The sequence below is a fragment of the Lentibacillus kimchii genome (genome assembly GCF_042666895.1).
Classification (GTDB): Bacteria; Bacillota; Bacilli; order Bacillales; family Amphibacillaceae; genus Lentibacillus; species Lentibacillus kimchii.
Genome location: NZ_JBHTGR010000024.1, coordinates 1 through 41,269, shown reverse-complemented (window position 1 = coordinate 41,269; position 41,269 = coordinate 1). Strand labels below are relative to the sequence as shown.

Genomic DNA, 41,269 nt, shown 5'->3' with positions numbered 1-41,269 from the left:
CTGTGGGTGTGTTTTGGCTAACTCTATTCTACAGGAAAGGGTCTTCCTTTTTCTATGACCATTATTGAGTCATTGCGATTTACACAAACTATTTTACGCTCTCTAGATGATTATAATAATTCAATGACCGTAGCCTTATAAGTACATCCCCTAGAATGCATACTTACATAAAAAACAGCCATACGGTCGTTTCCTACGCCTTCCCATAATACGTAAACTTCTCCAATCCGTCCTCTATCGATGTCTCCGGCTTAAATCCAATCGCCTGATACAGCTTGTCCGTCAATGCATATGTATCCGGCACGTCACCTGCCTTAATAGGTTCATACTCTTTATTAAACTTAACCTCTCGCCCCAATGCTTTGCTCAGCGCTTTCTCCAGCGCACCAATAAATATCATGAGCCGTTCTGGACTATTATTGCCGATGTCGAAGACACGGCTCGGATCGCCATCTTCGGTTCTCTCTCGGCCGGATGACTCAGGAGGCGCTCCACGCCCATGATGATATCGTCGATGTAGGTGAAATCACGGTGAAGGTCGTTCTCAAAATCGCCATTGTTGAAGATCTTGATGGTCTTGCCGGCGTAATATTTATCCGTGAAGTTCAGCCGATAACAAGCTTCAGTAAATTAACCGTTCTTTTCATATGTGAAAAGGAAGGGCTAAATGGGCTGTCTATGACAGCTCATTTTTAATATTATTATTCTTTCAGTAAAAACGGCCATGTCGGCCGTTTTCTCATTTCTTCCCATAATACCCCACATACCACTCCGCAAATGTCTCCAGCCCGTCCTCTATCGACGTCTCCGGCTTAAATCTAATCGCCTGATCAAGCTTATCCGTCGCCGCATAAGTCGCAGGAACATCACCTGGCTTAATCGATTCATATTCCTTATTAAATTCAGCCTCACGCCCTAATGCTTTGCTCAGCGCTTTTTCCAGGGTACTGATAAATGTCATCAGTCGTTCTGGACTGTTGTTGCCGATGTTAAAGACACGGTGCGGATCACTGCCATCCTCATCTCTCTCGGGCGGATGGCTCAGCAAACGCTCCACGCCCATGATGATATCGTCAATGTAGGTGAAATCACGATACAGATCGTTCTCGAAGTCGCCGTTGTTGAAGATCTTGATCGGCTCGCCGGCGAAATACTTGTCCGTGAAGCCGAAATACGCCATGTCCGGACGCCCAAGCGGCCCGTATACCGTGAAGAAGCGCAGTCCTGTGGCCGGAATATCATATAAATGACTGTATGTATGGGCCATCAACTCATTCGACTTCTTTGTGGCAGCATACAGTGACGCCGGGTTGTCCACGAAATCCGTCTCCTCAAACGGCACCTTTTTGTTCGCCCCATAGACCGAACTGGACGAGGCATACACGAGATGCTCCACCGGATAATAGCGGCAAGCCTCCAGCAGATTGTAAAAGCCAATGAGATTGCTCTGGATATAAACATCCGGATGCTCAATCGAATAGCGCACCCCTGCCTGAGCCGCCATATTAGCGACAACATCCGGCTGGTGCTCCGCGAAAATGGCCATCAGCTTATCCTTGTTGGAGATATCTTCTTCGTAAAAAGTGAACCGTTCAAACGGCACAAGCTGATCCAGCCGGGCATGTTTTAAATTCACGTCGTAATAGTCATTGAGATTATCAATCCCAATGACGCGGCAGCCTTCATCCAGCAGTTTTTAGACAGATAGAAGCCAAGCCACCGTGATTAGTCATGTTCAGCGGCCAAACGCTTGATCAGCGCCGTGACATCATCGCCTATATCCGGATCCTTCATCGCAAACTCCAACGTTGTTTGAATAAAGCCAAATTTTTCACCAACGTCATAGCGTTTGCCTGCAAAGTCATAGGCGTAGACGTCCTGTTCCTGATTCAGCATCTGGATGGCATCAGTGAGCTGGATTTCGCCGCCGGCACCGATTTCATGTTTATCAAGATGCTCGAAAATCTTAGGCGTCAAGACGTAGCGGCCCATGATCGCCAAATTAGATGGGGCCTCATCCTGGGCGGGTTTTTCGACGAAGTAATTGACTTTGTAGCGCCGGTCTTCCTTTATATCCGGATCCACGATGCCATAGCGATTCGTTTCCTCATCGGGGACTTGCTGGACGCCGATGACAGAGCTTGCCGTTTGCTCATACTGTTCGATCAGCTGCCTCAGGCCAGGTGTTTCGGATTCGACGATATTATCACCCAGCAGGACAGCGAATGGGTCGTTGCCGATAAATTTCCGTGCGGACCAGACGGCATGTCCCAGTCCTTTTGGTTCTTTTTGCCTGATGTAATGGATATCCACGTCTGATATGTCATTAACTTTTTCGAGCAAATCATACTTTTCTTTTTGCTTTAGTGTGTATTCAAGTTCAAAGTTGCGGTCGAAATGGTCTTCAATCGCGCGTTTATGTTTGCCGGTGACGATAATAATATCCTCGATGCCTGATTCAATCGCTTCCTCGACGATGTATTGGATCGTCGGTTTATCCACGATCGGAAGCATTTCTTTCGGCATGGCTTTTGTTGCCGGCAAAAAACGTGTGCCCAGACCGGCTGCAGGGATAATAGCTTTCTTAACAGTAGCCAAACGATAACCTCCTCTAAGTCTACAATTCTTGTATAGTCTTCCTAGTATTTTTGTGTTGATCCGCTGCATGAGCGCGTTCGTTAACGCGTCCGGCATAAATTTTCTCATAAACGTCGTCGGAATGCATTTCATCGTCATTGGGCATTCCCCTATATAGTGGCTGCAGACTATTTATCGGCGAATGCGTTTTGCCCAATGCTGCTAGTCACAAATAGGGTAACAGCTTTCACAATCGCAAGCAATTCGCTGGCAGGTTTTTTGTTAAACGTGCAAGATTAATAGTACGAGAGCATCAGCAAGCATGACGTTGAGCAAACGATCTCCCCTGCATTGGAGTAATCGTACCAGGTTGGTCATGCTGTGGCATGCTCCCGCTCATTTTATTTAAACAAACCGAGAAATGACTTTTTCTTGATGGACTCAGGCGGCAGGCGGTTAACCGTTTGGCCGGCCACCAGCAGCTCGCAATTTCCGAGAAGGCCGCCGCGACGTCCGCGCCGTGCTCCTTGTCCAGCACCGCATACGCTTCCTGCAGGCAAAATCCGCGCGATGTCGTGTTATGCGCATCTGAGGCAATGAAATGCGACAGATTGGCGTTGATCAGCTGATTGGCGTATTTTTGCCGTTTTTTACCAAAATGTCCGGACAGGCAGGCAGCTGTCACCTGTGAGAGCGCGCCGTGTTTAACCAAATCCTGCAGTTCGTCTGGACGCTCCATAAGTTCGCGATTACGCTCGGGATGCACGATCACAGGGATGTAGCCCTGCACTTGTAAATCGAAAAACAATTGCTTGCTATAGCGCGGCACATGACCGGACGGTAATTCGACAAAGACATAGCTCGTCGTCTGATTCAGCGGCATAATGTCACCGGTCAGGAGCCTGTCCGCCATTTCACCGTGTATCCGCGACTCCTGCCCCGGCAAAACCGTGAGCGGTATCCCTTCCTGGGCCAGCATCTCATTAAAATCGCGGACATAGCCGGCGATCGTCTGTGGCCGTCGTCAATCCCCGGTAATATATGGCTGTGTATATCTATCATTCTATCACATCCTGCGGTGCGTGGTGCCAGGTACATAAACAATTCGCATTATTTATGTACCTGGCACCAAAAAATTTCAAAATTCTTTGTTGACTTTTTATTATAACAGATGTATTGTGGTAGTTAATAACAAAACGGAAGCAATATATTCTTATCCAGAGAGGTGGAGGGACTGGCCCTTGGAAGCCTCAGCATCGGTCTGTGACTGTGCTAATTCCAGAAGGCGTGCGGCGCTTAAGATAAGAAGAGCAAATGATCGTATTCAAGTCTCTTCTTAATTGAAGAGACTTTTTTAGTATCCTATTTGTTTTGCTTTCCGCTTTCATTTAAGGGGTGATGATCACGATGGTTAATTCGCTAATTGAGGCGTTCAATGTTTTAAAGCAGAAAAAATGGATTGATCTGACACATGCATTTGGGCCGGATTCACCGCATTTTTCCGCATTTAACGCGGCTGAATTTGAGACGCTGTTCGATCATGATGATGGCTTTTTTGCGCAAGCGTTCACCGTTCCGGGACAGTACGGAACACATATCGACGCGCCAATCCATTTTGTACCGGGGGATCAGCGTTATGTGCATGAGCTGGAGCTCCAGGAACTGGTGCTGCCGCTCATTGTGATTGATCAGTCAGCGGCGGCCGCGCGCAACCCTGACTTTACATTGAGCATCGACGATATCCGGGCATTTGAACAAGAACACGGTGAGATTGAGCCTGGTTCGTTTGTCGCGCTCCGAACTGACTGGAGCAAGCGCTGGCCAGAGCAGGATGCCTTTGAGAACAAAGATGACGCGGGCAATAGCCATATGCCGGGCTGGTCCGTTGAGGCGCTGCAGTTTTTATTCGAACAGCGCCATATTAAAGCCATCGGTCACGAGACATTTGATACCGATTCGGCTGCAGATTTCCGGAAGAATGGCGCACTTGTCGCCGAATACTACGTGCTGAATCAGGATACGTTTCAAGTGGAAGTGATGACCAATCTTGATCAGGTTCCGGCAAAAGGCGCCGTCATCTTTAATATCGTACCCAAAACCAAAGGAGCGTCCGGTTTTCCGGTACGGTCATTTGCCATTTTGCCTTAGAGAAGTATCTTTATGAGGAGGCTTAACTATGACGAACGTCACAACGAAAGCACCATTTTCAGCTGATCAGGTGGGAAGCCTGCTGCGGCCCGACCGCCTGCACGAGGCAAGAGATAATTTTGAGCAAGGCACCATTTCCGCTGAGAAGCTGCGCAGCGTTGAGAATGAGGAGATTGAACGGGCGGTTGATAAACAGCTGGAGACAGGTTTGCCAGCTGTTACGGACGGGGAATTTCGCCGCCGATTTTTCAATTTTGATTTCATGGAAAACTTGAACGGGTTTGAGGCCTATATTCCGGAGCAAGGCGCTGATTTTAATGGTGAAAAGGTGGAAAAACACGGTATCCGGAACACCGGTGAGATTTCGTTTAATCCGGATCATCCTTTTGTACAAGATTTAAAAGATCTGATAGCCATTGTCGACGGGCGTGCTGAAGTTAAATTCACCCTCCCGAGTCCGAATCTGTTCTTTAATGACGGTACGCGGAATCCTGCCATATATCCGGATCTGGAGAGCTATGCAGATGATCTGATCAAGACGTATCAGAAGGCGATTCAGACATTTTATGATGCCGGGCTCCGCTATCTGCAGCTTGACGATGTCTATATATCGGGACTGGCGGCAGACTATGTCCCATGGAATGCGGATCCAGGCGAGCAGCGTGGCGCGTTGATTGATCTGGCTGTTCGAGTGCTGAATGAGAGTCTCGCCTATAAGCCGGACGACTTAACCGTGACCGTTCATATGTGCCGCGGCAACTACCGCTCATCATGGGCCTATGAAGGCGGCAGCTACGACCGGATCGCACCCAACGTTTTTGCCGAAGCCAACGTCGATGGATTCTTCCTGGAATACGATGATGAGCGCTCCGGTGGTTTTGAACCGCTGGCCTACATTCCGGAAGGCGGCCCGCGCGTCATCCTTGGGCTGGTCACCTCTAAATCGGGCGAGCTGGAAAACCGCCAAGACGTGATCGCTCAAGTGCATGAGGCAGCCCGCTACGTGCCGCTCGAGCAACTGGGATTAAGCCCGCAGTGCGGATTCGCCTCTACCCATCACGGAAACAAACTGACCGAAGAACAACAATGGGCTAAACTGGCCTTTGTCGCCGATACCGCGAAAGAAATCTGGAGAGATGCTGCTAACAAGTAACAAGTGCCAGGTACATACACAATTGTAAATATTCGGAACAGTGTATGTACCTGGCACCTAAGAAGCTAGTTTCTTGCCGTTCTGTAATAGGTTATAAAAGATAAAAGCCAGTAAAAGTACGATTGGTGTGATTATCACTTTCCATAGAAGCCAATCTTCCACCATGGTCAATCCCATTCGGTGCATCAGAATGTGAATAGACGCCATAATAAACACATGTGACACATAAATACCCACTGCCTTCGCACCGATTTTAGCCATAACGGAACCCTTTCCCATCTGATTATGTTTGATAACCAGCAAAAATAGTACGATCACCAATGGAATAGTTGAGATAAAATAATTTTCTGCTTTGCCGTCGTACACTTGTAATGTGATAAATCCCTCCAGTATTTGCACGCATGAAAGAATGCCAAGCCAAATAACAGCAGAACGGGTCGGCATCTTTCGCGCAAAGCTGGCGAAGACTGGATACTTGGCCATCATGCCGCCAAGCGTTACATAAAATAACGCAAAAAAGATACCGTCTCGCGTGTTAAAGGGTATATCGAAAAGAAACGAATAGGACTGACCAAATAAACCGATTAGATGCAGTCCGATACTCACAACGAATAATACCCGTATTAATCGCATTTGAATGAACAGGAATAAAATAAGTATCGCCCATATAAGTGCTGGCAAAAACCATAAATGATAGACTGGCCAGCCGTCGCCAAGGTATATAAAGCTCCATAGGCTGAAATGGTCGATATAATTTGTAAACATATTCCATAATGCAGCACTGTTTTTTTCTGTCTCAATAAAATTGACAGCTAGCTCAAACAGAAAATAAAAGATAAACCATGCTAGATACAGCTTGATCAGTTTACGAATATATTTTTTAGCATACTGAACCTGTTCCGCATTTTTATTGTCTCGCTGAATTGTGTTCAGCTTCTGTACAAATAAATAGCCTGATGCTGCAAAGAAAAAAGGCACCGCAAATCGTGCCAATGTGTTAATGATAAAGTTAGCATCATCACCATCTATTATGCCAAGATGAGCACCCTGAACTGCTTTCGTGTGGATGGCCACCACAAAAAGAATGGCAAAGCCCTTCACATAGTCAATCATGTTGTTACGTTCCATTGTTTCTCCCTCTAATGTATATCGGATGAGTCATCTGTATTATCTTGAGTCCTTTGTTAGCTTTTGCTTCGCTATAGGGCTTTAATCGAATAATATTTAACGACCGGCATTCTATCATGAAAATACAGCATGTACCGTTACAAAAACATTAAAAATATATAACACCATTTAGGGATGATGCGTGCACGGCTTAATGAGCAGGCTATAAATTATGTACAGCAAGAAGGCTGTTTCACCTTCTTAGCTGTTTTTTTACTTTTACCTGGGATAGATCATTACGGCTTCTTATAGGGTGGTGTTTTCCATCTTTCATGGTTAAGTCATCTAATTCGCTTACAGCAGACTCAAATTCGCTGTTAGACATTTGGTTTGTAGCTAAAAGTGAGCATAGCATGGCATACGCAATCGGCGTTGTATCAACATTAACGTCGACATCGACATTTGAATTACCACTATAGTCAATTGAGGATTGCTGGTCATTTGTGACATCTATTGGTCTTACATTGTCTTGAGCATGTTCCAATATACTCCCCCCTTATGAGAAGCAGTAGTGAGGTAATAAATAACCCCACTACTACCGATTAATGGCAGTCGTTGCGTTTGTAGCGATGATTTTTACGTTTGCGGTGATGATGGTTTTTACATTTGTCTTGATGATGGTTTTGATGGTTTTTACGTTTATTATCATCTGTATTAACATCAACATAAGAATTACCACTTCTCGTGATCCTGGCACTATTAAACTTGCGATTTCTGCTCTTTAAGTCACTGTCGTTATCGACATGATGGTTATTATCACAGTCACAATCAGCGTTTGATTGCGAAAAAGCAAACTTCTGGTTCCCGTCCTGATCAAACTTTTTCTTCCACATATATTTTCCCTCCTTTATTTTCAATATACGTTACTATATTCATGAGCAGCTTTAATGAGCTGGCTCTTGTCTTAAACAATTCGCCGGTTTTTTTGTTTGCTATGATACGAGTCACATCCATTAACAGCATGCGCTGTCTCTAAATTAAAAAAGCCTGTCTACTCTAAGACAGGCGATTCACTCAATGCAATAGAGATCACTGTTTTTATCAACCACAGCCAGCAAGGGCCTAATTGAATACCGAAAAGTTTTAAGATATTGGCATATATCAGACCACCCGTTACAAAATAAGTGGCAAGTACAACCATAAACCTTGATCAAACGTTTGATCAAAGTACTAAAATTCCGTCATGCCCTGGTTCAGGCATTCAAGGGGATTATTTTGAGGTTGTATGCATCAGTCGTCGTTCTCGTTTATTATGTTTGATTTAGCAATAAGCACGGAATGATCTGTGTCGTTCTTCCTGCGTTCGTCATGCGTATGGGTGAAATCGCATGCCGTTCGAACGGCCGAGAGTCCCGGTGACAGAAAAAGCACGCGAGGACGCTGAAAAACGCGCGAACACCTAGAGGCCTGTCACGACCCGAATTTATAACTACTCTCCTGTTAGGTGACAGGTACATAAACAAAACAATTTTTCTATATAAAATGACTCAAATCCTGCCATCCATCACAACAAAAAAGGGATGCTAAACCATACGTGATTGGCATCCCTCATGAAACTATCCGGATTTCAGGAACGTTTACGGAACAAGCTAATGACTGCCAACAAAATGGCGACAGCGCTAAGGGTGATCGGCAGCCAGTTGCTGCCGCCTGACGTTGTACTCGCTTCATCGGTATTGTCGTCAGCTTGGGTCGCGTCACTCGAATCATTGTCATCACTATGCTGAGCGGTCGCGTCACCTGACACAACCTTGGTGACGGGAGCTGGCTCGTCTGAATCAGGGCCGCCGTCCCATTCCACGACGGAGCCGTCTTCATACGTTTGGTAGGCGTTCCAGCTCACGTCAGTCGGCTCGCTGGGGTTGGTCACGACCATATTGAATTCGGTAAATTCATTGGGGCCAACACCACCATCCGTTGCTTCCCAGGTAACGGATGTAATAACGTCATCGTCGTCTTTTTCCAGTTCATAATCCCAGCCTTCTTTCGGCATGACACTAACCAGATCAGCCTCTTCCGGAACGTCCAGTTCTAATTTGGTTGTATTCATATCCTTTTCGACTGGAACACGCACAGTGTATTTCGCCCAAGCGTCGGTTGAGCTCTTTTCCGGGTGGAGTGTCACGTGGGCACTTGCAGCGGGTGCTGTCAGAAACAGTGCCAGTAATACCACGAGTGGTGCGATCCATTTTTTATGTGTCATATCATTACCTCCATAAGTGTATTTGTTTTAATCTCCTTGACCAGCCATATAGACGTCATCTTCCCATTTGACTTTCTCATGATCCGAGTATGTCGCTGTCATTTCCAAATGCCATGTGCCGGACATCGAAAATGGCAGCTCGGCCGTGTAGTTTCCTTCATCATTTTCTTCAGCCTTTATGTCATCCGAACCCATGTCATGCTGCGGCATGGTGACTTTTGCCTCGACGCTTTCGGGCTGTTCGCCGTCCAATTCGGGAATCGACGCGGTCATGGTCCGGTCGCCTGTCTGCAGCTCATCAATATGGATCTCAGCTTCTTGATTATCGGTCACTAAGGTTTCATCATACGTTTCGACCGAAATCGGATAAGCAATCTGGCTCAGCCATACGCCTAGTATCATAACAGCCAGACCGACCAGCCATTCTGTCCGGACCAAACGTCTGGTTGTGAACGTTTGTCTTTTTCGCCATTTCAAAGTTTGGTATAAGGCCAAGCCTCCCATAACCATAGTTAATAAAACTTTCGCGATGACGACGCCGCTCCATGTTTTCCAGTCGGTGAACACAGCTGTGATACCGGTCTGGAGATAGACCATAACCACACCTGATATAACAACCAGTGCAGAAGCCGCGATCATCTTGTAAACAAAGAATGGTCTGAACGCTTGCCAGTCAACCGACGTTTTCTGCCGCTTTTCTGAAATAACCAGCAACATCACATAAGCTAAGGCACCCAGCCATAAAGCCATGGCCAATAGATGAAAGATACGCGGAATGAGAGCTATAATCGGATCCTTCATGCCCCATACATGGCCGCCAAACGCGAGTGTCACCGCCAGCAGGAGCCAGAGTGCCAAATACCAGCCGCGCTCCATGCCTGGAATAACCAGCAGAATCAGGAAAAGCAGCTGCGCGAAGAGCATCAGGATAAACGGAAATTGCCCTAACAGTTCCCATCTGCCGTTCAGGATCACTTGGATGATGCCCGGCGGAAGTGACAGACTATAGGTGACGAGTTCCGCCATCGTCCCGAGGAACAGGAGAGTGGCTCCGATATAGCGCCGTTTGCTCCAGAGCACATCAATTCCGGGAAAACCTTTTCGTTCCGCCAGCCACGCAAACCAGAACAGACCAGCACCGAGCAGAATGAGCACTTCGGGGATGATTCGTGAGGCGATGAGCGTCCCTTCCGTCCCATTGCTTTCATCAACCGTATTGACGCCGCTTTCGGTTGCCTCACCAACCGAAAAGGCATATGTACCACTAACGGGATGCCCGTCGGCCGAGACAGCGTCCCAGTTAACCGTGTATGTCCCGTTGTCCAGTTCCGGGAGCGAAAATGTCAGTTTAGGTGATTTTTCCTCCTCATTATCAGGATTGCCTGTGAAAACGGGCTGGGCGTTAACATCATAAACGTTGACCATAGCCAGATCGTGCTCGACCGGTTCGTTAAAGCGCAGCATCAGCTCCGATGGCGGTTTGTCTGCCACCACGTCCTCCGCAGGCTCCATTTCCACCAAAGTGGCATGCGCCTCGGCGGCGGGCGTGTAGGACAATAGTATGAAAAATGCCATGAACAGGACGATCAGGTTGGCTAAATGAGACTTTTTGGCGTACAGCCTCCTCAAGTCGACGCGATCTGTCATATCCACCGCTCCTTTGTTGTACTCTTGATGTTACTCATCGTTATCGCTTCCATCTTCGTTTTCATGCTTCTTGTCCTCTTTAGCTTTGTCGACATCTTCTTCAGTCGCATCCCCGACAGCGATATAGCGTTTCGGCATGGTGTGCAGATCGCGCGCTGATGTATGAGCATATACTTCGTAGACACCGTCATCGTCGAAAGATACGTCTGTTGTATAGGTCCCGTCTTCATTATTGTCGCCTTTTACGAATGTGCTGTTATCTTTGTCACCCTTCTTCCAGTATTCAAATCTCATCTCCTCGGCATCCGTTACTTTGCTATCGCCATAGGTAACGTTGGCTTTTAATTCAAAGGTTTTATCGACATCTACTGTCTTAGGCGGCTCAAAATCGACCTTCAGCATTTTGACGTCATCCATATCGACTGATTCATTATCATCGTCGTCGCCGCACGATGCCAACAGTGCCAAAGGTATTAGCAATAGAACGAGCGAAAGTTTATTGTTCATAGTTTAACCCTCCCATTAATAACTTCATTTTAGTCATCATCACAGCACTCGGAATGCTCAAACATTTGCTGATAGACCGTGTCCATGGCTTCGCGGAAACCATAAACGGTTCCACCAAATCCGTTAACAAATTTCCTGGCATCCGCTCCGTTAGCGAATGTGAGAACTTGTGGCTGACAACAGGCAACGTTCAACGTCGTATCCATGACAAACCAGGTTAGCGAAGCACTGATGGTTGTATTCAGGAAAAAATCATAGCAAATCGCATGGGATACCTCTTGACCCAACTGACGATGCCTCAGCAAGCCGCAATGCGCGCAGCAAGCCGATTCAATCTCGCCGCCGGGCAGAATTAAATGATAGACCATGTTCGAACGATTCGGTTTGTAACAATAGACACAATTGTTCGGATCACTTAATGTTTGATAATTCTTTTCGATAAGTGACATGCCGCCCGAAAATTTGCTGATCAGGCCTTCCTCAACCAAAGGATTAAGATCACGATGAATAGTCATTTCAGAAACGTTAAATCGCTCACTCAGCTCACTAATCCTTAGTGTCTTGTTCATCTGAATCAGTTGTTTAATCTGTTCCTGCCTCTCAATCGGAAACACCTCGTCGCCTCCTTCGTTTGCCTTGCTTTAGGATCACTATAGCCAATATAACACGTCAAAATACCAATATGTGTGACATAAATGTTAAAATTTATTATATATAACATGATTTAACATTGGAGGGGTGCCTGTCACGACCCGAAGTTTGTCGAACTTCGTTTACGCTCCTGTTGAAATGAATGCGTATCATGCAGAAAGTCATGATTTACTTGAAAAAATACCCTTACATCCTAACAAGCCAAAAAGTTAGCTAACCATTGTCACATCGTTTATATTAACGCGGAAGAAAAAAGTAACTGCTACCTATCTTTAAAGGAAAACAGTTACTTTTTATTTAAAAACTGCTCATCTGTTAAACGATCGCCCAAAGCGACGATGCGCTCGTTGATGCACGCCAGCATATTAATAGAATTTTTGCTCGGTATTCACCTTTTTCATTATCCGAGAATTCTGCTATTCCTTGCTTTTGTATGTCAGTCTTATGATCCCACCGCTTTTTTCCTTCCGGCTGGGTATCATCCAGTTTTGGATCCTTTGTAATGCCGGTTTGGTCAAAATCTTCATCTTGAGATAGCATATGTGTCAACGCTCCTGACCCAGATTCATCTGTATTAAATATACCTGCATTCAAACGTTTGCCATCTTTTAACAACCACACTTGATAAGTTTCTGTACCTTCCAGCTTAGGCAATCCATCGACTTGAACTATCAGCTTTTTAGTGTTGTTGTGCTGCACAACATACGCATAACCGTCCGTTTCGTGCATTTGGCTGTTAGCGGGTCTCAAATGGAGCGACGTCATAATTTCAGCTTGCTGGCTGCTTGCACTTTACTGTTGGATTCCTGACTGTATATTGACATATGTCAAAATGGTCGCAACTGCAAACAAAAGAATAACAAGACCCGATGTCAATGGCGTAAACGGTAAGCATGCAGAACTGACTTTCTGGGTCTTGAAACAGAATCCCTTTCCGTTCAGGAGGATCCCAAATTCCTCCTTTCATCATGGCTTGAATGAAGTCGGGAATAAGGCCTGCCAGTACATAGAGCAATGTGCTTTTGCTAGGAGGTTGTCTCTCTCTATATACTGCAAATGAAGGTCACTGCAACCGGCGTATGAAATAGTACTCATGATTCCCACCGCACTTTTTGAGTGGACAGCACAATTTCATAACTATTTAAACTGTCCGATGTCTTGCAAATGCTGCATCAGCGTAATTTCCTTTTTTGCTTGAATCGAATCTGGTTTCATTAACTTAGCCATCACGTCTGCATCCTGATGATCACCTTTAGCATGGGTCTTTTCAGCGTTCCCTACCTAAAACTCCTGTTTCGGCATGGCGTGACTGTCCCGGGCTGTTGTGTGTGCAATAACCTTATAAGTACCCTTGTCATTAAAAGTATGTTTCAGTGCATAAATGCCTTTCCCTTTATTTTCAGGTTCAAACTTTTCCGATGTATCCTGATTTTCGCCCTTCCAAATTTCAAATTGGACCTCATCTGCGTCAGCAACGTTTTCGTCACCTTTTGTTACTTTTGTTTTAATGGTTCCTTCTTTTCCAGTGTGGAAGGCATCTGCTTTTGTTAAAAATTCTACTTCTAATGGCTTTAAAGACTCTTCTGCTTCCTCATCATTTTTAGAATTGTTTGCGTTATCATCATTGGTACTACTGCAAGCTGCCAGAAACATAAGTGAACATGCAGTGATTAATACGAGTAATCTTTTCATTGGTTAGTCACCTTTCGAATTTAATATTTTCACATGGTCAACTATTTTGTCATAAGGCACATCCGAATAGCCGTCATACTGTTTAACAATGGTGCCCTGCTGATTAACCAGAAAAAACCTTGTTCCATGTGAGACTTGATCTGATCCTTTCGGTGGCTTTCCAACGGCAGATTTAAATGATGATTCGGAAAGATCCTTCACATAATCAAAACCGTAATCACCCAAAAAAGACCAATTTGATAAATCCCCTCCACGTGATGAAATATATTTTTTCCGTATGTCTTGTGTATCACGCTCCGGGTCAACACTAAATGAAACCACTTCAACCGAAGCATTAGCTTCATTCAATTTTTCCTGGAGTTTCGCCATGTTGGCTGTCATTGGCGGACACACTGTCGTACAGCCTGTGAAGATAAAGTCAGCAATCCAAACTTTCCCCTTAAGATCAGCTAATGAAACGGTATCTCCACCCTGATCCGTCGCTTCAAACTTTTGGACATCCCAGTCCAGCTTGTCGGAGATTGTCTTTTCACTGCTGCATGCCGAGCCTATTATGATTAGTAACAGATAAGTTGTAAATAATAGTATTCGTTTCAATCTTACCCGCCTCCTTAACTCGCCTTTTTTAATATGAATCTCTCTGACATATTTGTCACAATCGCACACAGTAAGCAGAATCACCTGTATATTCTCAACCGCATAACTTGTTTGTTATTGTATAACACATTACATCATAAACTAACATCGATAATATAGTTTATTGAATAATTATTCAATAACATTTATGTGAAAACTCTATGACATTTCCTGTTATAACAAGTAATAAGCAGGTTATTGCTTCCTGTTACCACTAGTGTTATACTATGATATGATTAAACATTTTATAATATTTTAAATTTTTATATAAATATTATAAAAAGGGATTCTTTAACATACTTTATAATTTCAGAAAAAGATTAAAGGAGGAGATTTGTATTTGATTGAATACTTTCAATTATTGCTGGGCGATCAATTGGAATGGGGATATCCTCTGTTGGGGTTCCTTTGTTGTATAGCCATTTCATATGTTTTTCTGGTAAAACGCTATACGCAACTGAAATTGAGGAACATGAAGCCCCTTCTTTTTCTTGTTGGTTTAGGATTATTATACATCACAGCCGGCAGCCCTTTGGCAGATATTAGTCAACTATCATTAAGTTTACACATGACACAAATGAGCGTCCTTTATTTTCTAATCCCACCTATTCTTTTCTTAGGTATCCCCGATCAACTGTTTAACCATGTGTCTCAAGTTCTTAAATCGAATAGAATCAGCAAGCTTTTCTTTGCCCCTAAGATAGCGCTTTATGTTTTTGCTGCATTATTCTTTATGTACCACCTTCCATTTGTAATAACGATTCTTTCAAAAAGTGCACCAATACACAGTGGCTATATATTCGTTTTATTCCTGTTATCTTTGGGGATGTGGTGGCCTATCGCAGCCCCAGATTCTAATCAGCGGCTTTGCAGAAGCGAAATGAAACGTTATGCCTTTTTAAGCGGGATTATTCTAATGCCGGCATGCTTATGGCTGATCCTATTGGCCGTTATTGATATGGGAAACAGTTCTTCTATTAGTCAAACCACTGCTCCATACTGCTCCCCTTCACAAGCCGATTCATTCAGCTTGCTACCTTTCCCCTTTAACACAAAATTTGATCAATTGATGGCAGGAATCGTTATGTTAGGGTTGCACAAAACAGGATTGATGGTGACATTTAAGTTAGGGGACAAATTCAGACCTTCCGCCCCAAGCTCATAACAGAAGCGATCCACATTTTTGCAGTCTGCTCAGCTAGACTGCTTTTTTATATGTTCTAAATGTATTTTATTTAAAATACAATACAGTACAGTGTTTAAAAAGGTGGTACTAAGATGGAAGAAACCAATTACCTGGTAATCTCAGGAATGCATTGTGCTGCTTGTTCTGCAAGAATTGAGAAAGTCGTTTCTAAGATAGATGGGGTAGCCGAAATAAACGTTAATTTAACAACTGAAAAGGGCCGTGTCACACTTAACACAAATCAGACAAGCATGGCAGCTATCATCAGTAAAATTAATAAAATTGGTTTTGAAGCTAAGGAAATCGATAAAAGGGACAACCAATCGAATCATCAAAAACAAAAGGAAATCAAAATTCTTCAATGGAAGTTTATAGTTTCGGCATTACTCACTTTTCCATTAGCCTGGGCCATGTTTGCACATTTTAACTGGGCTTCTTCTATGTATGTGCCAACGTTATTGACCAACCCGTTTTTTCAGCTTGCCATCACGATTCCCATCCAGTTTATAATAGGATTTCCATTTTATGAAAGGGCCTGGAAAGCCATAAAAGGCGGCAGCGCCAACATGGATGTTTTAGTTGTATTAAGTACATCAGCAGCTTTCTTCTATAGTCACTATATAACGTTTGTGTCTTTTTCTGTGCCGTCCCCAGGACATCCGACATTATATTTCGAAACAAGTGCTTTTATTATTACATTTATTCTATTGGGTAAGTTATTGGAAGCAAAAACGAAATTGCGGACGACTGAGGCTGTCAAAAAACTTTACCAATTACAAACCAAAACAGCAACATTATATAAAGATGGACAGGAATTTAAAGCGCCTGTTGATCAACTATCACCAGGTAATATCCTTATCGTTAGGCCCGGTGAAAAGGTTCCAATCGATGGACGAGTCATCAAAGGGAATTCCACGATTGATGAGTCTCTTTTAACCGGTGAAAGTATACCAGTAGAAAAAAACGCTGATAAATCAGTGTATGCAGGAACTGTCAATCAAAATGGTCTGCTAACCATAGAGATTACAAAGCGAAATTCAGAGACGGTTTTATCGCAAATCATTGATGTTGTAGAGGAGGCACAAGCTTCCAAAGCACCTATACAGCAAATAGCCGATAGAGTCACAGGCGTTTTCGTACCAATTGTTATCGTCATCGCATGTATGCCATTAGTAGCATGGTATACAGATTTTCTGGAGATGCCGTTTAACGAAGCTCTGGAAAAAGTCATTGCTGTTTTAATCGTAGCGTGTCCATGTGCCCTCGGTCTGGCCACACCAACATCCATTATGATTGGAAGCGGACGGGCTGCGCAGTTAGGAATCCTATTTAAGGAGGGGAAGCATTTAGAATTATTAGGTAACTGCAAAACCTTAATTCTAGATAAAACAGGGACTCTTACCAAGGGATTCCCTCACATAACAGACATTTACGTTGACCATTTCAGCGAAAATGCATTTTTGGAAACAATCGCTGCGGTCGAAAATGATATCGAGCATCCTGTAGCAAAAGCCATTGTCAATAAGGCAAAAGCGAAAATGCATGCGATTCCTAAAGCATCTCAAGTGGTCACTCTCCCGGGTTATGGTGTACAGGCTTATGTACACGGAAAAAAAGTAAAAATTGCTAACGCCAGGTACTTTATAAAAAACGATCATCCCCTCCCGCAAAAAGCATACCAGCTGATGACACAGATGGAGGCAGAAGGAAAAACAGTCATGATAGCATTTATCAATTCCCGTTTTGCCGGAATAGTAGCTGTTGCAGATGACATGAAGACTTCTTCCGCGACTGCCATTTCCCGTTTAAAACAACTGGGATTCGATATAAGCATGCTGACAGGTGATAATACAAGTGCAAGCAAGGTCATTGCGAAAAAAGCGGGTATAGATAACTATCAAGCAGAGGTATCTCCACAAGATAAAGCGGCTAGTATCACGCAATTACAGCAAAACGGCAGTACTGTTCTAATGGCAGGTGATGGCATTAATGATGCTCCTTCCCTTGCTGTTTCTGATGTCGGAGCAGTCATTGGGACGGGATCAGATATTGCAATTGAATCCGGAGATGTCACGATTATCAAAGGTGATTTGAATCGACTGGTTGATGCTATCCTGATCAGTAAAAAAACAATGCGGAATATAAAGCAAAACCTGTTTTGGGCGTTTCTATACAATATTATCATGATACCCTTTGCCATGATTGGTGTGCTAGCTCCTTGGCTCGCCGGAGCAGCCATGGCTTTAAGTTCGGTGTCCGTTGTTTTAAATGCGCTCAGACTAAAAACTGTCCCACTCTGAAAAACATAGGACAGTTCCTGTGTTTCTTTTTCTGTAAACACAGGAACTGCGTGCCTGGCACGACCCGAAGTTTGTCGAAACTCAATGGGATAGAGCAATCTTGATATGGGCTAGGTGGTGTTCTTCGTGCCAGGCCAGTTTCGCGACTTTGGTGGCAACGGTTGTCTCGCCCTTTCCCCGGAGTGTAAAAGCCCGGTCAAGCTGGTCTTCTGTTAAACGGGATCCTAACGCGACGATGCGTTCGTTGATACCTTCCAGCATGTTAAGCGAACTGTCGACAGGCAGCTCCGTATCCGGCTGAACAGCCCACTTTTCCTGGTCAAAATCAGGGACGGTTGGATTGTCATCGGTCAGCGCCATTTTCAAACGCTGATACATGTTCAGCTGCGAATCGGCAATGTGATGGACAAGCTGACGAACGTTCCAGCTACCCTCACGGTATGTTTTCGCTAATTCCTCGTCACTTAAGGAGCCAGCAGTCTCTCTTAGTCTGCTCGTGTACGTTTTGATTTCATTCAGCCATTCCTCAATATGTTCTAATGACACTGTTTCAGGAACTTGCAATTCCCCAATTGGAAATCTGACACTCATTTATATCACCTCGGAAGAATTTTGTTCACCTCATATTATTATAACATAGCATATAATTGTTCCAGAGAATGATCCGTGCCAGTATCCATGCCTTGCAAATAGCCAATACTGTGCCGGTACATTATATCCAGCAGGTGCCTGTCACGCCCGGATAATATGGACGTTTATCATTTCTGACAATAACCATAAAAATAACCCCTCATGCACTTTAGCAAATATGTGAGGGATTATTTCTCTGGTAACCACAGTCTAAATGGTAGTATTTAATGATACTTTTATATTACTGATGTTAAAATATGCGGTGACTAATTAAACCGTGCTATCGAAGCTTGATCCATTTTCATACGGCTTTAACAATGCATAGATGGATCGCATGAACGGAAGCGTCAAACCTTTTTCTTTCGCCATATTCAGTGCACCGCCATGAAGATTCTCGACCTCAATTGGCTTTCCTTTTTGCAAATCCTATAACGCCTCCCCTGACTGATCCCTAGTCAATCAGTCAATCGTTTCAATCCGTATAGGTATTTCTGTGATAGGCTTTGATTGTATCTATTATAGATGTTCGAACGCCTCATCAAATAATAGTCAAATTCCATCAATTATCTTAGCTTGATAGACGCTGTTCCTGACCTACTTGGTTTTCTTTTTCATTATAAATCGTTTTATCAAGGTTATTTGTTATTTTCCCTGTCAACACACCTGATAACATACCGCCGCTAACATTTAATGCTGTACGCGCCATATCAATAAGCGGTTCTATCGAAATAAGCAGCCCGACAATAGCGATAGGCAGATTCAGCGTTGATAAGACGATAATCGAAGCAAAGGTTGCTCCACCGCCAACTCCTGCAACACCAAATGATCCTATAGCCACAACAATCAGTAACATCGCAATAAATCCAGGCGTGAAAGGATCAATACCTGCTTCAGGTGCAACCATAACCGCTAACATGGCAGGATATATGCCAGCACATCCGTTTTGTCCAATCGTGACACTAAAAGCTCCGGCTATATCGGCAACACCATTTGAAACGCCGAAATTTTTCTTTTGTGTTTCGATATTAAGAGGTAAGGTCCCCGCACTGGAACGAGACGAGAATCCCATTATGAGTGCTGGCATTCCTTTTCGAATGTACGTCATTGGATTTAAGCCCGCAAAACGAATGATCAGCATATGAACGAGGAACATAAGAATGATGGCCAAATACGACGCGATAATAAATAACCCCAGATTCACAAATGTCGATATATCACTTGTCGCAGCCTTATTGGCTATTAATCCAAGAATGCCATATGGCGTCAGACGCAATACGATCGTTACAACTCTCATCACAATATGAAAAATGGATTCAATCCCTGCCCCGAATTTTTCTGCTTGATCGGGCTGCTTTCTTCTAATACCCATATACGCTATGCCAACTATAATTGAAAATATAACAACGGCAATGACTGACGTACTTCTTTCCCCAGCAAAATCGTAAAATATATTATTGGGAACCATATCCACAATCATTTCCGGCAGTGATCTATCCTCTATATCGCCTGCCCTATCTTCAATGCCTGCGATAGCTTCTGCTTCTTCATCACCTTTTGTAAATTCAAGACCTTTTAGTTCAAAAATACCAGCAGACGCAACACCTATTGCCCCTGCTATGATAACTGTTCCAACTAAGACACCTACGGATATGCCACTAATTTTTCCAAAGCCTTTTGTGAATTTAGAACTCGTAAAGGCTCGCAAAAGCGAAAAGAAAACAATAGGCATGACTAACATTTGCAATAAGGATACGAAGCCATTACCAGCGATATTAACCCAATCCATGGCACTGGTAACGATGTCTGAAGTCGGTCCATACAAAAGCTGGACAATAAGCCCGAAAACGATACCAACGACTAACGCGAGTAAAACGCGTTTTCCAAATGAAACATGCTTCCTTTGCATTTTGAACAAGCCGTAACAAATGAGCAAGAATACGGCAAGAATGATCAAAACGTGAAATACCGCCACTATTAAGTCCCCCTCATGAACAATCATTCACTCTCAGATTCCAAATCTTTTGTCTGTACCTGCTAAATGATTCAGCGAAAAATCAACAGTTAATACAAGCACAAAAACCTTCGATCCACCATCCCTTCTTTTCCGATCATTTTACTTGGAATTAAACGATGACTTGATTATAGCTTACGCCTTGCCCCTTGTAAAGACATTTCTGATAATAACCATAAAAATAATCCCTCATGCACCTTAGCAGGTGCATGAGGGATTATTTGATGTTTGCTAGTAGCCCGATCATCCACCATTTTTTCAATGGAGGCCTTATCAAAAATGAATGATCTATGTCCTCATTACATAAACGTATGCACCCCAGGGCCATAAGGCATGCCTGTGAAATAGAAGATGGCCAGTAATATAATCCAGCTGATGAGAAATGCGATCGAATAAGGCAGCATCAAGGAAATATATGTTCCAATGTTCGCCTTGTTATCATATCGCTGCATAAACGACAGCACAATAATCATATAAGGATACAGCGGTGTCACGATGTTCATGGACGAGTCGGCCACACGATAGGCGATTTGCGTAAATGCAGGGTGATAGCCCAGCTGCATAAACATCGGCACAAATATGGGTCCTTCAATCGACCATTTAGCTGATCCGGAGGTAATGAATAAGTTCATGATAGCGGTGAAAATAATATAGCCGACCACAAGTCCAAAACCGGTGAAGTTGATGGATTCCAGGAAATTGGCACCATGAACAGCCACCCAAACGCCCATGTTCGACCAGGAAAAGAATTCAACAAACTGCGCAATGGCAAATGCGAGCACGATAAAATTCGTCATATCCTTCATCGCCTCGCCCATGTAGTGACTCACGTCTTTGCTTTTCTGGATCTTCCCGACTGTCATGCCAAACGTGACCCCCATGATCACGAAAAGGAAAAAGATCAGCGGAACAATCCCGTCGAGAAACGGCGAGTTGGTAATACTTCCATTCTCCCCGCGGAGCGGACTGTCATGCGGAATAAGCGAAACAAAAATGATCGCCGCATAAACTAAAGCCGCTATCAGCGCGAGGACGATCCCTCTTTTGGCATGAGGCAATTCTTCCTCCTCTTCCTCTTCAGCTGCGTCACCGTCATACGTTCCCAGTCTCGGCTCAATAACGCGCGACGTCACTAATCCGCCGACAACCGTCAATACAAGAGTCGAAAAGATGTTAAAAAACCAATTGTCTGCCGGTGTCACGACAAAAGACTCGTTCACAATTGAAGCTGCTTCCGTTGTTAGACCAGACAATACCGCGTCGGTCCCTGCTATCGCCAAATTGGCCGTAAATCCCGCACCGGCACCGGCAAAACCAGCTGCCAGTCCCGCGAGCGGATGACGTCCGACCTTATAGAAGACAAGCGCACCCAGGGGCGGTATCAGCACATTGGCGGCATCTGCAGCAAGATTACCCATAATGCCAACAAAGACAAGCAAATACGTCAGCAAGGCGCCCGGTGCTTTCATGATGGTCTTGCGGATGGCGTAATCAAGCATGCCAACCTTTTCCGCGAGTCCAATCCCCAACATCATGACGATAACAATGCCAAGCGGCGCAAAACCGGTAAAGTTATCAATCATGGAGGTGAGAATAAATTGCAGACCTTCTCCGGAAAGAAGGCTTTTGACCGGTTCTTCCTCGCCCGTACCGGGATGAACGACGGACGCATCGAATAAATTGAAGACAAAGGAAACAAACAGCATTAATACAGCTAGTATGACAAATATGATAAACGGATCCGGAAGTTTGTTGCCAACCCGTTCGATCGCATCCAGAATTTTTTGGAAGAAACTTGTTCGTTTTTTCATCACCTTCTCCCCCTTTTTTTCACTATAACCCTTTTTCCCTATCATTTTACTATGATTTTGGCCTGATTTTAGCTTACTTCTCGCTTCCTGTAAAGACAAGATTCCTTCATAAGTTGTTCCTGTCAGAAACCCGAGTAATGGCTATTTTGGGTATAGGATCCTTGTTTCTATCCTTCCAGATCAGACATATTTTAAAAATACACCGTTAGTCAGAATTATATAAAAAACAGTTGGCAAAGGATGGGTAACGTGCTACAATACAGTTTAAATCTTACTAAATTTATAGGAATTATGAGGTTAAAGGAGTGAAGGTCATCGATGGATCTGCAGATTGATAGGCTTACGAAGCAGTTTGAACAGAAAAAGAAACCGCCGCTGACCGTGCTTGATGATATTAACCTGACGATTGAAGAAGGGTCTTTTGTTTCGATTCTTGGACCATCGGGATGTGGAAAATCAACGCTATTATCCCTGGTCGCCGGTCTCAAGCATCCATCATCCGGAACGATAGCCTTAGATAGCAATCCCATTACCGGACCACACCCAAATCGGGGTGTCGTTTTTCAGGAACCAGCCCTGTTTCCTTGGTTGAATGTCCGGGATAATGTCCGATTTCCGCTGAGAAAAACGATGCCGAAACAAGAACAGCTCGAACGTGTGCAGGAATATTTACAAATGGTGCAGCTGAGTGGTTTTCTGGATCATTTTCCGCATGAATTGTCCGGTGGTATGCAGCAGCGCGTAGCCATCGCCCGGGTGCTTGCTATGGACCCGCAAATAATGCTCATGGATGAACCATTTGGTGCGTTAGATGAACAAACAAGGATTGTTCTGCAGGACTGGGTTGAATGGATTTGGCAAAAAACAGGCAAGACGGTTTTATTTATAACGCACAGCATTCGTGAGGCGGTTAAATTATCTGACCGGATCATTATGTTGGGTGCACGGCCAGGCACCGTTATGGCAGATAAGCGGGTTGAACTGACCCGTCCAAGAAACCAAGAAGATATGGCAGCATTAGAAACAGAGATTTCGAGTTTATTAAAAAGTGAAATCAATACCGTTATGAAAGAGGCGTTGTCCGATGCGAGTCATCATTAAACGTCTCGTGTTCTTTCTGATGCTGCTCGTGTTATGGGAAGTGATTGTGCTGATCGGTATTTGGCCTGAATCCATGATTCCAAGCCCTTATGCAGTCTATCAGTCGCTTTATTCAGGTTTTGCGGATATGACGCTTGTTTATGATCTGTTGGCGAGCTTCCGTCATTTATTGATCGGCCTTGTGATATCGATTGCGATAGGAACGGGTTTAGGGTTGTTACTAGCAACCGTGAAAACAGTCGATGAAACATTGGGCACCATGATACTCGCTTTACAAAGTGTGCCGAGTATTGTGTGGGTACCGCTTGCGATTATTTGGTTCGGATTTGGTGAGACCTCCATTATTTTCGTCGTGGTCATCGGGGGAACGTTTGTGATGACGATGAATATGCGCACAGGGGTCAAAAATGTTGATCCGATGTATTTAGAGGCTGCCCGCACCATGGGATCTAACGGGGCAGATCTGTTCCGGCGCGTGATCTTTCCGGCAGCGATCCCGCATGCGGTTACCGGTGTGCGCCTTGCTTGGGCGTTCAGCTGGCGTGCCTTAATGGCAGCTGAACTGATGAGTTCCGGTCCGGGTCTTGGCTACACCCTTTCTTACGCGTCGGATTTTAATAATATGAGTCTCGTTATCGGGATTATTATCATCATAGGGGTGATTGGGTCAGTTGTTGATCAATTAGTCTTTCACCGGGTTGAAGAAAAGATCCTGACACGCTGGGGAATGATGAGCGAAGTATCTTAAAAAGAGGGGAGTTTTTAAACGTGAAAAAACAACTACTGGGAGTCGCTGTGATCGGTTTGACTCTGGTTTTGGCAGCCTGCGGCGATGATTCAACAGCCTCAGGTTCAGAAGAGGCTGAACAAACAGTGACAATTGGCTATTTTCCGAATCTCAATCATGCGCCTGCTATGATTGCCAAAGAAAAGAACATTTATGAAGACCACTTAGGTGATGATGTCAATGTGGACTATCAGACATTTCCGGATGGTTCCGAATTCATGACAGCTCTTGCAGCTGGTGAAATCGAAGGCGGCCTTGTCGGACCAGGTCCGGCTATGAACAATTATATTTCCGGTGTGGATGTTGAAATGATCGCGGCATCATCAACCGGAGGGACGGTCATTGTTTCCCGTGATGGCAGTAACATTCAGACGGCGCAGGATATTGACTCAGATACGTTCATCTCGCCGCGTGTCGGCTGCACGCACGATGTTCAGTTTGAGACGTATATGAAAGATTTAGGCGTGACATCAGAACGAACAGGTGGCACGATGAATCATGTCACGGGAAAGCCGGCTCAATATACGACGATGTTTGAAAATAATGATGTCGATGTTGCGACAGCACCGGAGCCATGGGGATCTGTTTTAGAATCCAAAAAAAATGCGAATGTCGTGATTGATTCTGATGACATCTCTTTCGGAGAGACGCTTCCGGCTGCAGTCTTTGTAACAAGTTCCGAGCTGTCAGACAATGATCCAGAACTGGTGCAAAGTCTGATTGATGCACATCAGGAATCAATTGATTATACAAATGACCATACCGATGAGGCAATTGATATGACGATTAATGCTATAGATGATATCACCGGCCAAAAACTCGAGCGCGATGTTATGGAAAGCGCATGGGAACGCATAGACTTTGAATCCGACATTAATGCTAATACCATCCAGGCATTCGGCGATTCATCCTATGACCTGCAATTCCTCAAAGAACAACCAGACTTCAGTGACCTCGTCAACAAACAATTTATTGACTAGATGCTAGGCACATGAACGTGATTTCAATTGACCATACGTTACAGCAGCTGGATTATTTTTGATATGAAGCTAACGTCCCTTGCCTATTTCATATATAATCCAGCTGATTTTATAATTAATGTTTGTTTTTCATGAGTTCATCATGGTCAATCATTCGCGGAGGCTCTTCCAGCCATCCATGGTCGATCATTAACTCGCCTCCATCATTAACATACTTCCCGATCTCTGCCATTAATCGGCTGTAAAGAGCGGGGAGATCACGTCTCAGCGAGGTGGATGCACTGGTTCCATAATAGGCAAACCCAATTGAATTTGTCACTAACGTTTGGAACATCATTAATTTTTCTGAGAAAGGGGCGACAGTCGAGTCCGTTACAGGATCGTTCCATGGTGCAGACGCAGGGAGATCATTTTCTTGTAACGTTTGGGTAAAGGTTTGTACATGCTTGGAGGCTATATCACGGCCACGCTTTAGATAATCCTGCACTTTTTTCGAATGGGCTGTTTGCGCATATCCCGTTAATAAATGAGACCCCAGTGAATTTCGCTGTATATTGGCATACAGGTTTCCGATTTCTAATGCGGTCAATGGCCTTTGTTCCCCAAACCACCCGGCCATAAAGCTTTCCTGGTTAACAAAACTAGCTTGATCCGGCGTATCGATATAAGGCGCACGAACATAAATACCCTTGGCTAATAAAACATCAAGCGATTGATCGTAGAGCCGAGAGGATTCATTCAGGGCTTCAGAGAGATAATTCCGAACATCCTGACGTGCACTATGGGCGATGGCTTGCGCATACATTTGCATTCCCATTTGCGCTGTTTGCTTCACATTATTTAGCATAAATTCATCGGAAAATAAACGAGGCGCATTTAAATCGACATCCTGGTCGGAAAACCCAATGGGAACTGGGCGGTTATCGGATTGGAATAAAGCGGCGACCTTGGGAATGTGCGCCTGAGAAAGATCTAAAGCTTGCTGGATGACGGGGCGGATATCTGGATCCTCAACGGTTTGCAAAAAGTAGCTCAAAGTACGGATAGACATACTATCCTGCATATAGCCTATCCAAAGCTGGGAATGTTCGGCAGATGTCAATTTCGTATTGTGGTTTGTTTCCATGATAAATTCCCTCCAGAATGATTCGTTAAAGCTATTTTTTACACTTATGAAGGAAATATTCGTTTAATTTAGAAGGGAAGCCTGGACAAATTCCCATTTCCAGCGCAGATAGCACAAGAAAATGGGAATTCTGATGTTTTCGATTCTAAACCTCATTGTATGTCACTATAGTTCAATTACTTTTCATTGTAATATTGCAAATCATTGTTTTTGGGTCTGTTTGTAAAGAAAATCCGAATGGCTTCGATAATCACCCAAATCGTAAAGATTAGAATAAGGGCTCCCAAACCAGCCAATAACGGATCGAGGCTTTCACTGCCGCCAATGCCCATCCAGTCAAAGAGGAGCTGCCGCGTCATGGCATAGATCGTCATAATCAGCATGAATCCCATCGGAATCAGGGCGGGCAAGGCATTTCGTCCTTTATTGATTAACCAGATGGAAACGAGCATGAGCGTAATTCCGGCCAAAAGCTGGTTCACCGTCCCGAACAGCGGCCAGAGCAGATAGCCACCTGAGCCAAATCCCTTGGGTCCCTGTGGAATCAAGGCCAGTGCCGCACCTAATACAACCGCGATAGAGGTCGCAACATGCGCATTCGTTAAGGACGGAATCTTATAGTCATAACCGAGTTCTGCAATGATATAGCGTGTTAGTCTGACGGCAGTATCAAGGCTTGTCGCGGCAAAGCTGACAACCATAATCGATACAATCGTCTCGGCCAATCCCGGCGGAATGCCAACACCCGTTGCCAATGCACCAGCACCGCTGACGAAGTTATCCAGCCCAATACCATTGGCTGTATTAAAATCCGTATAAGCAGAGAGGAATTCACCTTCGGAACCGAATCCTGTAATGACCGCAATAATGGTAACTAAGGCTAAGGCTCCTTCACCAATAGCGCCTAAATAACCCACAAAGCGGGCGTCTGGCTCTTTATTTAATTGTTTGGCTGTCGTGCCTGATCCGACCAGGCTGTGAAAGCCGGAAATCGCACCGCAGGCAATCGTGACAAAGAGCAGCGGAAACCAAGGGGTGCTCACATCGCCATTCATTGCGGGCGCCTGGATGTTTGGCTGTGAGAAAAACAAGCCTAAATATAAAATCGCCAAACCGACCACCAGCTGATAGGAATTAATCAAATCCCTCGGCTGCAATAATTTCCAAACCGGCATGGTCGAAGCAATATAGACATAGACCATCAAGACCACAATCCAGATTAAGAATGCCATTGAATGCCCGGTCAACCCAAAGGCCACGTCGTTATCCGCACCACCGAAATAGCTGATTAAGTCAATTTGGAGTGCAGGCACATAGTTCGCCACTATGGCGGCCCCGTACATCACCAAAAGCGCGATCAGCGACGGCACGAGCATGCTGCCTTTTTTCTTGTAAACGGAGACGCCGATCCAGACCGCTATAGGCATTTGAATGAAAATCGCGAGCACGCTGGATGGAAAGCCGACGAAAAGATTGGCGATCACCCAGGAAAAAACCGCAATGACCATAATCAATAGAATTAAGATAATAAATAAAAACAGCACCTTAGCCCGTTGTCCGATCAAACGCTGAGCAATTGTTCCCACCGATTGACCTTTGTGCCGCGCTGATAGAACGATTCCACCCATATCGTGCACGCCGGCCGCAAAAATCGTTCCGACAACTACCCACAGCAGTGCCGGGAGCCAGCCCCAGAACACTGCAACGGCAGGACCAACGATCGGGGCAGCCCCCGCAATCGAGGTGAAATGATGACCCCACAAGACAAATTTGTTCGTGGGGACATGATCGGCCCCGTCTTCGAATTCATGCGCTGGTGTTTTAAACTTAGGATCCAGTTTATAAATTTTCGTCGCAATGAATTTAGAATAATAGCGATAACCTACAAAAAATGCAATAAATCCAAATGCTGCCAGCCATATCGCATTCATAAAAACGCCTCCTCCTGTAAGTATTCATTACTTTTTAAGATATATCAAAATAGTTTAAAATAACTGACATTTTTAAAGTAATAGTCTAATTATAGTTCTTATCTTAAAATTTTGTCAACTTGTACAGGAGGTATTATCGACTCGATTTAAATAATTAACAGGATGATTGACTCAAGATCCACTCTCAACGTGATCAGTCACCATTTGCTCTAGACATTGAAATAAATAGTCAATCTCTGCAAATGAATTATAATGAATCATACTGATACGGACAGCCGACCCGTTAAATCGTTTTGCTAAATGCTTAACGACGGCGTTATGAAAATTGCCTGTGCGTGCTTCGATACCAAAGCCATCTAATTTTTCGCCGATTTCTTCTGGCCGCCAGCCTTCTAAATTAAACGAAAAAACCGGCACTCTGGACGCCAATTTATCTCTGGACCATTCGCCATACAACTCAACATGAGGCAGTTTTTCCAATTGCTCTAAAAAGTAATCCGACAGCATTTGTTCATATTCCTTCACCCAATACATAGCACTGTATAACGCCTGCCGCTTCGGACTCACATCTGGAGATAACGGGATTTCCTGCTCCGAAAGGCCATTTCTCAGGGCATCATTGTAGAGCTGAGACAGATAATCCATAGCACCTTTAAAACCTAAAATCCCCTCATGATTCTGAGTGCCAATTTCAAATGCTGTCGCATCATGCGTTAAGCTATCTCGCATTCTATAGCCATCAAGCCGGTCCAGATGATCCCTGTTAAAGTAGCAGAATCCTAAGTGGGGGCCGAATATTTTGTAACTGGAGAAAGCAGCGAAATCAACATCCGCATCCTTAATTGCTGTCGGAAGATGAGGTACTTGCTGCACAGCATCTGCAATGACAAGAGCACCCGCTTCATGCGCCATTTTCGTTATTTTCTTCATATCAAAAATGGTGCCTGTCGCATTCGATACCCAGCCTGCCGCAACGATTTTCGGCGCTAATGTCAATAACTCTCCGAATTGTTCATAATCCAGATTGCCATGACTGTCCGGCTGCCAGACATGAACATGAACACCCTTATCAGTCAGTGCCTGCCACGGGTCAATATTACTCCAGTGTCCCGTATCCGTTACGATGACATGGTCGCCCGCATCAAGATCCTGACCCAGTTCATAGCCTAGCATTTGAAAAAAGGTTGAGGCATTTAAGCCGATAGCTATCTCCGTATGATCCTTAGCTCCTATAAAGTCAGCAGCCAACTGACGCGCCTCCACAATTTTCTGCGACATCCATTCTTCCCGCTTAAAAATGGTTCCTTTCTGAGCATTATGGTTTATGAGGAAATTCGTGATGTTATCGATTACATAATTAGAAACTTGTGTACCAGCTGAATTATCGAAATAAGACAGTTTGTTTTGATCCACGTCATCGGACAACGCCGGAAAATACTGTCTTGCATTTTCAAATGTTGTTACAAGGTTTTTTGAATTCATAAATTATTTCCTCCTTTTCCCTCCATCATACCACACGCATGCCACTCACTGAGTCGATAAACAAATGTTTACCACAGTGAGTAAGTTGGGTATATACCCTGTGAAACACATTTTAAAGACAATACTGTACCAACCTGTGCTGCGGATTGGTACGGTATTGCCGTGAAAATAGATTTTTACACAAAAGGAGCTATCATGATTATGCGCGATAATCTGAAGCATTATATAAACGGGGAATGGGTTGAATCGACTGGTTCACAGACGATGGAGGTTATGAACCCAGCGACGGAAGAAGTTATGGGCCATATCAGCGCTGGTACAAAAGAAGACTTGGATAAGGCTGTTAAAGCAGCACGCAGCGCCTTCCCTTCATTTGCCCAGACATCCCGTGAGTATCGCATTGAGTTGTTAGAGAAAATTGCTGATGAGTATACCAAGCGCAAGGATGAGCTGATCGAAGTCATGACCGAAGAGCTTGGCGCGCCGCTTAAAGTATCGGAAAACGTTCATTTTATGATGGGCTATTCCCACTTTAAACAGGCAGCTGAGGAACTGCGGAACTTCTCCTTTAGTGAGAAACGTGAGAAATCAACCATCATGAAAGAGCCTATCGGTGTCAGCGGACTGATCACCCCTTGGAACTTCCCGACCAACCAGACGTCGACTAAAATCGCAAGTGCGTTTGCGGCCGGAAGCACTGTCGTCTTAAAACCAGCAGAAATCACGCCATATGCTGCGATGATTCTGGCTGAGATCTTTGAAGCGGCAGGCCTGCCAAAAGGCGTCTTCAACCTGGTCAATGGCACGGGTCAAGAAGTTGGCAATGCCATCAGTTCACATCCCGATATCGATTTCGTCTCGTATACAGGCTCAGGTATCGCCGGCAGCAAAGTGATGGAGAACGCAGCAAAAGATATCAAGAAAGTCGCACTCGAATTGGGCGGCAAGTCACCGCTGATTGTGCTGGATGATGCGGATATTAAAGAAGCAGCCGGCATCGCGGTATCCAATATCACGATGAACACCGGACAAGTCTGCACAGCCGCTACCCGCGTGCTTGTGCCGAAAAACATGAAAGCATCATTTGAAGCAGAAATGAAAGAACAAGTGGCTCAACTGGCCGTTGGCGATCCACAACAGGATAACCAGATCGGACCGCTCGTTGCGAAAAAACAACAGGACCGCGTCCAAAGCTATATTCAGAAAGGCATCGATGAAGGCGCCACAGTCCTCGCAGGCGGAACCGGCAACCCTGAAGGCGTGAGCAAGGGCTATTTCGCCAAACCGACCGTCTTCACCGATGTAAGCAATGATATGACCATTGCGCAGGAAGAAATCTTTGGCCCGGTTACCACCATCATCACCTATGAGTCGCTTGATGATGCTATTGAGATCGCGAACGACACGGTTTATGGCCTGGCTGGTTATGTCGCAGGCAAGGATCCAGAGGCTCTAAGAAAAGCAGCCACCGGTATCCGCGCCGGCCAAATCACGGTCAATGCGGCACCATCGGACTATTCAGCGCCATTCGGCGGCTTCAAACAATCCGGTATCGGCCGCGAATGGGGCGATTTCGGCATTGAAGAATACCTTGAACCTAAGGCTATCATGGGCATGCCCGAATAAAAACATGTGAAACTATAAATAAAAAACGCCTTTATGCCGATCAAAGCATAAAGGCGTTTTTTATGATCAGATGTTAAAAAGATTGAATGGTTTTCTCATAAAAACGACATTATTGCAGATATTATAACTGTTAAAGTATTTAAACGTTAAGGAGGTACTATAATGAAAAAAGGTTTATTGGTCATGCTGGTGCTGGGAATCGCTCTGTTTCTTGCAGCTTGCGGCGGTGGCGACAGCGGCAATGACGATAGTGGCAGCAGTGACAGTAATGGATCCGAAAAAACACAAGAAAATAGTGGTGATTCAAGTGAAGCATCCGGCAACTCATTGGATATAGCAGCAACCAACTGGAAATTTGATCAAGACGAATACACGGTATCTGCGGGTGAGCCGGTCGACATCTCGCTGACAAGCAAGGAAGGCAATCACGGCCTAGCCATTGATAAATTTGACGTGAACATAAAAGGTGAGGGTAAGGCAAGCTTCACACCTGAAGAACCAGGCGAGTATACCATGTACTGCAGTGTCCCGTGTGGTAAAGGACACTCAGATATGAAATCAACATTGGTTGTTGAATAACTCATTGAATTCAAGAAGCTGTTCTAAAAGAATAGCTTCTTTTTTTGCATAACCACGCTGCTAAAAAAACATTTATTTTATGCAGTTATGCGCCGCCTTAAAAAACATCGCACAAAACATGCCCTGAAGCTATATAGGCTTCAGGGCATCTTTTCATTAGGCTTTCAGCAATTTAGCGTTAATCGCAACAACAATGGTGCTCAGGCTCATTAATACAGCTCCAACGGCGGGGCTGAGGATAATGCCAATCGGCGCTAATACACCAGCGGCAAGTGGGATCGCAACAATATTATAGCCGGCTGCCCACCACAGGTTCTGAATCATTTTGCGGTATGTTTTTCGGGACAGCTCCATCAGTGATACCACATCATTCGGATTGCTTTTGACTAAGACAACGTCAGCCGATTCCATGGCGACATCCGTTCCGGCGCCAATCGCAATGCCTAGATCCGCTGTCGCAAGTGCAGGTGCGTCATTAACACCATCGCCTGTCATGGCCACCTTCCAGCCTTTCTCTTTGATCGTCTTCACTTGATTAGCTTTATCATCAGGCAACACTTCGGCGTAAACCTCATCAATGCCGAGCTGACCGGCAACCCAATCGGCAACCTTTTGATTATCACCAGTAAGCATGATGGTCTCAATACCTTTACGTTTGAGTGATGAAACAGCTTCTTTCGCTGTTTCCCGCACCATATCGGCCAGGGCAACCATGCCGATCAATTCATCATCCAGCAGGACAAAAACGACCGTTTTCCCTTCACCGGACAGCTGTTCAAATGTTTCCTGGTCATACGTCATATGACTGTTTTGGACAAAGCCGGGACTGACAACATTAACTTTGCGGTCCTCAATCGTCCCTTCGATGCCTTTACCGGTAATGGATTCAAAGGTTTCGATTGTTTTAAGTTCGAGATTTTGCTGCATCGCTGAGCTGACCATACCGGTCGCAAGCGGGTGTTCGGAGTTTTGCTCCAGACTGGCAGCCCATGTCAAAACATCATCTTTTTCATAGCCGTTGTTCGCAATCACTTCCGTCACGCCAAATTCGCCTTGTGTCAGAGTGCCTGTTTTATCAAAAACAACGGCATTCAATTGACGCGCGCCTTCAAAATTAGCCCGGTTGCGGATTAACAGACCACGTTTGGCTGATATAGACGTTGACACAGCTACCACCAATGGGGCTGCGAGTCCAAGTGCGTGCGGACACGTAATGACCATCACTGTCACCATCCGCTCCAAAGCCGTGTCAAATGGATAACCCAGTCCGATCCAGATAAACAATGTTATAAAGCCGGAAGCAAGCGCAAGATAAAACAGCCATTTGGCCGCACGGTTGGTCAGATCCTGCGTTCTGGATTGGGATTCCTGCGCCTCTTTGACCATCGTTACGACCTGCGACAGATAGGAATCTTCCCCCGTTTTCTCGACCGTAGCTTTGATCGACCCCTCTTTATTAATGGATCCGCCTATGACTTCATCATCCTGTTTCTTTTCAACAGGCACGGATTCCCCGGTGAGCATGGATTCATCAATAGCCGATTGACCTTCATCAATCGTACCGTCAACCGGTATCTTTTCACCCGGCTTGATCAGTACGTGATCCCCCTGCTGTAATTCTGATGTCGGAACATCGGTCGTGTTGCCATCTTCATCAAGTTTATGCGCTTCATTCGGCATGAGTTTAACCAGTTCTTCCAGAGCATTTGATGCACCCATAACTGATTTCATCTCAATCCAGTGGCCGAGCAGCATAATATCAATTAATGTAGCCAGCTCCCAGAAGAAATCACTGCCTTCCCAGCCGAAAACAGTCATCGAACTGTAAACATAGGCCACGAGAATGGCAAGACCAATCAAGGTCATCATGCCTGGATTCTTCTCTTTCAGTTCGCTGATCCCGCCAGTAATAAACGGCCAGCCGCCATAAAAGAATAGGAATGTCGCCAGCACAAATACAATATACTGATCAAATGGGAAGCTCCAATCCACCCCAGCAAAGCTCTGAAGCATCGGAGACAGCAGAAGAATTGGAATGGTTACAACAATAGAAATCCAGAAGCGTTTTTTGAAATCCTCTACCATGTGAGCGTGGTGATCTCCGTGATCGTGATGATCATGGCCACCATGACCTTCGTGATCATGATGCTGGTTATGTGTCTCTTGGGTGTGATCCTGATGATCATGATGATGTTGGCTGTGGTTATCATGATTTGACATGTTTTTCACCTCTTTAGACAATGTTTATGATACCACCGTACCGTATGTAGTATTTTATAAAAAAGTGAATGACAACAAAGATGATGACATTCACAGTTGGATAACATCTTTTATTCCGGTACATTATTCTTTTCCATCACCGGCATTCCCATTAAGGAAACAGGCCCTTGATCAGGGCAGCCGATCAAGAGCCTTGTCATGGACTTAAGCTACAACATCATAGCCTTGATCTTCAATAGCCTCTTTCATTTGATCAAAGGTTACTTTGGAATCATCATACTCGGCGTCCGCTGTCCCGTTTTCAACGGATACATTGGCGGATGTCACACCGTCCAGTTCTTCCAATGCATTCGTAACCGCTGTCTTGCAATGACCACAATCCATGCCTTTTACGTTCAATTGTATTTGTGCCATTAGTACACACTCCTTTTTGATATTTGTCGGGGCCGGGACAGAATTTAAGTGACCAGCCCCCAAGATGAACAAAACTACGGCTCAGCGGAGGAAAAGACGCCGACTCCTGCGGGAGCAAAGGATAGGTGAGACCCCGGAGTGCGAAGCACGAGGAGGCTCACCAGCCGCCCGCGGAAAGCGGCGTCTATTTCCGGAGCGGGCTTATGACTCTTGTCTTTTGTCCCAGTCCCGATAACTTATACTTGTACGCGCTTGAGGCGCAGTGAGTTCGTCACAACAGATACGGAACTGAATGCCATCGCTGCACCGGCCACCCATGGTGCGAGTAATCCGAGTGCTGCAATCGGCACACCAGCTGAGTTGTAAGCCAGAGCCCAGAACAGATTCTGACGGATATTGCGCATCGTTTTGCGGCTGAGGCTGACAGCTTTGCTTAGGTTTTCAAGGTCACCGCCAATCAGCGTAATATCAGCTGATTCGATAGCGACATCGGTGCCTGTGCCAATCGCGATGCCGATATCAGCAGTCGCAAGGGCAGGCGCATCATTGATGCCATCCCCAACCATGGCAACAGTTCTGCCTTGTTTTTGCAGTTCGGTAACTTTGTCTGCTTTTCCTTCAGGCAGGACTTCAGCAAATACCCCGTCAATACCGACTTCCTGCGCAATGGCTTCGGCGGTTCGCTGATTATCGCCGGTTATCATATAGGTGTCGATACCCAGGTTGTGAAGGTCTGTAATGGCTTGCTTGGACGTATCCTTAACCGTATCTGCGACAGCCACAATACCTTGCACAGCACCATATACAGCGATAAACATGGCAGTTTTGCCTTCTGCTTCCAATCTGGTCATGTCATCATCGTGTGCCGCAACATCAATATCCTCGCGTTCCATCAATCGGCGGGTACCGATAGCGACTGGTTTATTGCCTACTGTTGCTTTAATACCATGACCGGGTATCGCTTCAAAATCATCAGCTGTACCTGCTTCCAGGCCATTTTCAGTACCGTAAGCGACAATGGCCCCGGCCAGCGCGTGCTCAGAACCTTTTTCCGCTGCAACGAGTGTTTCCAAGAGTCCTTGCTCATCCGGTGTGAACGATAAGAAATCCGTTACTTCCGGTTTGCCTTTGGTGACCGTTCCTGTCTTATCCAGTAATACAGCATCGACAGCTTGTGTTCTTTCCAGGTATTCACCCCCTTTAAAGAGGATGCCCTGTTCAGCTCCTTTGCCTGTGCCGACCATAATCGATGTTGGTGTCGCAAGGCCAAGTGAACATGGACAGGCGATAACCAGCACCGCGATGGAGGCAACAAGCGCCGGCGTTAACTGCATCGGATCAACTAAAAGATACCAGACCAAGAAAGTCACAACAGCAATGCCGACAATAATGGGAACAAAAATACCCGATATTCTATCGGCCATACGCTGGATCGGTGCTTTTGACCCTTGCGCATCTTCAACCGTTTTAACAATCGAAGCCAATGCGGTATCTTCCCCGACGTTTTCGGCTGTCATCTGCAGCCGGCCGTTTCTATTAATCGTGGAGCCAATCACCTGGTCTCCCTGATCTTTTTCAACGGGCAGCGATTCGCCGGTAATCATCGACTCATCAACGGATGTTTGCCCCTCATCGATACGTCCGTCAACCGGAATCTTGTCACCCGGCTTAACGATAAGCGCATCGCCAACTTGCACATTTTCAACGGGAATGCTTTCTTCTTCCCCGTTTCGGAGGACAGTGGCCTCGTTTGCCTGAAGATTCAGGAGAGACTTAATGGCCGTCGTTGTACGTCCTTTGGCCAATGTCTCGAACAACTTGCCGACCAATATCAGCGTGATCAGCATGGCACTCGTTTCAAAGTAGAGCTCGGGCGTACTGCCGGTCACGAGAGATGCAATCATGCCAGCAACACTGTAAAAATACGCAGCCGATGTCCCAAGTGCGACCAGGACATCCATATTGGCGCTTTTACTGCGAAGGGCTGTGTAGGCCCCTTTGTAAAATGGCCAGCCAATATAAAACTGGACGATGGTTGCAAGCGCGAACTGGAACCACATATTTTCAAACAATGCAGGTACCGGGAGGCCAATATGCCCCAGCATGGTATAAAAAAGCGGCAGCGTTAACAGAACCGAAATAGCAAGATGAATCTCTTTGGATTTAATCTCTTTTTCCTTGCGTTCTTCCTGTCCGCCGCGACCTTGTTTGACGACAGCATCGTAGCCCAGTTTCTGCACCTTGCCGATGATATCATCAAGCGACACGGCGCCGGGTTCATAGGAGACCGTTCCTGATTCGGTCGCCAGATTAATGCTGGCGGCGTCGATGCCCTCCGTCCGGTTCAGAACTTTTTCAATCCGGCTCGAGCAGGAAGCACACGTCATCCCCTGAACATCAAGTTCTACCTTTTCCGCAGCGACGCCATAACCAAGCTTTTCAATTTTGCCGACAAGCTCTTGCGGCTCGACATTCGCCGTATCATACTGGATTTTAGCATGTTCCGTCGCCAAGTTAACCTGCGCATCGACGCCATCCATCTTATTTAGGACTTTTTCGATGCGTGCTGAACATGAGGCACAGGTCATACCCGTGACATCTACCGATAATTCTTTCTGTTCCATATAAGTCACCTCCGTTCCTATTTAGCAAACTGTTTAATCACCTTCATGAGTTCTTCAATGGATTCGTCACCATTTCCAGACTGTATCGCATCAGAGACGCATGTTTTTGCGTGACGCTCCATGACGGTGTAACCCACTTTATTTAAAGCTGCCTGGACCGCAGAGATTTGTACTAAAATATCGATGCAATAACGGTCTTCTTCAATCATTTTCTGAAGACCGCGCACCTGACCCTCGATCCGATTCAGCCGATTGGTCATTTGATCTTTTTCCTTATCTGTGCGCGGCATAACAGGCTGTTTATCCGACTGCATGCCGTTCATTTCCTCATCCAACTAGGTCACCTTCTTTTTGTTTCCTTACTTCATACTATACCCCCCTAATGTATATATGTCAATCTAACGTTTTTGTGTAGTACATTGAACTACCGTTTATGTCCATTATGGCCGAAAAACGGCCGGCTCATGAAAAAAGGCATCCGGAAGTATGATGACTTTTCCGGACGCCTTTATGTAAAAAATTAAGAAGCCATTCGTTCAGAACAGCTTCTTGATTTTAAGATGTTATTCAACTACTAATGTTGATTTCATGTCGGAGTGTCCTTCTCCACAAGGGACACTGCAGTAAATGGTATATTCGCCTGATTCTTCAGGTGTAAATGATGCTTCACCTTCACCTTCAATGTTGACGTCGAATTCATCAATAGCTAAGCCGTGCGTTCCTTCCTTACTTGTCAGCGAGATGTCTACAGGCTCACCTGCAGATACCGTGTATTCGTCTTGATTAAATTCAAAGTCGGTAGCTGTTATATCTAATGAACTGCCGGATGCTTCGGTTGAATCACCACTGTCAGTTTCTGTTTCCTCAGACCCGTTGCTGTCGCTGCTGTCACTGCTTTCGCTGTCGTCACTGCCGCCACAAGCTGCCAAAAACAGTACCAGTCCCAGCGCCAGCATGGCCAATAAACCTTTTTTCATTGTCGTCCCTCCCCGATTCATTTAATGGTTACATTTTTATAATAATTCCATTTTTAACAAATAGCAATGACAGTTTTTTGAACAATTTTCCTGGTGCAGTTGGTTAAAAGTCATAACAAGAGCTGCAGCACAAAAAAAGCAGCTTTCCCTTCTTTCACAAGGAAAAGCTGCTCCATTAGATATCAGGATTCGCCAAGAAATGCTTTTTTAAATACGTTCAGCTCGTAATCAAGGCTGATTGCATCATTGAATTGAAAGATATTATGATTGACTTTAATCACATGATCATTTTTCACGGCTGGGATATTTTCTTAAGTTTCGGTGTTCTGGAATGCACTGTCCGTACCCGGCGCCCGGCTCAGCACGATGTAATCCCCGGCATACTCAGGCACAGCTTCTGTGGAAATTTCCTGATAGCCATTCTCCTCAGTTGCCTTTTTCACTTTATCAGGCATGGTCAAATCCATGGCATGATACACTATTTCCGAGCCGCGTCCCCAGTTTTGACCGGCTATATAGAACTGCTTATTAAAGTTTTCCATAACCGAAACGGTCGCGTCTTTGCCAATTTTATCTTTGATTTTATTGCCGATTTTCTCGGCTCGCTGTTTGAAATCTTCCACCCATTCTTTCGCTTTGTCTTCTTTATTCACTAACTTCCCGATAGCGATATGCTGCTCTAAATAGTCTAACTTGCCGTATTCATAGGTAACGGTTGGCGCGATTTCCTTAAGCTTATCCAAGTTTTTCGTATTTGCCCCTTCCCGGCCAACAATCAAATCGGGATTCAAATCAATGATGCCCTCCAGATTGTCACTGGACACCACCTCAGCATCGCCTAATTCATCTTTCAGCACGGAGCTTTGTTTCGTCCATTTATCAACTCCGACGACATTAACACCGAGAGACGCTAGATCACCGGCATAGGTTGAAAGCACGACAACGCGTTCCGGGTGTTTCGGCACCTCAACTGGACCGTTCTGCGACTCGTACGTTCTGGTTGCCTGTTCATCCTGATTCTCATTTCCCTGCTCTTTTGCCTGATCACTGGCTTCATCACTGGAATCGCCGCTCCCGCAGGCGCTAAGCACAAGGACAAGCAATAAAAGGAACGGAAAAATCTTTTTTATCATAGCGGTCGTCTCCTTCTATCCTTCTCTGTCGACTAACTGTTCGAGTTTAATGATAATTGAAAATGATTATCAATGTCAATAAAAATGTCCGATAGACCCGTTCACCGTTCGGATTACATCACTTTTTTCAATTTTTCTTTAGCCAGCCATATTTTCATCCCATTCGCTTTCGGCTTCGTGTTTTGGATCTGAACCATATCATCACTGAAGTCTGTTACTCTTACGACAGTCCCGCTACTAAAACTGGCCATTTCGCTAAGATCGAGATATTCCTCTACAGCATCGGCGCCACCCTTTTCCTGAAGGGCCTGCGTCTTTTCAGCTATTCTTTCCTTGGAGCTGATCGTCATACCACCCTGAGCCGTCCTATCTAGTGTGAACGTATCGCCCAGCTTCAGCTCATCGCAAGCAGTCAAAACCAAACATAACAACAGCAACGGCATGATGCCTTTTAACTTTTTTGAATTCACTAGTCTTCCACCCCCAAATACCTAGCATCATTATTTATATTGGCATCAGCCCTATAAAATTACTACAGCTAAAAGGTAATGGAAGCTAGCGTTATGGTGATTTAATGCCACGGTGCACCTACTGTAATTATAAATGGAAAACCAAAGAAATCTTATCGCCCGGATTCTCAAAGAACGGTAAAAGTTGCCCCAACTGCGGGGAAAAACAATATATTTCTATAAAAACACAAAAGTTATTTACACTAGGATATCTAAGTCTAATTTTCGTTCCATTTCTTACTTTTAGTATTAAATTAAGCGATAAAGACGAGCGCCTTTTTGAATGATATTATTGCTCAAGAAACGGGCACGTTTGTGGCATAGCGATGTGCCATAATCGGGCCAGATTGTCCATAACAATTAAATCACACTAATATTTCAAAGGTATCTTACAGAGATGGCTTATTTTTATGTTCAGATGTAATGTATACATTGATTTAAGTAATTTATATATTGAATAATGTAAAATATATGTTACTATATAAATAGGAGGTGCGCCAAAACATTGAAGAATAATTTGAAAGTTGCTCGTGTCCAGGTTGACTTAACTCAACAACAATTAGCTGAGAAAACAGGTGTTACTCGGCAAACAATTAGTTTGATTGAAAAAGAGAAATATAATCCAACTTTAAAACTGTGTCTTAATATTTGCTATGCGGTAAATAAAACCTTAGATGATGTTTTTTGGATAGATAGGGAGGAATAAGAAAGTGAAGATACAAAGAATAAATGATGAGCGTTTAATAATGCAAAATTTGAAGAACATACGTATTATCTATGCCCTTCAAACACTTGGTATGGTGGCTATATTAGGGTATAACTTTATAACCAATGGAATGATTGGGGTAAAAGAAAATCCCTTGTGGATTGTATTTATAGCATCAACAGTTATATTAGCATTTTTGTCATTGACCACTGATGAACGACTCATATCAAAAAACTTGCAAAAAATAAGGATAGCATATGCTGTTCAAACAATTGGTATCATAGGCATTTTAGGATATGATTTTGTTGCAGAAGGTATGGACGGGATGAAAGATGATCCCCTTTGGATTGTATTTATAGTTTCAACGATCGTACTGGCATTTTTATCAATGAATGTTAGTGTAGATCACGAAAGTAATAAAAAATCTGCTAAAAAGGGATTAGTGATTTCATTTATCACTTTAGCGTTAATTAGTATTATCGTTGGCACTCTCACCTCGTTTAGTGAAGGGTTTTCTACAACAGATGGCATTTTGACAGGAGTCATATTTATAATATGTGGTTGTTTTCCATTCCTTTTTCTTTTTTCCTTAAGGGAAAGAAAAGATGATGATTCCTAATGATGCCGAAAAAACAAAGAATCTTTTGGGGGATTATTTGAGCGAATTTCATAATTCATAGCCCTTGCGGCGCAAGGACTTAAAAACGTAAAAAAGGAAGTACCTCCCCAAATCTTGTATAATGGTAGTTGAACTA

37 protein-coding genes, 4 pseudogenes and 1 riboswitch are annotated in these 41,269 nt (G+C 44.6%); of the genes and pseudogenes, 12 read left to right on the top strand and 29 right to left on the bottom strand.

Annotated elements, in window-relative coordinates:
* Positions 1–193: 193 nt before the first annotated feature.
* The 4 genes and pseudogenes from ACFQU8_RS09455 to ACFQU8_RS09440 all read right to left on the bottom strand — a co-directional run.
* A pseudogene (locus ACFQU8_RS09455) lies at positions 194–603 on the bottom strand (NAD-dependent epimerase); the annotation flags it as partial.
* A 136-nt stretch (positions 604–739) separates the two neighbouring features.
* Positions 740–1,704 (bottom strand): annotated as a pseudogene (locus ACFQU8_RS09450) (NAD-dependent epimerase/dehydratase family protein).
* Positions 1,705–1,725: 21 nt separating this feature from the next.
* Entirely contained in the window at positions 1,726–2,598 is an 873-nt protein-coding gene (gene galU, locus ACFQU8_RS09445; RefSeq protein ID WP_382359100.1) for a UTP--glucose-1-phosphate uridylyltransferase GalU, read from the bottom strand.
* A gap of 380 nt (positions 2,599–2,978) precedes the next feature.
* A pseudogene (locus ACFQU8_RS09440) lies at positions 2,979–3,639 on the bottom strand (tyrosine-protein phosphatase).
* 148 nt (positions 3,640–3,787) lie between these two features.
* Positions 3,788–3,885, top strand: a riboswitch (SAM riboswitch).
* Positions 3,886–3,984: 99 nt separating this feature from the next.
* Between ACFQU8_RS09440 and ACFQU8_RS09435 the strand changes: the two are divergent.
* Together ACFQU8_RS09435 and ACFQU8_RS09430 are read left to right on the top strand one after the other, a co-directional pair.
* On the top strand, positions 3,985–4,725 hold the full coding sequence (locus tag ACFQU8_RS09435; RefSeq protein ID WP_382359097.1) for a cyclase family protein: 741 nt from the start codon (positions 3,985–3,987) through the stop codon (positions 4,723–4,725).
* Positions 4,726–4,753: 28 nt separating this feature from the next.
* On the top strand, positions 4,754–5,878 hold the full coding sequence (locus ACFQU8_RS09430) for a 5-methyltetrahydropteroyltriglutamate--homocysteine S-methyltransferase (protein ID WP_382359094.1): 1,125 nt from the start codon (positions 4,754–4,756) through the stop codon (positions 5,876–5,878).
* Between the two features lie 57 nt (positions 5,879–5,935).
* Here the strand turns inward: ACFQU8_RS09430 and ACFQU8_RS09425 are convergent, their stop codons facing one another.
* From ACFQU8_RS09425 to ACFQU8_RS09375, 11 genes are all read right to left on the bottom strand, one after another.
* The gene (locus tag ACFQU8_RS09425; protein WP_382359091.1) at positions 5,936–7,006 is read right to left on the bottom strand and encodes an acyltransferase; all 1,071 of its coding nucleotides are present in this window, start codon (positions 7,004–7,006) and stop codon (positions 5,936–5,938) included.
* Between the two features lie 232 nt (positions 7,007–7,238).
* Entirely contained in the window at positions 7,239–7,529 is a 291-nt protein-coding gene (locus ACFQU8_RS09420; RefSeq protein ID WP_382359089.1) for a hypothetical protein, read from the bottom strand.
* Positions 7,530–7,587: 58 nt separating this feature from the next.
* Positions 7,588–7,878 carry a hypothetical protein gene (locus ACFQU8_RS09415; protein WP_382359086.1) on the bottom strand — a complete coding sequence of 97 codons (291 nt, stop codon included), beginning with the start codon at positions 7,876–7,878 and terminating at the stop codon, positions 7,588–7,590.
* Positions 7,859–8,008 (bottom strand): hypothetical protein, encoded by a 150-nt coding sequence (locus tag ACFQU8_RS09410; RefSeq protein ID WP_382359083.1) that lies wholly within the window; start codon positions 8,006–8,008, stop codon positions 7,859–7,861. Before ACFQU8_RS09410 ends, ACFQU8_RS09415 begins: the two co-directional genes overlap by 20 nt.
* 604 nt (positions 8,009–8,612) lie before the next feature.
* Positions 8,613–9,248, bottom strand: a complete 636-nt coding sequence (locus ACFQU8_RS09405) for a YcnI family copper-binding membrane protein (RefSeq protein ID WP_382359080.1) — start codon at positions 9,246–9,248, stop codon at positions 8,613–8,615.
* A 27-nt stretch (positions 9,249–9,275) separates the two neighbouring features.
* Positions 9,276–10,895, bottom strand: coding sequence for a copper resistance protein CopC (locus tag ACFQU8_RS09400; protein WP_382359077.1), 1,620 nt, complete (start codon positions 10,893–10,895; stop codon positions 9,276–9,278).
* A gap of 30 nt (positions 10,896–10,925) precedes the next feature.
* Entirely contained in the window at positions 10,926–11,402 is a 477-nt protein-coding gene (locus ACFQU8_RS09395) for a FixH family protein (RefSeq protein WP_382359074.1), read from the bottom strand.
* A 29-nt stretch (positions 11,403–11,431) separates the two neighbouring features.
* The gene (locus ACFQU8_RS09390; protein WP_382359071.1) at positions 11,432–12,016 is read right to left on the bottom strand and encodes a DeoR family transcriptional regulator; all 585 of its coding nucleotides are present in this window, start codon (positions 12,014–12,016) and stop codon (positions 11,432–11,434) included.
* A gap of 352 nt (positions 12,017–12,368) precedes the next feature.
* Positions 12,369–12,818: an anti-sigma factor gene (locus ACFQU8_RS09385; protein ID WP_382359068.1), complete on the bottom strand. Its 450-nt coding sequence runs from the start codon at positions 12,816–12,818 to the stop codon at positions 12,369–12,371.
* A gap of 516 nt (positions 12,819–13,334) precedes the next feature.
* A complete protein-coding gene (locus tag ACFQU8_RS09380) occupies positions 13,335–13,745 on the bottom strand; it encodes a FixH family protein (protein ID WP_382359065.1) in 411 nt (136 codons plus the stop codon).
* A gap of 3 nt (positions 13,746–13,748) precedes the next feature.
* Positions 13,749–14,342, bottom strand: a complete 594-nt coding sequence (locus ACFQU8_RS09375) for an SCO family protein (protein WP_382359062.1) — start codon at positions 14,340–14,342, stop codon at positions 13,749–13,751.
* Positions 14,343–14,721: 379 nt separating this feature from the next.
* On the opposite strand from ACFQU8_RS09375, the gene ACFQU8_RS09370 reads away from it, so the two are divergent.
* On the top strand, positions 14,722–15,546 hold the full coding sequence (locus ACFQU8_RS09370; protein ID WP_382359059.1) for a cytochrome c oxidase assembly protein: 825 nt from the start codon (positions 14,722–14,724) through the stop codon (positions 15,544–15,546).
* A gap of 113 nt (positions 15,547–15,659) precedes the next feature.
* A complete protein-coding gene (locus tag ACFQU8_RS09365) occupies positions 15,660–17,867 on the top strand; it encodes a heavy metal translocating P-type ATPase (RefSeq protein ID WP_382359056.1) in 2,208 nt (735 codons plus the stop codon).
* An 81-nt stretch (positions 17,868–17,948) separates the two neighbouring features.
* Here the strand turns inward: ACFQU8_RS09365 and ACFQU8_RS09360 are convergent, their stop codons facing one another.
* The 4 genes from ACFQU8_RS09360 to ACFQU8_RS09345 all read right to left on the bottom strand — a co-directional run bounded on the left by ACFQU8_RS09360 (position 17,949) and on the right by ACFQU8_RS09345 (position 22,319).
* The gene (locus tag ACFQU8_RS09360; RefSeq protein WP_382359053.1) at positions 17,949–18,458 is read right to left on the bottom strand and encodes a YfiT family bacillithiol transferase; all 510 of its coding nucleotides are present in this window, start codon (positions 18,456–18,458) and stop codon (positions 17,949–17,951) included.
* A 309-nt stretch (positions 18,459–18,767) separates the two neighbouring features.
* Complete coding sequence (locus ACFQU8_RS09355; protein WP_382359050.1) at positions 18,768–18,920, bottom strand: ketopantoate reductase C-terminal domain-containing protein; 153 nt, start codon at positions 18,918–18,920, stop codon at positions 18,768–18,770.
* Between the two features lie 145 nt (positions 18,921–19,065).
* Entirely contained in the window at positions 19,066–20,403 is a 1,338-nt protein-coding gene (locus ACFQU8_RS09350; RefSeq protein WP_382359106.1) for an L-cystine transporter, read from the bottom strand.
* A 404-nt stretch (positions 20,404–20,807) separates the two neighbouring features.
* Positions 20,808–22,319, bottom strand: coding sequence for an AbgT family transporter (locus ACFQU8_RS09345; RefSeq protein ID WP_382359047.1), 1,512 nt, complete (start codon positions 22,317–22,319; stop codon positions 20,808–20,810).
* Between the two features lie 318 nt (positions 22,320–22,637).
* Between ACFQU8_RS09345 and ACFQU8_RS09340 the strand changes: the two genes are divergently transcribed.
* The 3 genes from ACFQU8_RS09340 to ACFQU8_RS09330 are packed head-to-tail and all read left to right on the top strand — an operon-like array spanning position 22,638 to position 25,187.
* Positions 22,638–23,420, top strand: coding sequence for an ABC transporter ATP-binding protein (locus ACFQU8_RS09340; protein WP_382359044.1), 783 nt, complete (start codon positions 22,638–22,640; stop codon positions 23,418–23,420).
* Positions 23,404–24,168, top strand: a complete 765-nt coding sequence (locus tag ACFQU8_RS09335) for an ABC transporter permease (RefSeq protein ID WP_382359041.1) — start codon at positions 23,404–23,406, stop codon at positions 24,166–24,168. The genes ACFQU8_RS09340 and ACFQU8_RS09335 overlap by 17 nt, the downstream gene beginning before the upstream one ends.
* Before the next feature lie 20 nt (positions 24,169–24,188).
* Entirely contained in the window at positions 24,189–25,187 is a 999-nt protein-coding gene (locus tag ACFQU8_RS09330) for an aliphatic sulfonate ABC transporter substrate-binding protein (RefSeq protein WP_382359038.1), read from the top strand.
* Between the two features lie 115 nt (positions 25,188–25,302).
* Here the strand turns inward: ACFQU8_RS09330 and ACFQU8_RS09325 are convergent, their stop codons facing one another.
* From ACFQU8_RS09325 to ACFQU8_RS09315, 3 genes are all read right to left on the bottom strand, one after another.
* Entirely contained in the window at positions 25,303–26,313 is a 1,011-nt protein-coding gene (locus tag ACFQU8_RS09325) for a DUF3231 family protein (protein WP_382359035.1), read from the bottom strand.
* Between the two features lie 176 nt (positions 26,314–26,489).
* Positions 26,490–28,244, bottom strand: a complete 1,755-nt coding sequence (locus ACFQU8_RS09320; RefSeq protein ID WP_382359032.1) for a carbon starvation CstA family protein — start codon at positions 28,242–28,244, stop codon at positions 26,490–26,492.
* 171 nt (positions 28,245–28,415) lie between these two features.
* Positions 28,416–29,726, bottom strand: a complete 1,311-nt coding sequence (locus ACFQU8_RS09315) for an aminotransferase class V-fold PLP-dependent enzyme (RefSeq protein ID WP_382359029.1) — start codon at positions 29,724–29,726, stop codon at positions 28,416–28,418.
* A gap of 201 nt (positions 29,727–29,927) precedes the next feature.
* On the opposite strand from ACFQU8_RS09315, the gene ACFQU8_RS09310 reads away from it, so the two are divergent.
* Positions 29,928–31,352 carry an aldehyde dehydrogenase family protein gene (locus ACFQU8_RS09310; RefSeq protein WP_382359026.1) on the top strand — a complete coding sequence of 475 codons (1,425 nt, stop codon included), beginning with the start codon at positions 29,928–29,930 and terminating at the stop codon, positions 31,350–31,352.
* Between the two features lie 162 nt (positions 31,353–31,514).
* Positions 31,515–31,931 (top strand): cytochrome C oxidase subunit II, encoded by a 417-nt coding sequence (locus ACFQU8_RS09305; RefSeq protein ID WP_382359023.1) that lies wholly within the window; start codon positions 31,515–31,517, stop codon positions 31,929–31,931.
* 156 nt (positions 31,932–32,087) lie between these two features.
* Here the strand turns inward: ACFQU8_RS09305 and ACFQU8_RS09300 are convergent, their stop codons facing one another.
* From ACFQU8_RS09300 to ACFQU8_RS09270, 7 genes and pseudogenes are all read right to left on the bottom strand, one after another.
* On the bottom strand, positions 32,088–34,151 hold the full coding sequence (locus ACFQU8_RS09300; RefSeq protein WP_382359020.1) for a heavy metal translocating P-type ATPase: 2,064 nt from the start codon (positions 34,149–34,151) through the stop codon (positions 32,088–32,090).
* Between the two features lie 204 nt (positions 34,152–34,355).
* A complete protein-coding gene (copZ, locus tag ACFQU8_RS09295) occupies positions 34,356–34,565 on the bottom strand; it encodes a copper chaperone CopZ (protein WP_382359017.1) in 210 nt (69 codons plus the stop codon).
* 236 nt (positions 34,566–34,801) lie between these two features.
* Positions 34,802–37,189, bottom strand: coding sequence for a heavy metal translocating P-type ATPase (locus ACFQU8_RS09290; protein WP_382359015.1), 2,388 nt, complete (start codon positions 37,187–37,189; stop codon positions 34,802–34,804).
* Positions 37,190–37,206: 17 nt separating this feature from the next.
* Positions 37,207–37,503, bottom strand: coding sequence for a metal-sensing transcriptional repressor (locus tag ACFQU8_RS09285; protein WP_382359103.1), 297 nt, complete (start codon positions 37,501–37,503; stop codon positions 37,207–37,209).
* Between the two features lie 249 nt (positions 37,504–37,752).
* On the bottom strand, positions 37,753–38,166 hold the full coding sequence (locus ACFQU8_RS09280) for a cytochrome C oxidase subunit II (RefSeq protein WP_382359012.1): 414 nt from the start codon (positions 38,164–38,166) through the stop codon (positions 37,753–37,755).
* Between the two features lie 182 nt (positions 38,167–38,348).
* Positions 38,349–39,299, bottom strand: a pseudogene (locus ACFQU8_RS09275) (iron-hydroxamate ABC transporter substrate-binding protein).
* Positions 39,300–39,412: 113 nt separating this feature from the next.
* Positions 39,413–39,769, bottom strand: a complete 357-nt coding sequence (locus tag ACFQU8_RS09270; protein WP_382359009.1) for a hypothetical protein — start codon at positions 39,767–39,769, stop codon at positions 39,413–39,415.
* A 104-nt stretch (positions 39,770–39,873) separates the two neighbouring features.
* On the opposite strand from ACFQU8_RS09270, the gene ACFQU8_RS09265 reads away from it, so the two are divergent.
* The 3 genes from ACFQU8_RS09265 to ACFQU8_RS09255 all read left to right on the top strand — a co-directional run bounded on the left by ACFQU8_RS09265 (position 39,874) and on the right by ACFQU8_RS09255 (position 41,133).
* Positions 39,874–40,095 carry a TIGR04104 family putative zinc finger protein gene (locus ACFQU8_RS09265; protein WP_382359007.1) on the top strand — a complete coding sequence of 74 codons (222 nt, stop codon included), beginning with the start codon at positions 39,874–39,876 and terminating at the stop codon, positions 40,093–40,095.
* 218 nt (positions 40,096–40,313) lie between these two features.
* Positions 40,314–40,514 carry a helix-turn-helix transcriptional regulator gene (locus tag ACFQU8_RS09260; protein WP_382359005.1) on the top strand — a complete coding sequence of 67 codons (201 nt, stop codon included), beginning with the start codon at positions 40,314–40,316 and terminating at the stop codon, positions 40,512–40,514.
* Between the two features lie 4 nt (positions 40,515–40,518).
* Positions 40,519–41,133: a hypothetical protein gene (locus tag ACFQU8_RS09255; protein ID WP_382359003.1), complete on the top strand. Its 615-nt coding sequence runs from the start codon at positions 40,519–40,521 to the stop codon at positions 41,131–41,133.
* The last annotated feature ends 136 nt before the right edge of the window (positions 41,134–41,269 follow it).

Coding starts and splice junctions, on each gene's coding strand:
- ACFQU8_RS09435 (WP_382359097.1), top strand. CDS start 3,985: ATGGTTAATTCGCTAATTGAGGCGTTCAATGTTTTAAAGCAGAAAAAA.
- ACFQU8_RS09430 (WP_382359094.1), top strand. CDS start 4,754: ATGACGAACGTCACAACGAAAGCACCATTTTCAGCTGATCAGGTGGGA.
- ACFQU8_RS09425 (WP_382359091.1), bottom strand. CDS start 7,006: ATGGAACGTAACAACATGATTGACTATGTGAAGGGCTTTGCCATTCTT.
- ACFQU8_RS09415 (WP_382359086.1), bottom strand. CDS start 7,878: ATGTGGAAGAAAAAGTTTGATCAGGACGGGAACCAGAAGTTTGCTTTT.
- ACFQU8_RS09410 (WP_382359083.1), bottom strand. CDS start 8,008: ATGCTGTTAATGGATGTGACTCGTATCATAGCAAACAAAAAAACCGGC.
- ACFQU8_RS09405 (WP_382359080.1), bottom strand. CDS start 9,248: ATGACACATAAAAAATGGATCGCACCACTCGTGGTATTACTGGCACTG.
- ACFQU8_RS09400 (WP_382359077.1), bottom strand. CDS start 10,895: ATGACAGATCGCGTCGACTTGAGGAGGCTGTACGCCAAAAAGTCTCAT.
- ACFQU8_RS09395 (WP_382359074.1), bottom strand. CDS start 11,402: ATGAACAATAAACTTTCGCTCGTTCTATTGCTAATACCTTTGGCACTG.
- ACFQU8_RS09385 (WP_382359068.1), bottom strand. CDS start 12,818: ATGACGTCGCTCCATTTGAGACCCGCTAACAGCCAAATGCACGAAACG.
- ACFQU8_RS09380 (WP_382359065.1), bottom strand. CDS start 13,745: ATGAAAAGATTACTCGTATTAATCACTGCATGTTCACTTATGTTTCTG.
- ACFQU8_RS09365 (WP_382359056.1), top strand. CDS start 15,660: ATGGAAGAAACCAATTACCTGGTAATCTCAGGAATGCATTGTGCTGCT.
- ACFQU8_RS09360 (WP_382359053.1), bottom strand. CDS start 18,458: ATGAGTGTCAGATTTCCAATTGGGGAATTGCAAGTTCCTGAAACAGTG.
- ACFQU8_RS09350 (WP_382359106.1), bottom strand. CDS start 20,403: ATGCAAAGGAAGCATGTTTCATTTGGAAAACGCGTTTTACTCGCGTTA.
- ACFQU8_RS09345 (WP_382359047.1), bottom strand. CDS start 22,319: ATGAAAAAACGAACAAGTTTCTTCCAAAAAATTCTGGATGCGATCGAA.
- ACFQU8_RS09340 (WP_382359044.1), top strand. CDS start 22,638: ATGGATCTGCAGATTGATAGGCTTACGAAGCAGTTTGAACAGAAAAAG.
- ACFQU8_RS09335 (WP_382359041.1), top strand. CDS start 23,404: ATGCGAGTCATCATTAAACGTCTCGTGTTCTTTCTGATGCTGCTCGTG.
- ACFQU8_RS09325 (WP_382359035.1), bottom strand. CDS start 26,313: ATGGAAACAAACCACAATACGAAATTGACATCTGCCGAACATTCCCAG.
- ACFQU8_RS09320 (WP_382359032.1), bottom strand. CDS start 28,244: ATGAATGCGATATGGCTGGCAGCATTTGGATTTATTGCATTTTTTGTA.
- ACFQU8_RS09315 (WP_382359029.1), bottom strand. CDS start 29,726: ATGAATTCAAAAAACCTTGTAACAACATTTGAAAATGCAAGACAGTAT.
- ACFQU8_RS09310 (WP_382359026.1), top strand. CDS start 29,928: ATGCGCGATAATCTGAAGCATTATATAAACGGGGAATGGGTTGAATCG.
- ACFQU8_RS09305 (WP_382359023.1), top strand. CDS start 31,515: ATGAAAAAAGGTTTATTGGTCATGCTGGTGCTGGGAATCGCTCTGTTT.
- ACFQU8_RS09300 (WP_382359020.1), bottom strand. CDS start 34,151: ATGTCAAATCATGATAACCACAGCCAACATCATCATGATCATCAGGAT.
- copZ (WP_382359017.1), bottom strand. CDS start 34,565: ATGGCACAAATACAATTGAACGTAAAAGGCATGGATTGTGGTCATTGC.
- ACFQU8_RS09290 (WP_382359015.1), bottom strand. CDS start 37,189: ATGGAACAGAAAGAATTATCGGTAGATGTCACGGGTATGACCTGTGCC.
- ACFQU8_RS09285 (WP_382359103.1), bottom strand. CDS start 37,503: ATGCAGTCGGATAAACAGCCTGTTATGCCGCGCACAGATAAGGAAAAA.
- ACFQU8_RS09280 (WP_382359012.1), bottom strand. CDS start 38,166: ATGAAAAAAGGTTTATTGGCCATGCTGGCGCTGGGACTGGTACTGTTT.
- ACFQU8_RS09265 (WP_382359007.1), top strand. CDS start 39,874: ATGCCACGGTGCACCTACTGTAATTATAAATGGAAAACCAAAGAAATC.